This is a genomic window from Acinetobacter sp. CIP 64.2 (assembly GCF_000369645.1).
Taxonomy (GTDB): Bacteria; Pseudomonadota; Gammaproteobacteria; order Pseudomonadales; family Moraxellaceae; genus Acinetobacter.
Window position 1 is genome coordinate 1,016,804 of record NZ_KB850121.1, and the last position, 57,671, is coordinate 1,074,474.

The 57,671-nt window shown below is 44.2% G+C and carries 56 protein-coding genes, 1 tRNA gene and 1 pseudogene (2 of these 58 running past the window's edge); 11 read left to right on the forward strand and 47 right to left on the reverse strand.

The features are described 5' to 3' along the window. From F895_RS11650 to F895_RS11635, 4 genes are all read right to left on the reverse strand, one after another. On the reverse strand, positions 1 to 1,280 hold the 5' portion of the coding sequence (locus F895_RS11650) for an MFS transporter (RefSeq protein ID WP_005240455.1). It extends 64 nt beyond the left edge of the window; the window shows 1,280 of its 1,344 coding nt (coding positions 1-1,280); its start codon is at positions 1,278 to 1,280; the stop codon falls past the left edge of the window. A gap of 108 nt (positions 1,281 to 1,388) precedes the next feature. Continuing rightward, positions 1,389 to 2,090 (reverse strand): fumarylacetoacetate hydrolase family protein, encoded by a 702-nt coding sequence (locus F895_RS11645; RefSeq protein WP_005240457.1) that lies wholly within the window; start codon positions 2,088 to 2,090, stop codon positions 1,389 to 1,391. A 35-nt stretch (positions 2,091 to 2,125) separates the two neighbouring features. Next, positions 2,126 to 2,761 (reverse strand): maleylacetoacetate isomerase, encoded by a 636-nt coding sequence (gene maiA, locus F895_RS11640; RefSeq protein ID WP_005240459.1) that lies wholly within the window; start codon positions 2,759 to 2,761, stop codon positions 2,126 to 2,128. Between the two features lie 48 nt (positions 2,762 to 2,809). Beyond that, positions 2,810 to 3,865, reverse strand: a complete 1,056-nt coding sequence (locus tag F895_RS11635; RefSeq protein ID WP_005240461.1) for a cupin domain-containing protein — start codon at positions 3,863 to 3,865, stop codon at positions 2,810 to 2,812. Positions 3,866 to 4,019: 154 nt separating this feature from the next. Here F895_RS11635 and F895_RS11630 point away from each other — a divergent pair, with 154 nt between their 5' ends. Next, positions 4,020 to 4,913 (forward strand): LysR family transcriptional regulator, encoded by an 894-nt coding sequence (locus tag F895_RS11630; RefSeq protein WP_005240463.1) that lies wholly within the window; start codon positions 4,020 to 4,022, stop codon positions 4,911 to 4,913. An 80-nt stretch (positions 4,914 to 4,993) separates the two neighbouring features. Here F895_RS11630 and F895_RS11625 read toward each other — a convergent pair whose 3' ends face one another. The 4 genes from F895_RS11625 to guaA form a co-directional block, all read right to left on the reverse strand. After that, the gene (locus F895_RS11625) at positions 4,994 to 6,451 is read right to left on the reverse strand and encodes an aldehyde dehydrogenase family protein (RefSeq protein WP_005240465.1); all 1,458 of its coding nucleotides are present in this window, start codon (positions 6,449 to 6,451) and stop codon (positions 4,994 to 4,996) included. Positions 6,452 to 6,798: 347 nt separating this feature from the next. Continuing rightward, positions 6,799 to 7,728 (reverse strand): LysR family transcriptional regulator, encoded by a 930-nt coding sequence (locus F895_RS11620; protein WP_005240468.1) that lies wholly within the window; start codon positions 7,726 to 7,728, stop codon positions 6,799 to 6,801. A gap of 127 nt (positions 7,729 to 7,855) precedes the next feature. Further along, complete coding sequence (locus F895_RS11615) at positions 7,856 to 8,638, reverse strand: ANT(3'')-II family aminoglycoside nucleotidyltransferase (protein ID WP_005240470.1); 783 nt, start codon at positions 8,636 to 8,638, stop codon at positions 7,856 to 7,858. 55 nt (positions 8,639 to 8,693) lie between these two features. Continuing rightward, on the reverse strand, positions 8,694 to 10,262 hold the full coding sequence (gene guaA, locus F895_RS11610) for a glutamine-hydrolyzing GMP synthase (protein WP_005240472.1): 1,569 nt from the start codon (positions 10,260 to 10,262) through the stop codon (positions 8,694 to 8,696). A 441-nt stretch (positions 10,263 to 10,703) separates the two neighbouring features. On the opposite strand from guaA, the gene F895_RS11605 reads away from it, so the two are divergent. Beyond that, positions 10,704 to 11,930, forward strand: coding sequence for a DUF445 family protein (locus F895_RS11605; protein ID WP_171057836.1), 1,227 nt, complete (start codon positions 10,704 to 10,706; stop codon positions 11,928 to 11,930). 47 nt (positions 11,931 to 11,977) lie between these two features. Here the strand turns inward: F895_RS11605 and F895_RS11600 are convergent, their stop codons facing one another. Further along, positions 11,978 to 12,349, reverse strand: coding sequence for a NirD/YgiW/YdeI family stress tolerance protein (locus tag F895_RS11600; RefSeq protein ID WP_005240475.1), 372 nt, complete (start codon positions 12,347 to 12,349; stop codon positions 11,978 to 11,980). 141 nt (positions 12,350 to 12,490) lie between these two features. Continuing rightward, positions 12,491 to 12,907, reverse strand: coding sequence for a DoxX family protein (locus tag F895_RS11595; protein WP_005240476.1), 417 nt, complete (start codon positions 12,905 to 12,907; stop codon positions 12,491 to 12,493). A 238-nt stretch (positions 12,908 to 13,145) separates the two neighbouring features. Between F895_RS11595 and F895_RS11590 the strand changes: the two genes are divergently transcribed. Continuing rightward, positions 13,146 to 13,784: a DedA family protein gene (locus F895_RS11590; protein WP_005240478.1), complete on the forward strand. Its 639-nt coding sequence runs from the start codon at positions 13,146 to 13,148 to the stop codon at positions 13,782 to 13,784. 13 nt (positions 13,785 to 13,797) lie between these two features. Here F895_RS11590 and F895_RS11585 read toward each other — a convergent pair whose 3' ends face one another. The 5 genes from F895_RS11585 to F895_RS11565 all read right to left on the reverse strand — a co-directional run bounded on the left by F895_RS11585 (position 13,798) and on the right by F895_RS11565 (position 16,635). Next, positions 13,798 to 14,388: a LysE family translocator gene (locus tag F895_RS11585; RefSeq protein ID WP_005240480.1), complete on the reverse strand. Its 591-nt coding sequence runs from the start codon at positions 14,386 to 14,388 to the stop codon at positions 13,798 to 13,800. Between the two features lie 209 nt (positions 14,389 to 14,597). Beyond that, positions 14,598 to 14,987 carry a hypothetical protein gene (locus F895_RS11580; protein ID WP_005240482.1) on the reverse strand — a complete coding sequence of 130 codons (390 nt, stop codon included), beginning with the start codon at positions 14,985 to 14,987 and terminating at the stop codon, positions 14,598 to 14,600. 13 nt (positions 14,988 to 15,000) lie between these two features. Then, complete coding sequence (locus F895_RS11575; RefSeq protein ID WP_005240485.1) at positions 15,001 to 15,843, reverse strand: ParA family protein; 843 nt, start codon at positions 15,841 to 15,843, stop codon at positions 15,001 to 15,003. Between the two features lie 81 nt (positions 15,844 to 15,924). Then, the gene (locus F895_RS11570) at positions 15,925 to 16,317 is read right to left on the reverse strand and encodes a SirB2 family protein (RefSeq protein ID WP_010589820.1); all 393 of its coding nucleotides are present in this window, start codon (positions 16,315 to 16,317) and stop codon (positions 15,925 to 15,927) included. Positions 16,318 to 16,326: 9 nt separating this feature from the next. Continuing rightward, positions 16,327 to 16,635 carry a BolA family protein gene (locus F895_RS11565; protein WP_005240489.1) on the reverse strand — a complete coding sequence of 103 codons (309 nt, stop codon included), beginning with the start codon at positions 16,633 to 16,635 and terminating at the stop codon, positions 16,327 to 16,329. A gap of 190 nt (positions 16,636 to 16,825) precedes the next feature. Here F895_RS11565 and F895_RS11560 point away from each other — a divergent pair. Next, positions 16,826 to 16,901, forward strand: a tRNA-Gly gene (locus F895_RS11560). Between the two features lie 391 nt (positions 16,902 to 17,292). Here the strand turns inward: F895_RS11560 and F895_RS11555 are convergent. Next, positions 17,293 to 18,798 (reverse strand): aminotransferase-like domain-containing protein, encoded by a 1,506-nt coding sequence (locus F895_RS11555; protein WP_005240491.1) that lies wholly within the window; start codon positions 18,796 to 18,798, stop codon positions 17,293 to 17,295. A 288-nt stretch (positions 18,799 to 19,086) separates the two neighbouring features. Between F895_RS11555 and F895_RS11550 the strand changes: the two genes are divergently transcribed. The 4 genes from F895_RS11550 to F895_RS11535 are packed head-to-tail and all read left to right on the forward strand — an operon-like array spanning position 19,087 to position 23,376. Beyond that, positions 19,087 to 19,482, forward strand: a complete 396-nt coding sequence (locus tag F895_RS11550) for a nuclear transport factor 2 family protein (RefSeq protein ID WP_005240492.1) — start codon at positions 19,087 to 19,089, stop codon at positions 19,480 to 19,482. A gap of 12 nt (positions 19,483 to 19,494) precedes the next feature. Then, positions 19,495 to 20,922 carry an NAD(P)/FAD-dependent oxidoreductase gene (locus F895_RS11545; RefSeq protein WP_005240495.1) on the forward strand — a complete coding sequence of 476 codons (1,428 nt, stop codon included), beginning with the start codon at positions 19,495 to 19,497 and terminating at the stop codon, positions 20,920 to 20,922. Positions 20,923 to 20,982: 60 nt separating this feature from the next. Continuing rightward, entirely contained in the window at positions 20,983 to 22,422 is a 1,440-nt protein-coding gene (locus F895_RS11540) for an amino acid permease (protein WP_005240497.1), read from the forward strand. Between the two features lie 57 nt (positions 22,423 to 22,479). Further along, a complete protein-coding gene (locus tag F895_RS11535) occupies positions 22,480 to 23,376 on the forward strand; it encodes an EamA family transporter (protein WP_005240499.1) in 897 nt (298 codons plus the stop codon). Positions 23,377 to 23,488: 112 nt separating this feature from the next. On the opposite strand, the gene F895_RS11530 is transcribed toward F895_RS11535, so the two are convergent. The 7 genes from F895_RS11530 to F895_RS11500 all read right to left on the reverse strand — a co-directional run bounded on the left by F895_RS11530 (position 23,489) and on the right by F895_RS11500 (position 32,090). Further along, on the reverse strand, positions 23,489 to 24,850 hold the full coding sequence (locus tag F895_RS11530; RefSeq protein ID WP_005240501.1) for an MFS transporter: 1,362 nt from the start codon (positions 24,848 to 24,850) through the stop codon (positions 23,489 to 23,491). A gap of 117 nt (positions 24,851 to 24,967) precedes the next feature. Beyond that, a complete protein-coding gene (locus tag F895_RS11525) occupies positions 24,968 to 25,993 on the reverse strand; it encodes an enoyl-CoA hydratase/isomerase family protein (protein WP_005240503.1) in 1,026 nt (341 codons plus the stop codon). 13 nt (positions 25,994 to 26,006) lie between these two features. After that, positions 26,007 to 26,780 carry an enoyl-CoA hydratase gene (locus F895_RS11520; RefSeq protein WP_005240505.1) on the reverse strand — a complete coding sequence of 258 codons (774 nt, stop codon included), beginning with the start codon at positions 26,778 to 26,780 and terminating at the stop codon, positions 26,007 to 26,009. Between the two features lie 21 nt (positions 26,781 to 26,801). Next, on the reverse strand, positions 26,802 to 27,929 hold the full coding sequence (locus F895_RS11515; protein WP_005240506.1) for an acyl-CoA dehydrogenase family protein: 1,128 nt from the start codon (positions 27,927 to 27,929) through the stop codon (positions 26,802 to 26,804). Between the two features lie 10 nt (positions 27,930 to 27,939). Beyond that, positions 27,940 to 29,589: an AMP-binding protein gene (locus F895_RS11510; protein WP_005240508.1), complete on the reverse strand. Its 1,650-nt coding sequence runs from the start codon at positions 29,587 to 29,589 to the stop codon at positions 27,940 to 27,942. An 81-nt stretch (positions 29,590 to 29,670) separates the two neighbouring features. Continuing rightward, positions 29,671 to 30,561: a 3-hydroxyisobutyrate dehydrogenase gene (mmsB, locus tag F895_RS11505; RefSeq protein WP_005240511.1), complete on the reverse strand. Its 891-nt coding sequence runs from the start codon at positions 30,559 to 30,561 to the stop codon at positions 29,671 to 29,673. 11 nt (positions 30,562 to 30,572) lie between these two features. Then, positions 30,573 to 32,090, reverse strand: a complete 1,518-nt coding sequence (locus tag F895_RS11500) for a CoA-acylating methylmalonate-semialdehyde dehydrogenase (protein ID WP_005240513.1) — start codon at positions 32,088 to 32,090, stop codon at positions 30,573 to 30,575. A gap of 165 nt (positions 32,091 to 32,255) precedes the next feature. Here F895_RS11500 and F895_RS11495 point away from each other — a divergent pair, with 165 nt between their 5' ends. Further along, positions 32,256 to 33,137 (forward strand): LysR family transcriptional regulator, encoded by an 882-nt coding sequence (locus tag F895_RS11495; protein WP_005240515.1) that lies wholly within the window; start codon positions 32,256 to 32,258, stop codon positions 33,135 to 33,137. 65 nt (positions 33,138 to 33,202) lie between these two features. Here the strand turns inward: F895_RS11495 and F895_RS11490 are convergent, their stop codons facing one another. The 4 genes from F895_RS11490 to F895_RS11475 form a co-directional block, all read right to left on the reverse strand. Further along, entirely contained in the window at positions 33,203 to 34,639 is a 1,437-nt protein-coding gene (locus tag F895_RS11490; RefSeq protein WP_005240517.1) for an amino acid permease, read from the reverse strand. A 191-nt stretch (positions 34,640 to 34,830) separates the two neighbouring features. Then, positions 34,831 to 35,190, reverse strand: a complete 360-nt coding sequence (locus F895_RS11485; RefSeq protein ID WP_005240519.1) for a RidA family protein — start codon at positions 35,188 to 35,190, stop codon at positions 34,831 to 34,833. Positions 35,191 to 35,199: 9 nt separating this feature from the next. Continuing rightward, positions 35,200 to 36,303 carry an alanine racemase gene (gene alr / locus F895_RS11480; protein ID WP_005240521.1) on the reverse strand — a complete coding sequence of 368 codons (1,104 nt, stop codon included), beginning with the start codon at positions 36,301 to 36,303 and terminating at the stop codon, positions 35,200 to 35,202. Positions 36,304 to 36,326: 23 nt separating this feature from the next. Next, positions 36,327 to 37,583: a D-amino acid dehydrogenase gene (locus F895_RS11475; RefSeq protein ID WP_005240523.1), complete on the reverse strand. Its 1,257-nt coding sequence runs from the start codon at positions 37,581 to 37,583 to the stop codon at positions 36,327 to 36,329. 139 nt (positions 37,584 to 37,722) lie between these two features. On the opposite strand from F895_RS11475, the gene F895_RS11470 reads away from it, so the two are divergent. After that, positions 37,723 to 38,190 carry an Lrp/AsnC ligand binding domain-containing protein gene (locus F895_RS11470; protein ID WP_004773316.1) on the forward strand — a complete coding sequence of 156 codons (468 nt, stop codon included), beginning with the start codon at positions 37,723 to 37,725 and terminating at the stop codon, positions 38,188 to 38,190. A 61-nt stretch (positions 38,191 to 38,251) separates the two neighbouring features. On the opposite strand, the gene F895_RS11465 is transcribed toward F895_RS11470, so the two are convergent. The 17 genes and pseudogenes from F895_RS11465 to F895_RS11390 all read right to left on the reverse strand — a co-directional run bounded on the left by F895_RS11465 (position 38,252) and on the right by F895_RS11390 (position 52,350). Then, positions 38,252 to 38,617, reverse strand: a complete 366-nt coding sequence (locus F895_RS11465; protein WP_005240526.1) for a ribonuclease E inhibitor RraB — start codon at positions 38,615 to 38,617, stop codon at positions 38,252 to 38,254. A gap of 134 nt (positions 38,618 to 38,751) precedes the next feature. Then, positions 38,752 to 39,228 carry a GNAT family N-acetyltransferase gene (locus tag F895_RS11460; RefSeq protein ID WP_005240528.1) on the reverse strand — a complete coding sequence of 159 codons (477 nt, stop codon included), beginning with the start codon at positions 39,226 to 39,228 and terminating at the stop codon, positions 38,752 to 38,754. Between the two features lie 24 nt (positions 39,229 to 39,252). Then, positions 39,253 to 39,918, reverse strand: a complete 666-nt coding sequence (locus F895_RS11455) for a pseudouridine synthase (RefSeq protein WP_026040144.1) — start codon at positions 39,916 to 39,918, stop codon at positions 39,253 to 39,255. A gap of 111 nt (positions 39,919 to 40,029) precedes the next feature. Next, positions 40,030 to 40,467 (reverse strand): hypothetical protein, encoded by a 438-nt coding sequence (locus tag F895_RS11450; RefSeq protein WP_026040145.1) that lies wholly within the window; start codon positions 40,465 to 40,467, stop codon positions 40,030 to 40,032. Between the two features lie 568 nt (positions 40,468 to 41,035). Then, a complete protein-coding gene (locus F895_RS11445) occupies positions 41,036 to 41,923 on the reverse strand; it encodes a DMT family transporter (RefSeq protein ID WP_005240534.1) in 888 nt (295 codons plus the stop codon). 140 nt (positions 41,924 to 42,063) lie between these two features. Further along, positions 42,064 to 42,768, reverse strand: a complete 705-nt coding sequence (locus tag F895_RS11440; protein WP_004656662.1) for a DUF1003 domain-containing protein — start codon at positions 42,766 to 42,768, stop codon at positions 42,064 to 42,066. A gap of 121 nt (positions 42,769 to 42,889) precedes the next feature. Then, positions 42,890 to 43,126: pseudogene (locus tag F895_RS11435) on the reverse strand (DUF6868 family protein); the annotation flags it as partial. Positions 43,127 to 43,274: 148 nt separating this feature from the next. After that, positions 43,275 to 43,976, reverse strand: coding sequence for a hypothetical protein (locus F895_RS11430; protein ID WP_005240538.1), 702 nt, complete (start codon positions 43,974 to 43,976; stop codon positions 43,275 to 43,277). Between the two features lie 43 nt (positions 43,977 to 44,019). Further along, positions 44,020 to 44,595, reverse strand: a complete 576-nt coding sequence (locus F895_RS11425; RefSeq protein ID WP_010589821.1) for a DUF4126 domain-containing protein — start codon at positions 44,593 to 44,595, stop codon at positions 44,020 to 44,022. Positions 44,596 to 44,722: 127 nt separating this feature from the next. Beyond that, positions 44,723 to 44,866, reverse strand: a complete 144-nt coding sequence (locus F895_RS19410; RefSeq protein WP_004637424.1) for a zinc ribbon-containing protein — start codon at positions 44,864 to 44,866, stop codon at positions 44,723 to 44,725. 130 nt (positions 44,867 to 44,996) lie between these two features. Continuing rightward, positions 44,997 to 45,416, reverse strand: coding sequence for a type II toxin-antitoxin system tRNA(fMet)-specific endonuclease VapC (gene vapC / locus F895_RS11420; RefSeq protein WP_010589822.1), 420 nt, complete (start codon positions 45,414 to 45,416; stop codon positions 44,997 to 44,999). Between the two features lie 35 nt (positions 45,417 to 45,451). Further along, positions 45,452 to 46,198: an IS5 family transposase gene (locus F895_RS11415; protein WP_004912080.1), complete on the reverse strand. Its 747-nt coding sequence runs from the start codon at positions 46,196 to 46,198 to the stop codon at positions 45,452 to 45,454. Positions 46,199 to 46,275: 77 nt separating this feature from the next. Beyond that, a complete protein-coding gene (locus F895_RS11410) occupies positions 46,276 to 46,506 on the reverse strand; it encodes an antitoxin (protein ID WP_005240543.1) in 231 nt (76 codons plus the stop codon). Between the two features lie 211 nt (positions 46,507 to 46,717). Continuing rightward, a complete protein-coding gene (acnD, locus tag F895_RS11405; protein WP_005240545.1) occupies positions 46,718 to 49,336 on the reverse strand; it encodes a Fe/S-dependent 2-methylisocitrate dehydratase AcnD in 2,619 nt (872 codons plus the stop codon). Next, on the reverse strand, positions 49,336 to 50,493 hold the full coding sequence (gene prpC / locus F895_RS11400; protein WP_005240547.1) for a bifunctional 2-methylcitrate synthase/citrate synthase: 1,158 nt from the start codon (positions 50,491 to 50,493) through the stop codon (positions 49,336 to 49,338). The genes acnD and prpC overlap by 1 nt, the downstream gene beginning before the upstream one ends. Positions 50,494 to 50,762: 269 nt before the next feature. Continuing rightward, positions 50,763 to 51,647, reverse strand: coding sequence for a methylisocitrate lyase (prpB, locus tag F895_RS11395; RefSeq protein WP_005240548.1), 885 nt, complete (start codon positions 51,645 to 51,647; stop codon positions 50,763 to 50,765). After that, entirely contained in the window at positions 51,640 to 52,350 is a 711-nt protein-coding gene (locus F895_RS11390; RefSeq protein ID WP_005240550.1) for a GntR family transcriptional regulator, read from the reverse strand. The genes prpB and F895_RS11390 overlap by 8 nt, the downstream gene beginning before the upstream one ends. 452 nt (positions 52,351 to 52,802) lie before the next feature. On the opposite strand from F895_RS11390, the gene F895_RS11385 reads away from it, so the two are divergent. Next, positions 52,803 to 54,017 (forward strand): amino acid aminotransferase, encoded by a 1,215-nt coding sequence (locus F895_RS11385; RefSeq protein WP_005240552.1) that lies wholly within the window; start codon positions 52,803 to 52,805, stop codon positions 54,015 to 54,017. Between the two features lie 58 nt (positions 54,018 to 54,075). Here F895_RS11385 and dld read toward each other — a convergent pair whose 3' ends face one another. From dld to lldR, 3 genes are all read right to left on the reverse strand, one after another. Next, entirely contained in the window at positions 54,076 to 55,782 is a 1,707-nt protein-coding gene (gene dld, locus F895_RS11380; protein ID WP_005240554.1) for a D-lactate dehydrogenase, read from the reverse strand. Between the two features lie 483 nt (positions 55,783 to 56,265). After that, positions 56,266 to 57,411 (reverse strand): FMN-dependent L-lactate dehydrogenase LldD, encoded by a 1,146-nt coding sequence (lldD, locus tag F895_RS11375; protein WP_005240556.1) that lies wholly within the window; start codon positions 57,409 to 57,411, stop codon positions 56,266 to 56,268. Continuing rightward, positions 57,408 to 57,671: the 3' end of a transcriptional regulator LldR gene (gene lldR, locus F895_RS11370; protein ID WP_005240558.1), read on the reverse strand. Its footprint extends 489 nt past the window's final position; the window shows 264 of its 753 coding nt (coding positions 490-753); its start codon lies off the right edge, out of view; it ends in the stop codon at positions 57,408 to 57,410. The genes lldD and lldR overlap by 4 nt, the downstream gene beginning before the upstream one ends.

The following is a 57,671-nucleotide window of genomic DNA, read 5'->3' on the forward strand; positions in this document are numbered from 1 at the left end:
ACTGCGGCACAAAAAGCGGGAATGGCGAGCAGACTGAGAATAGCAAAGTTAGAAAGATGCAATGACATCAGCCAGCCCCCCATGATCGAACCCACCACAGAACCAGCACGTCCGACCGCATTGGCCCAACTCACGCCTGTTGCACGACAATGGGTGGGATAAAAACTGGAAGAAAAGGCATTGGCACCGACCTGTGACCCACTGATTCCGGCACCGACACCAAACATGGCAAACATCAGCAATACCGTGTTGGCTTGTTCGATTCCCAAACCGAGACAAATCAGAAATAGACCACCAAATGCATAAGCGGTGCTTAACACTTTGGTGGCATCCAGCTTGTCCATCAGCAAGCCCAAGACAATGGCACCAATCGTCCCGCCAATCTGGAAAATCGAGGTGAGCCATGAGGCGTTGGATAAGTTAAAACCGGCGTTGGTCAATAAGGTTGGCATCCAGCTTGAGATCATATAAATAATCAGAAAGCTCATAAAAAAAGTGAACCAGATCAGAAATGTTCCCAAGGCAAAACCTTTGCCGAACAAATTTTTTAAACTCGATTTCGCAACTTCATTTACGGTGGGTACTAAGTGTGGAATCTCGCTGATCTGTGGTGCGATACGACGGATAATGCTTTCAATTTTTTCGGTACTTTTTTGTTTCAGCACAAGAAACCGTAACGATTCAGGCAGTAAATAATATAAAAAAGGGACTGTGCATAAAGGAGCAATCCCACCAATCAGTAAAATGCCATGCCAACCAATATGTGGCAGCAATTGAGCCGACAAAATCCCACCCAAGGCAGAGCCAATGGTAAAACCACAAAACATCATGGTGACCAGATTTGAACGTCGGGAAGTTGGTGCATATTCTGAAGTTAAGGTAATCGCATTGGGTAAAGCACCACCCAAACCTAAACCTGTCAGAAAACGCCAGATAATCAGGGTTTGTAGGTCTGAAGAAAAGGCTGCAAATAGACTGGCGCAACCAAACATGATCACTGAGCCGATCAAAATCGGTTTACGGCCTAATTTATCGGATAACGGTCCAAAAACCAGTGCACCTGCCATCAAACCAAATAAGCCTGCACCAAATAACGGTGCCAGATCGGTGGGTTGTAGTCCCCATTCGGCTTTTAATGCAGGCGCGATAAATCCCACTGCTGCGGTATCAAAACCATCAATTGCAACAATCAAAAAGCACAGCCACATGATTAATTTTTGCAAAGCTGAAAGCGGAATTTCATCGATGAAACTTTGCACATCTATTGTTTTTTGAGACATAACGACTCCTTTTGCCAATACCTTGGCCGATGCAATCCTTAGCAAAGGTGCTCAACTTTATTTGTTCTTCAGCTTGAGCACCTGTTTAAACCACTCAGATCAAGTGCGTTATTTCACATTCACGGTAATGCCAGTCAATCCGGTAATCTCAGCACGCATCACATCACCTCGAACCACAGCACCCACCCCTTCAGGTGTTCCTGTAAAGATCAAGTCGCCTGCTTTGAGTTCAAATAAGGTCGATAGATTGGCAATGGTTTCAGCAACTGACCAGATCAAATGGCTAATATCACTGCGTTGCTCAGTTGTACCGTTGACGGTCAAATGAATATCCGCCTGATTCATTTCACCTGTTTCGGTGATGGGATGAATCGGACCAATCGGCGCAGAAAAATCGAATGCTTTTCCAATTTCCCATGGACGCCCTTTTTCACGCATACTCATTTGCAGGTCACGGCGCGTCATGTCCAAGCCCACTGCATAACCATAGATATACTGTGCAGCCTCTTCGACTGAAACATTCTTGGCATCCCGACCAATCGCAACCACCAACTCAATTTCATAGTGATAATTTGAGGTCTCGCTTGGATAAGGAATATCTACCGCCTCTTGATCAACAGGTACAATCGACTCTAAGTCATTCGGTTTGCAGAAAAAGAACGGTGGTTCACGATCTGGATCAAAACCCATTTCACGCGCATGGGCAGCGTAGTTACGTCCGACACAGTAAACTCGACGGACTGGAAATTGTTGATCTGAGCCGTGGATAAACAGGCCTGCTGGTGTCATGGGTTCAAATATAAAGCTCATGGCATATTCCTTATTGATATAGGTGGATCAGCAACTTAAAACGCATCTGCTTGCTGTTCAGGTGCAGCTTTCTGAAATGCTTCAAGCGTCATACAATGCTGATAAATTTCATTAATTTGGGGATAGGCCGATAGGTCGACCTGAAAGCGTTGTGCAGACACTACCTGTGGAATCAAATAGGCATCGGCTAGGCTAGGTTGATTGCCATAGCAGAACTTTTTCCGCGTAGGATCTTGTGCCAAGATCTGCTCTAAAGCCGAAAAACCATCTTGAATCCATTTAGCACACCATGCATTGATCTGGTTCTGATCCAACCCAAGCTGGCGTAAATGTTCCAGCACACGTTTATTGTTTAAGGGATGAATATCACAGCCAATCAACGCCGCAATGGCGCGTACTTTTTCTTTACCCAATGCATCTGCTGGTAACAAAGCAGGCTCTGGATATTGCTGTTCAATCCATTCGATGATGGCTGGACTTTGTAGCAGCAGACCAGATTCAGTTTCCAATACGGGGACAAAACCCTGTGGATTCAATCTCTTAAAGTCCAGCTGTTGATGCTCATTTTTAGCCAGTGAGACATAACTTATCTCATAATCCAAACCCTTTAAATTCAGAGCAATGCGGGTTCGATGTGATGTACCACTACGAAAAAAACTATAAAGTTTCATATACTCGCTCCTCAGCAGCATGTGCTTTCACCACAGCTGAGATTAAAATTATGGACGTGCAGCAGTTCGCTCACGGATTGAATACAGGCCCAACTTACGCTGCAAAGGAGCTTCATCTGCGATAAAGACATAGCATGGCTGTTCGGATGTATTGATTAAATCAATAACAGCAAAACACGGTGCACAGGCGGTATCGGCTTTACTCAAATGAAAATCCTGTTGATCGATCTGGATCGTTAAGCCCCCTTCAATGACATGAAACACCTGTGGGGTGGAACGTAAAGGCAGAGATAGTGTTTCATTCGGACGCAGCAGCAGTGCTGAATAGCCTAGAATATGTTGACAATCTTGACCCGTTTCAGGATTGACATAGGCCACTTGTAACGGGTCCTGATAGCCTGCTTTTTTTGCTAAGGCATCCAAGACCTTTTTAGTATCCTTCCACGCATAACGCATCATCGGATATGCGGCATCTTCACGACTAAAATGCGGGGTCGGTACAATACCTGCTGCATATTGGGGGGTAGAACCTTGATTGATTCGATCCACTTCTTGACGACGGCCCTCTTCCACAAAAGAGGCTTCCATATAGTAAACCAGTGGTAAATCAAGGATATCCATCCAGATCACAGGTTGGTCACCATCATGTCCATGCTCATGCCATAACCCAGAAGGGGTAAGGATCATGTCACCATGTTCCATAATGCATTTTTGCCCTTCAACAGTGGTGTAAGCCCCTTCACCTTCAACAATAAGACGTACTGCATTCGGTGCATGGCGATGTGCAGGTGCCCACTCTTTAGGGAGCAGCAGTTGCATGCCTAAATACATGGCTGGACTGACCTTCATATTGTCCAAACCATGCCCTGGGTTAGCGAGTGCCAACACTCGACGCTCTGCCTTTTCGATCGGCGTTAGCTCCCCAGCTTCTAGTAACAGAGGCTTAATCTGATGAAAATACCAAGCGGTTGCAACTGTTTGTGGTCGTGGTTTATTGGGTGGGATAAAGCTTCGTAAATTAGGCCATAACGGCACCAGATTTGACGCATTCAGCTCCTCTCGATAACGTTCGGGTAGCTCTTCTAGCGTGCCTAAAGGTTCCATATGTCATTCCTTTTTCTGCCCATGGAGCACAATAATAATGACGATAATTTCATCAATATTCGGTGTTGGCTCAATGTAACAATCAGGATGTGTTGAATCTATGCACAAAAAACAATAGGCTGTATTGATAAAATCAATACAGTGGGTCAGTGCGATGTTTGATCTGGATACAAGATTGCTGAAAATTTTCTTTGAAATTTATCAGCATAAAAGTATTTCTAAAGCCGCGGAACAATTGGGTATTGGTCAACCAACCTTAAGTATTGCACTGAATAAACTCCGCACCCATTTTCGTGACCCACTGTTTGTACGAATTGAAAATAAAATGCAACCCACCGAACTCGCCCAGCAAATTTATCCAATGGTGGTGGAAATTCTCAACCGCCTAAAATTGGTAGAAAACTATAATATTGAGTTCGACCCACAAACCTCAACCTATCAATTTCGTATCAGCATGACTGACATCAGTCACTTGGTATTTTTACCGCGCCTGATGAATTACATGCGTCAGCATGCCCCGTCAATTCGTCTGGACATTCTGCCAATTGATAGCCAGACAGCCCCGATGATGTCGAATGGACATATTGATCTCGCCATTGGATTCCTCCCCCAACTGGAAGCAGGTTTTTATCAGCAAACCTTGTTTCAGCAGCATTACACGTGTTTGGCTAGTCAACAACATCCTCGGCTAACAGGAACCAGCCTATCCGCTCTAGAGTTTGCTCAGGAATTACATGTCGATATCTTGGCAACAGGAGGACATTATGTGGTGGAGCATGAGCTACAAAAACACGGCGTCAACCGCAATATTCTGGTGCGTTTACCCAGCTATTTGGGTGTCGGTCTGATTGTCAGAGATACCGATGTAATTGCCACTATTCCCAATTATCTGGCGCAGGTGTTAATGACTCAAGGCGGGTTGAAAACCTTAGAGCCTCCCTATCACTTTCCACAATTCAGCGTTAAGCAACACTGGCATTCGCGTGTCCATCAAACCCCAAGTAATCAATGGTTAAGACAAGTGTGCTTTAAACTGTTCTCGACCTAATTCTAACTCAGGCTAAAATAAAAACAGCGTATCGAAATCGATGCGCTGTTTGTAGTGTCATTCAATGCTTGACCAAATCCCTAGTCCGCTCCAGAAACACCCGTTGAAATGGTAATATGCTTATATTCAATGAAGTCATCCATTGCCGCCATCCCATTCATTCGCCCAAGACCAGAGTTTTTAAAACCACCCTCCTCAAACTCATCATAAACCACGGCCCAATCATTGATCCACACGGTACCCGCTTCCATTTCAGTCGCAACGCGTAATGGTAAATCTACATCACGACTCCAGATTGAAGCCGCTAAACCATATTGGTTATCATTGGCAAGCATAATCGCTTCTGCTTCGGTATCAAACACTTGCAAAGTAAGGACTGGCCCAAAAGTTTCTTCCTGAATAATATCCAAGCTGTTGTCATTCACTTCAAGTAAGGTGGGACGATAGAAAGCACCTTTGGCCAGTTCACCTTCGGTAATCGGGCCACCACGAACAATCACCTTCGCTCCTTCTGCAATCGCTTTTTCAACCACAGCATCAACACGTGCCACATTATTTTTATCGATCAATGGTCCCATATCACTGCTAGGATCGGCAGCCGGGCCGACTTTGACGGCTTCCAAACGCTGCGCCAGTTTCCGTTTCAGCTCATCTGCCAGCTCACGCTGAACCAGTAAGCGTGAACCTGTCATACAGAACTGCCCCGCAAAGATGGTCAGGGCTTTTTCCAGTTTAGGTAACACCAGATCAAGATCGGCATCCTTAAACACGATCATCGGCGTTTTACCACCCAATTCTAGACCAAAGCGTTTTAGATGCTGCGCGCCTGTCGCTGAAATAGCTTTACCTGTTGCTGTGCTGCCCGTAAAACTAATCACTGGGACATCGGGTGATTCCACCAGTAAACGCGACCCACCTCCTGTCGACTCACTAAATAAATTAATCACTCCTTGCGGTAAAGAAGTAAGCTCAGAAAAAATTTGGGAGATTATGGCATTGGTTTGTGCAGTTTGACCTGGCATCTTAATCACTGTTGTGGTGCCCGCGGCTAATGCAGGTGCCAGTGAACGAATCATTAAAACCACGGGAGAATTCCAAGGTACAATAATCCCAGACACCCCCATCGGCTCGCGTATAACCATCGAATAACTACCCGGCTTTGGCTCTAATGCTCGACCATATTCAGTTAAAGTCAACGCTGCGTAATAGCGTAATTTAGCGGGAACCATCGTCACTTCAAAGGTGGCTTCGGGCTTAATCTTTCCATTTTCAGTGGCAAGAATCTCGATCAACTCATCGGTATGACGTTCGAAAGCATCCGCCATTTCATTCAGTACTTTTGCCCGTAAACGACGATCACGCTTCCAATCTGTTTCTTTCAATGCTTTCTTTGCGGCCCATATCGCACTTTGCACCTGCTCTATCGTGGCATTGGCATATTGTCCGATTACTTCATATGTTGCTGGATTAATTGACTGCATATGCTGATGAGAATCTACCCACTCACCATTTATCCAGTTCTTAGCTAGTCTATTCATCTGCATATCCTAAAAGTAAAAATCAAAGAAGATCGACATTGGGATGCTGTCTAATATTAATCCACCAAGACATTCAATTAATATTTTGATAAATATCATAATCTTAAGTATTCAACACATCTCCCCCACGCTGTTTCTAAACCACACTTGCAAGTTACTTGAGCTACATGGGTTGAAAATGTGATAACAGCAAATCGCGAGGGTAAATGCTCAGTAACATATCGATCTTCTCAGATCACCCGATATCAATCGGTGTTAAAAGAGAGGCAAACACCCTAACAAATGATGTTTTTTGTTCGCTAGACCAAAAAAAGCAAAACTATGATTCGCTTTTTCCGAACAAGGTCTTATGACTCCTGCCGCAGCATATTCTGAATCTGGCTATCCCACGGCGCAGGATGACCAATTTTTGTGGATAGAAAATCAACCAAAGTTTGAATTTTAGGGGAGGCTCGATTGGACAAGCGGTAAACCACTGAAATATTGCCTCCCGAAGGAGAGAACTCAGGCAAGATCACCTTGAGTTGCTTTTGGCAAATTGCTTCTGCAGCAAGAAAGCTTGGCAGAATTGCAATCCCTAAACCACGCTTGGCAGCCGCCAGTAATTGATGACCACTATCTGTGCGTAGATAAGGAGATATTCGGAAAAAGGCCTTTTTTCCGTCCACAGGAAGTTGCCACATCCCATGTGGTTCTCGAGACAAATACAACAATCCACGATGTCGCAACAACTCATTAGGGTGAGTAGGCATCCCATACGCTTTTAAATAATCTGGACTTGCACAAATATAGTGGTGATTCTGTGCAACCGTCTGACTAATCAGATTGGAATCAGCTAACTCTCCCATCCGAATCGCCGCATCATAATGACCATTATTCAGATTGACAAAATGATCACTCGACTCAATATCTAGCTTTAATTCAGGATACAGTTGCACGAACTCAGCCAAATAAAGGGCGAGATATTGAATATTAAATGCCTGTGGTACCGATAAACGAAAACTACCACCAATATGATCATGACGCGCGCTGATAGATTCTTCTAGCTCACTTAACTCCACCAGAATCTTGCTCGACTGCTGATAAAACTCCTGTCCAGCCTCGGTTAACAGCATACTTCGACCACGATGAATCAGCGCAGCAGACAAACGCTGTTCCAGTTGCTGAATCCGCTGACTCACTACTGATTTAGTAATGCCTAGGCGTGTCGCAGCATGGGTAATACTTCCCGCATCAACCACGGCAATGAACGTTTGCATTTCAACAATCTGATTCAAAAGGCACTCCCGATCTGGGCTTTATCATGAACAAATGTTAGGTCTAATCGAGATGGCCTGAATAGCCTGTTCTTGCAATACTAAGTTTTATCTATGCAACAATCCAAGTATTGTCCTTTACTGTTTATTATTTATGTATTTTATGTTTTAAAAGTGCAGTGATCTTCATATTAAGAAAGTCAACAATCGCTTGCAAAGTCAGATGCTCACTTGGCCAGTGCTGCTTGCCAATCTCACCTTTATATTCTTGGCTCATACGCTGTAAAACAATTTGATGCTGCTGTTGTAATTGAGGGATCACCCATTGTGCAGCCTGATCTTTCGGTACAATATCATCCATAACCAAACTAAAATAAATTCGGCATAAAGCCAAAATCTGGTTGCGTTCATCCGCATCCTCATCCCAATGCGCCACGATCGATGGATAGGTGTCTGCCATCGCTTGCCAAAGCTGTTGGTTTGGAATTTCAGTTGACCACTGTGTCAGACTTGGCCCCAGCAAAGTACGATGATGCATTTGTGCTTTCTTGAGCAAAATACTCAGATCGGGGTCTGCATGTGTACTGAGTATAGCGCCTTGGCTTAACTCATCACGCAACCATTCACCAAATTGTAGCTCGTAGCTGAGCGGGTAACTTTCTGAAAGAATCTGCTGTTTGAGTACGATGGTGACTTCAAGTGCTCGTTGTACAGTACCGATCGGATGAGAAATGTGTAATAAGGTTTCTGCCAGTTGCTGTCTTTGCTGGAGCGTCAGTACTTGGTTGACGACAACCAAAATATCCAGATCGCTTTCTGGACCTAGGCCGCCATCGATGGCCGAACCATAAAGATAAATAGCAAACAGTGATTCGCCTAAAAGCTGCTGTAAGGCTGTTTGTAACTCATCTAATTGCAAGGTCTCCAACATGCTTCACCTCTTGATCAATCATAAAAAAGGCAGGATTTTCATCCTGCCCTTTTTCTTATTCCCACTCGATCGTTGCGGGTGGTTTAGATGACACGTCATAAACAACACGTGAAACATCTTTAATTTCATTCATGATACGGGTTGAGATTTTATCAACCAAGTCATACGGTAAGTGCGCAAAACGTGCTGTCATGAAGTCAACGGTTTCTACGGCACGAAGTGCAATCACCCATGCATAACGGCGACCATCACCCACCACACCCACTGATTTTACTGGTTGGAATACCGCAAATGCTTGTGCAGTTTTGTCGTACCAACCGCTATCACGTAGTTCTTGCATGAAGATGTCATCAGCAAGACGAAGAATATCTGCATATTCTTTTTTCACTTCACCCAATATACGCACGCCCAAACCTGGACCTGGGAATGGATGACGGTAAATCATGCTATGCGGTAAGCCAATGGTTGTACCTAATTTACGTACTTCGTCTTTAAACAAGTCACGTAATGGCTCAACCAATTCAAATTCCAAATCATCAGGTAAACCACCCACGTTGTGGTGTGATTTAATCACGTGTGCCTTACCTTGTTTGCTTGCTGCAGATTCGATCACGTCTGGATAAATCGTCCCTTGCGCCAAGAATTTCACGCCATCAAGTTTACGCGCTTCTTCTGCAAAAACTTCAATAAATTCACGACCAATGATTTTACGTTTTTTCTCAGGATCAACTTCGCCCGCCAATGCAGACAAGAAACGTTGTTCAGCATCAGCACGAATTACACGGATACCCATGTTTTCTGCAAACATTTGCATCACTTGATCACCTTCGTTTAAACGAAGTAAACCATTGTCTACAAATACGCAAGTTAACTGATCACCAATGGCTTTATGCAATAATGCTGCGACTACAGATGAGTCCACACCACCCGACAAACCTAACAGAACTTTTTCATCACCAATTTGCTCACGCAACTGTTCTACACGCAGGTCAATGATGTGCTCAGGGGTCCACAGACCACGGCAACCACAAATCTGATGGACGAAATTCGACAGTAATTCAGCACCTTTGGCCGTGTGCGTTACTTCTGGGTGGAACTGAACACCATAGAAACGACGTGCTTCATCACTTACTGCAGCGAATGGGCAGCTTGGTGTGCTTGCAGTCACTTGGAAACCTTCTGGAATCGCACTGACTTTATCGCCATGACTCATCCACACATGTAACTGGTTTTCACGGTCTTGCAAGTGACCAATCAATTTATCACGAACTAGAATATCAACTTCTGCATAACCAAACTCATGTACTGTACCCGGCTCTACTTTACCGCCAAGCTGTTCAGACATGGTTTGTAAGCCATAACAGATACCCAACACTGGTACGCCTAATTCAAATACAACTTGCGGCGCGCGTGGGCTTCCTTCTTCATGTACGCTCTCAGGGCCACCTGACAAAATAATCCCGTTCGGATTAAACGCACGAATGTCTTCTTCAGACATATCGAATGCATACATTTCAGAATAGACACCCGCTTCACGTACACGACGTGCAATCAGCTGGCTATATTGAGAGCCGAAATCCAAAATAAGGATACGATCTTCAGTAATTTGAGTATTGGTCGTCATGGTTCATCATAAAGGCAAATGAATTAAGCGCCATATTCTAACATTTTTCACGCTTTGGCGCATCGCAATTCATCATCTATCTCGTTTTTTCCTTAGGCATGTCAATGGGCACTGATATTTAAACTAAAATTCTCAAGTCAAGCACAAAATAAGGAGCGTTCAATCAACAATTCTTGCCCATTCTGCTCAACACAAAGCAAAAATTGGTGCTAAGATGACGAATCGAAAAGGTATTACCAAGGAAAGGTATGCTCTCGGCTACATCGTTGCCTTTTATACGATGCTATGTCCTCACCCAAAGGAATAAATCAAAAGGCAACTACAACTCTAAAGGCCTTGGCTTATCGTCAATGCCCTAAAATATTTTACTATCATCTAACGCTTGTCCGACCACGAGCAACAATTAGGACTTGAAGGACCAATAAAATAATGTTTCAAGAAATGATTGCGGATTTTCAACAGAATTTCTGGTTGTATATTTCAATCCCTTTTATCAGTGGCTTTATTGGTTATGTAACCAAAGTCATTGCCATTCAAATGATGTTTTCACCACTTGAATTTAAAGGATTGCGCTTATTTGGTCTTCCACTCGGATGGCAAGGGATTGTTCCCCGTAAAGCAGAGAAGATGGCCACCACGGCTGTGGAGTTGATGACCTCCAAGCTGATCAAACCCGAAGAAATTTTTGCCCGACTCGACCCCAAACGGATTGCCCAAGAAATTGAAAAACCATTAATGGCAGCCGCTGAGGACATTACCCGCGAAGTGGCACAGCAATACCAACCTGGCTTATGGGAAGGTATGCCGGAGTTTGCACGACAGAAACTAATTAAACGTGTTCAGGCCAAAGCGCCAGAAATTGTTGAACATATCATGAGTGAAGTACAGAAGGATGTTGCCAAGTACTTTGATATCAAACATATGGTGATCAACAATCTGCTCAAAGACAAACGCCTGCTCAATGAAATCTTTAAAAAAGTTGGCAAACAGGAATTCAAATTCTTTAGTAACGTCGGTTTCGTGTTTGGTTTTGCGATTGGTGTAGTGCAAATGCTGTGCTGGATCGTGACTCAAGGTAAATATCCATGGATGCTGCCAATGTTCGGTGGCTTTGTCGGCTTCTTTAGCGACTGGATGGCCTTACAAATGATGTTCCGCCCGTTATACCCAAAAAAGATCATGGGCTACACTTGGCAGGGTTTGTTCATCAAACGTCAGAATGAAGTTGCTGCCGACTATGCTGCATTGATTTCCAAACAATTACTGACTTCACGCAATATGATGGAAGAATTGTTTTCAGGCACACATTCGGACAAAGTCATTGAATTGGTCAGCCGCCAGGTAAAACAAGAAATTGACTTACAGGCAGGTATTGTGCGTCCATTGGTGGTCTATGCCATTGGCGGCGAGAAATATCAGAACCTGAAAGCCGAAGTCGCAGAGCGTATTCTGAAACAGCTTCCAGATACCATGCGCTATGTTGAGTCTTATGCTGAAGATGCCATGAATGTGCGCAATACACTGGTTGAACGTATGCAGAAACTCAGCCCGGAAGAGTTTGAAGGGATGTTACGCCCTGCCTTCAAAGAAGATGAATGGTCACTGATTATTGTTGGTGCGGTGTTGGGTTTCCTCGTTGGGGAAATGCAGATTCATTTTATGCTCTAAAAATCTGAGTGATAAAAAAGGAAGCATCTGCTTCCTTTTTTATGCTTTTATCGAGATGTATATTTTTCAATTTTAATCACTTCAATATCGGTTGCTTTATAACGATGGGTATCTACCTCACCCACCAAACGCACATGATCACCGACTTTTAGCCCTGCCTGACGCCAAAGATCATCATCAATTTCTACACTGATCGTACCACTCCGATCTTTAAATTCATAATGATCACTTTGCAGATGCTTTGTGATCTGGCCTGTCAGCGTGACACCCGTTTCATCTGCCAATTTCGCCACTTGGCTCACGGTCACCATATTCTTTGTCGCTTCCTGTAGCAATACATGATCATCCTTACCCGCCCATGTCAGCGTCGAAAGACCAGTGAACACTACGATCCCGCAACCCAAAAGCACTTTTTTCATTATCATGTCCTATTTGTTTTCACCAATTATGATCTAAACAGAAATAAGCACAGATGTCGGCTTTTGTTTGTAAGCAAGCAAATACGATCGGCAAAATTTAGCCCCACTATTCACAGTGGGGCATTAATAGCGGCCTATAGTTTATTTTTCAATCAAATGATCAAGACTAATACGACCTGCACCATAAAGCATTAACATGAAGAAACCACCTGCCATGGCAAAGTTTTTCATAAAGTTAATGGCATCCTCTGCACCACCATGGAAGATAAAGGCGGTGATAATACTAAAAATACCTAAGCCTAAAGATGCAAAACGTGTTTGGAAACCAAACAATAAGGCTAAACCACCACCAAACTCAACCAAGATTACGAGGGGTAACAACGCGCCTGGAACACCCATTGATTCCATATAACCAGCCGTGCCTGCATAGCCCACGATCTTGCCCCATCCAGCAACAAGAAAAATATAAGCCAACAACAAACGCGCAATCAAAGTTACGACATTAGCCACACCAGACTGTGTTACGATATTTTTTACAACAACATTTGGATTAAACATAATCAATTTCCACACTGTTCGTTTTTTAACATGTTAGCAAGTTTATGCATCTTTAATTTTGCAATAAAGTCCTATTTAGTTAACATATCGTTCCTATTTTGCAACAATAACACTATTTTTCTCGCGTCAATCTCCTTTGAATATGTGCTGAAAAGTTACCAATTAATTTGCTTTTTATACTGACTTTCTACAGATGCACTGCTAGGATTTAGTCCACATTCATAGTGTTAACACCTTCATGGAACTGATTGATTTTATTCTGCACGTTGACGAACATCTTTTAGAATTTATTACCAATTATGGTGTATGGATTTATGCCATTTTATTCCTGATTATTTTTGTTGAAACCGGTTTGGTAGTAATGCCTTTCTTACCTGGCGATAGTTTATTATTTGCTGCAGGTGCATTGGCTGCTTCAACAGGTGCAATGGATCCATGGATATTGGGTATTTTACTCTTTCTTGCTGCGGTACTGGGTGATACCTTAAACTATCATATTGGGCGTTATATCGGGCCACGTGTGTTCGAAATTAACTCGCGTTTTATTAATAAACAACATCTTATTAAAACCCAGCAATTCTTTGAACGCCATGGAGGTAAGACCATTATCTTCGCGCGCTTTGTTCCATTTGCACGTACTTTTGCCCCATTTGTTGCGGGTGCAGGTAGTATGAATTATAAGTACTTCCTTAGCTATAATGTCGTTGGTGCATTCTGCTGGATCGCCTCCTTCATCACGCTTGGTTATTTATTTGGTAATATGCCAATCGTGAAAGATAATTTCACCCATCTGATTTTCGGTATTATTATTATCAGTATCTTACCAGGCGTGATTGGCTTTATCCGCCAGAAAATGAAGGGCACGAAAGCCCAATAAGTCGAGCGTTCTGTTAAAAGAAACGTAAGATCATAGGCAGCATACAAATCAGTAATAGCATGGCCGACCCTTTATACAAATGGTCGGCTTTAATTCCAATCAAACTTCCCGCCAGCAATGCACGTCCAAATAACATCCAGAAAATACTAACCGGGATCAGAATAAGACTAAAAATGGCAAAAACCAAAGCAGCTTGCTCAATCGAATTCCACGTTTCACTCGGAAAAACCCCTGAAGCCAGCAGTACTGTTTTTGGATTTTTTAAAGTCGATAAGAATAGCTGTCTTTTACGAATTTGCTGATGATGCTGATCGTGCTTTTGTAGATGTGAACCTTTCCAGAGATGAAAAGCCATCCACAATACGTAGAGTAAACTGAGCGTATGTAAAATCGCGCCAATCGCAGGCCAGATCGGATCAAATAAATGAATGAATAGCGCCCATAAACTAATCCCGTAGAGATAGCCCAACCACTCAATTGGAATAAACGTGATGGTTTTAGGAACACCGTGTTGGTGTGTTGCACTGGCAAGCAAAGCATTGGTTGGACCAGGTATCAATAACACCGCCAACATCGCCAAAACAAAAAACCAACTCTCAATCATAGATATACCGAACAACTAGACATGGGCGCCACCTTAAACGAATTTAGGGCAAAAATACAAATTTGAGCGAGATGCAGGCAAGGGAAAAATCAATGATTTAGTGGATATAATTTTTTAATATATTGAATTTTTTTATTATTTTACGAAACATTTTGCCATAATTTAGTTGCTGACCATCATCCTGACAGATGACGGTCAGTTGTCAAAATCTATGATTTTGGACGTTGTTTGACAATAATCGGGCAGCCTTTAAATTTTGCTGCCTGTACAATCGCATCTTGTTGACCCAGTACATTGGCCAACTCAGTGTTCTTGGTATTCATTGACTGTCCCATATTGAGTGAGATCGATGGACCAAAGCCCCACCCCCCTCTGCCCCAGCCACCACCAAGCCCAACACCAACGCCCATACCTGTACGTTTTGGCGTTTGTACACCATTTTCAATATAAAGCTGAATACGGTTGTATTCTGCTTGTAACTGTTGGCAATTCAATGCTTGATATTGTGTAGGCGACACATAAGCGGGTTTAACCGTTGATGCACATGCACCCAATAACAGACTCGCTGCCAAAACAGGCATCCAATATAAGCGTTTCATAAGATTCTCTTATTTATTTCTTTGATTCAATCTCATTGAACAGGGTCACATAAGCGACGGTCAATTTATGGTCAGATGCCAAATGAATCAAGGGTAAATTCTTTTGATGTGATTCTTTCATCAAGATCGAGGGGGGTAACATGCTCTCTAGCACTGGTAAACCTTCATCTTTGAGTTGTTGAACCACTTCACGGGGTAGTTTTGCCTGAGATTGGAACTGATTGACCACAATTCCTTCAATCTCCAAGCGATCATTATGATCATCTTGGGTTTCGAGCACATTTTCAATCAAAGTTTGTAACGCACGTTTTGAGAACACATCACAATCGAATGGAATTAATACCCGATCCGCAGAGATCAAAGCAGATAAAGTAAAGAAATTAAATGCAGGGGGTGTATCAATAAAAATCCGGTCATAACGTGCACTCAAGGATTGGATCGAGTCACGCAATTTATAGATTTTATGCTTGCTTTCCAGTGCATGTTCAAGAGCCCCCAAACTTGGACTGGCAGGAATCACATCCAGATTATCAAAAGTAGTACGATGCACATAACTGTCTAAACCTTTACCGCGCGGTGCTTTCAGAATGGAGCCAATAGCATTGCCAAGCAGTCCTTTTTGCTGCGTACTGCCTAAAATATCCTCGAAGAAATTTTCGATGTTTGGCTCTAATGCGGCTTTATCGGCAGAATAGGTTGCATCTTCACCCAAAAGATACTGGCTTGAATTTGCTTGCGGGTCCAGATCAATCACCAAGGTTCTTAAACCTTGCTGCGCACTAATGGCCGCTAAATTCACGGTAATACTTGATTTCCCCACACCGCCTTTCTGGTTAAACACCACACGCGTTAACATAATTTCCCTCTAAATATTTTTGTAAACTGCATGCAGTTTAACCTAGCGCTATAACTATTACTTACACAATGTGTCAAACAATCAGGTAAAAACCGGCTGAATCATGACAAGGCCTAAAATACCGACCAGAGCAACCGTTCCGATTAATAAACCTGCGCGACGTTGTACCAATAAAATGCTGCTGTCCTGCTTGTAGGTTTTGATCAATGAAGACCAGAACACAAAGAACAAAATCACTTTGGCATAGAACCAAGGCTGTACTTCAAAATTGTTCATACTGAGCAAGATTGCACCCGTCACAATAATCAAGGTCAAAGACAAATGTTGTAAACCAACCAGACCTTTACGGGCTTTCGCATTGGGTTGCTGATCCTGCACACCTACAAATAAAGTCGAAGCACGTAATACAAAAGCAATGATCAATAAGCTCACTGCTGAGATATGCACAATTTTAGTAAGTAAATGAATGTCCATCATCGATTGTTAACCTTTGGGTGCATGTGCGCATTCCGGACTGGCAGGTGCCTCACCCTGCCACTCACTCGGCACATAGGCATGAATCGCTAACGCGTGGATGCGGCCCGGGCTCATTAACTCAGCAGCAACCGCATAAATTTTTTGATGACGCTGTACCAGACGTAGGCCTTGGAATTCTTCACTGACCACAATCACTTTAAAGTGTGACTCTTTACCAGGGAAATAACCGCCATGTCCTGCCGACTCATTGATTACTTCAAGATGGTTGGGTGCAAGCGTGTTTAAACGTTCAATCAACTGTTGTTCTAAGTTCATCGGTCACTCTGTAAGGTCAGATTGAGATAGCTCATTAGTATACATGAGCGCAATCTGAGGGAAACTTTTGTACAAAAATTTGCTATATCCTGCTCTTTTTGCATGAAAGTGCTTTAATTTTATGCAAATAATCAATTTCTTTGCATAAAATTATTGACCCTATTTTTGCATAATGTATTATACACGGCATGCGGGAATAGCTCAGTTGGTAGAGCATAACCTTGCCAAGGTTGGGGTCGGGAGTTCGAGTCTCCTTTCCCGCTCCAGATTCAAAAAAGCCCTAGTCGAAAGATTAGGGCTTTTTTCTTGTGTTTTACTTCATACCTTATTTTAAATCACGGGTTTATTCGCCTCTACCCACGCTTTAAATCCAGCATCTAGATGTATATCACATTGCGATGCCCTAAAACCTGTACGTCTTCGCCGCTAACGCCGAATGTGTATTAATTTTCTGGATAACTTCATTCAGAATACTAGCGCATCTTGATGTCAATAAATGGGCATAAATACAATTTAGAGCCAAGATTAATAATGAATCACTCAAACAATTACTAAAATTGAATGCTCCACGTGGAACCTTTTAAATCCTTCAAAAGATTAGATATGGGTTAAGACGTCATAAATGAAAAATATCCATAGAACACCTCTGTTGTTATTTCAAAGAGAAGCTGGATTATATTTTTGATAGTCAACGACAGCTTGAGATAAATTGTAAACTCCTGCATTAATCTGATGAGCTGGTATTGAGCCAATTCCCAACCTTAAAAAATGTTGATGCTGATTTTCATCAAAGAAAAACGGCTGTCCTGCTTCTATCAGCACACCAACATTCGCCGCATATTTCGCTAACAGAGCACAATCCATATCACTTTGCGTGTCAATCCAGCATGCAGCTCCCCCATTTAAAGAATAAGGTCTCCATGTAGGGCAGTATTGCTGCAGTGCATGCATCAACTCTGTCCCTCGGTGCTGATGTAATTGAAACTGCCGCCTTAACATTGCATGGTAATAACCTTGGTCTATAAAAAAAGCGAAGACGCGTTGGTTAAATACATTCGGATGTCGTAACATCAAACGACGTAAATGACGTAATTCAACGATTAACTCGGGTGCAGCAACAATGTAGCCAAGCCTTAGCCCAGGTGCTATTGGCTTAGATAAGCTCCCGATATACACCACTCTGCCATGTCGATCTAAGCTCTTTAAAGCGGGAATTGTTGTATTTTGAACCAGGATTTGCGCATCATATTCATCCTCAATAATGATGCTATCCTGCTGTTCAGCCAATTGCAGAAGCTTATTACGGCGAGAAGGAGACAATGTGACACCCGTAGGGCACTGCCTTCCAGGCGTCACGTAAATATAATCACAATCGATAGCTTGAGTTAAGGTTACCCCCTCAAGATCAACGTCAAGCGGAACGATATGTGATGTGTGCAGCCTAAAAATATTACGAGCGTCTGGATAGCCTGGATTTTCAACTCCAACGACTTGCTCTCCATGCATGAGTAACCGTGCCAACATATACAATGCATGCTGGCTTCCGACCGTCAGGAGAATTTCATTTTCTCGAGCCAGAATTCCTCGTGTTGGTAAGATATGCTGTTGTATCGCATTAATAAGGTATAGATCATCTCCTTGTTGTGTCATGTCCCTTGCCCAAATAGAGGCATCTTTTGCCGATAAAGCTTTAACCGCACACTCACGCCATGCCGAGACCGGAAAAGTTTCCACATCAGGCTGTCCATATATAAATGGATAAGCATAATCCATCCAGTCAATCGGCTTAGTAAGATGTCTTTGCGTAGATGGACGAAGCTGAAAACGAGAATTCCACGAAGTTGCTTTGGATGTTGTTGTGACTGTTTTACTTTCACTACGATCCATCTGGAAATTAGGGTGCACGAAGTGAGCACTTCTTTGCCTAGATTCTAAGATACGCTCAATCACCAATTGTTGATACGCAATGGTGACCGTATTACGCCCAAGCCCGAGTTGAGTCGCTAAGTATCGAGTGGATGGAACAGCCATTCCCGGTTTTAGATATCCCTGAACCAAAGCGGTAAACATCATCCGACAAATTCGGCCTTGCAAATTTAGACCACTATTTGCAGTATCAGCAAACAAAGCTTCCCATATCTGTGGTGCTAGTGAATTTGTCACTCGTTTGTCCTTTTTGTTAGTGCAATTTATGAGCTAATTTGAAGCCATCATCCTTAAAGTGGTGCTTTTTAGAGATAGAAAAGCTGCATTTCTTTTAATCTGGCATCATTAAAAACTAAGCAAAACACATTCCATAATTAAAATTTATAATTAATCAATATAAAACAATAAATTAAACCAAAAAATATCTGGCTCCATCAAAACCTCAGTTCTGGTACTACGTCGAACACAATGATTTACGTACAGTCCAATCATCAGCCGAGATCTTTAAATATTTGGAGCTATCTAATGAATCCAACTGCACTTCTACAACTCATTACCGAGTTTTCTGCTGCCTGGAACAAACATGATGTTGAAGCCTTAATGGCCTGTATGCATCACGACTGTTGCTTTGAAACGGTTGCAGGCAGTGATGTATTTGGTACTCGCATTCAAGGCTTTGATGCGGTCCGACAAGCATTTGAAAATACCTTTCAATCTTTCCCTGATGCCCAATGGCTGAATGCTAAACACTGGTTAAGTGAAGATGCGCAATTTGGTATTTCAGAAACGACTTTTACTGCAACTGCACCAGATGGTGGACATATTGAAGCCAACATGGTCGATGTCTTTACCTTCAAAGATGGAAAAATCCTAATTAAAAATGCATTCCGTAAAAATCGGCCCGTACAGGTCGCTGCATAAAGGAGCTTGTCTATGAATCAATCGATACAGCATTTGATTGGCGATTCGGATCAGCACATCCCTCCCATTCAAAATGTATTCAATACGTACAATACAAAGTTTGATCCTTTAATCGATCAAGGATTAAAAGGTAATGAACAATATGCCCCCACCTATTGGGTTGCAACTGCTGGCACTCCACCAGAAGATGACGGTCCGCTTCTAGGTGACATCGATGCAGATATTGTGATCATTGGTGGTGGTTTTACTGGTCTTTCTACTGCGCTCACCTTAGCTGAAAAATTTGGAACTGCGCCCTTGGTACTAGAAGCCAATCGTACCGCATGGGGATGTAGCAGCCGTAATGGTGGTCAAGGACAAAATGCGTCTGGTCGCCTCTATCGCTCACAATGGATTGATAAATGGGGACTCAATACTGCAAAACGTCTCGACGCTGAAATCCGAGAAGGTTTTGATTATTTCAAAGAGCTCGTAAGTAGTATTGACTGTGATGCACAGGACGGTGGGCATTTATATATTGCTCATCGCGCAAAGAAAATGGCCTTTCTCGAGAATGAGAACAAAGTCATGCGTGAGGCCTTCGGATATCAAACACGAATGTTGAGCCGAGAACAACTGCATGAAGAATTCGTTGCAGATCAAGAGGCTGCAGGTGCATTATTCGAGCCAGATGGTATTGGTATACACCCATTAAAATTAGCTTTTGGTTATTTAAAACGTGCTCGTGCAGCAGGTGCAAAAGTGCATACATCGACGCCTGTGCTCAATTGGGAAACACGCAACGGTATCCATTACTTACAGACGCCATATGGCATCGTCAAAGCAAAACGTGTTGCTGTTGCGACAGGTGGATATACACCGAATGGTTTACACCCAAGTTTGTCTGGCAAAATCATGCCGATTTTATCTAATTCGATCGTGACTCGACCTTTAACAGCACAAGAACTCAAAGAGGCTGGATTAAATAGCACAACTTTTATTACGGATACACGTACCTTAAGACACTACTACCGTTTACTCCCAGATGGTTCAGTGCAATGTGGCAGCAGAAGTGCACTTACGGGTGCTGATGCTAACAATCCTGCTCATCTTGAACGATTAAAAGAGGGTCTTTACCGTAAATTTCCTCGCTTACGTGGTATACCGATTGCATATTCTTGGTGGGGGTGGGTTGATGTCAGCCATGACATGATGCCTCGGATCGTACAACCAAATCCTGATGAAACCATCTATTACGCCATCTGTTATGGGGGGAATGGTGTCTCTTTTTCCGCAATGGCAGGTCGTCGTTTGGCAGAGCGAATCATGGGTATTCAACGTCCACAATTCGAATTACCTATTTACCAATCACCATTGCCATCACATTTATTTCGCCCCTTTAGACGACTGGGTCAAGCCTTGTTATATCGCTGGTATTACTTAAAGGACGAGATGCTTTGAGTGCTATTTCACAATCAGGCGGACGGTCAATTTATAAAAAATTATGAGGGATAAGCAGTTATGTATGATTCAAATTCTAATCCAGATTTAAAAAGCACATTGAAGCCTCGGCATGTACAAATGATGGCACTCGGTGGCGTGATTGGCATGGGCTTATTCGTCGGGAGTTCAGTGGTCATTCAAGCTGCTGGGCCAGCAGCTATTTTGTCATTTTTGATCACAGGTATTTTGATCATTCTGGTCATGAGAATGCTTGGTGAGCTAGCAACCGCTTCTCCCGTTACAGGGTCTTTTTATGCTTATGCCCGTTATGCCTTTAAAGACTCTCCATTTTTATCTCGATTGGCTGGCTTTATGACGGGGTGGATGTATTGGTATTTTTGGGTGATTGTAATCGCGCTTGAAGCCATCGTCGGTGCAAAACTGCTTGCGTATTGGATGCCTGATTTACCTCAATGGATTGTCAGTCTAGTTCTGTTGATCTTACTGACAGCCACCAATCTGTTTTCTGTTCGCTCTTTTGGTGAGTTTGAATTCTGGTTTTCCTCAATTAAAGTTGCTGCGATTACAGTCTTTATTTTCTTGTGTTCTATTTACTTATTCGGCTGGTGGCCAAATCATCAAGCTTCAGGATTTGGAGAGCTCTTCAAACATGGCGGTTTTATGCCAAACGGCTGGGGGCCTGTCTTATCAGGCGCTGTAGCTGCAACAGCGTTCTATTTTGGCGCAGAGATTGTCACCATTGCAGCGGCCGAAACCAAGAATCCCGAAGAATCCGTTGCGAAAGCAACTCAATCTGTTATCACACGGGTTTTGATCTTCTATGTTTGTTCTATTTTCCTCGTGGTTTGTATTGTCCCTTGGAATAGCACTGCGATTGCAACACCTTATGTCAGTGCTTTACAGGTCTTAGATATTCCCTATGTCGCAGACATTATGAACGGCGTGATTTTAGTTGCGGTGCTCAGCTGTCTAAACTCTGGCGTTTATGCCGCAAGCCGTATGCTATTTGCTTTAACAAAAAATGGGGATGCGCCTCGTAGCCTAACCAAGCTGTCAAAAAATGGGGTTCCTATCCGTGCCATTTTATTTAGCACTCTATTTGGTTATTTTTCGATCTTAGCCTCCTACTTTTCTCCAGACGGCGTATTTCCTTTTCTCGTTGAATCGTATGGAACCGTCGCGCTATTTGTTTATATCATTATTGCCTTTTCTCAAATTCGTTTACGCCGTCATTTAGAACGCGTCGCGCCTGAACGCTTGAAAGTTCGGATGTGGTGTTTTCCTTATCTCAGCTACCTTGCGATCATCAGTATGTTATGTATTTTTGCTGCCATGGCATTTTTACCAAACCTACAGAAAGCCTTTTGGTTCGGGATCGCAAGTGCTGTAATGATGTTCTGTATCTTTATGATTCGTGACTACTTTGAACTACTCAAGCTACGTCATCGTTATCCCCAATTAGATACGTTCATCACCACAAAAAATCACAAAATCTAAGCTCGCTGTCTCTCAACGACCTGCTTCATCGTAGGTCGTCTTGATCAGGAATTCTTTATGTTACTAAAAGATAAGCTCGCTGCTTTGGCAGTGGTGTTCATCTGGGGTATTAACTTTTATTTCATGAAAGTTGGTATAAGTGAAATCAGCCCGATGATGCTTGGATGCCTACGCTATATATTAGTGTTACTGCCAGCCTTGTTTCTTATTCGCATTCCGCAAGTCGCTTGGAAATGGCTTCTGCTTTATGGGCTGATCAGTAACTTTTCCCAATTTGCATTTATGTTTAGTGCAATTGCTACGGGTATGCCTACGGGGTTGGTGGCTTTAGTGGTGCAATCCCAAGCCTTCTTTACTGTCATCATCGCCACTTTTTTTCTTAAAGAGCAGGCGTCTTGGAATCAGTGGTTGGCTATCATGATTGCATCACTCGGCTTAGGATTGATTGCTTTAGGACAACAACATAGCCATGTCCCTTTGCTCGGTTTGCTCTTGGTTCTATGTTCAGCTTTCTCTTGGGCGTGTGGAAATATTGTCGTCAAACGTATGAAGTCTGTTCATCCAATTGGTTTAGTGGTTTGGGGAAACCTACTCACACCACTTTGGTTTTTATTATTGGCTATCCAGACTACAGGTTGGCAAGGAATCATTGCAGATTGGCATGCTTTGAGTTGGAGAGGATTCGGAGCAGCGGCTTTCCTAGCCTATTTTGCGACAATTGTTGGTTATGGTTTATGGATTTATTTATTAACTCGCTATCCTGCGGCAAAAATCAGCCCTCTCTCGCTCTGGGTGCCTGTAATTAGTATGATTTTCGCTTATCTTGTACTCGATGAACATCTAAATAGTTGGCAATGGTTAGGCTCAATCATTGTAATGCTGAGCTTAATGGTTCATTTACTTGGACAAAAGATCAAGGTGTCTTCTATTCGTAGAAAGATGCTGCAAAGTTAAATTTGTTCATTGTTCTTTACACAACTTCTTTTCCCCATATCAAGCAGCCTAATAAATTTTAGATTGCTTGATATAAGGTGGGGGTAGATAAAAATCCTATTCAGCAAGACGATTACAAAGGATCCGTGGCATTCTTATCGAGCTTTAAACGATCTTTACTTTGATAAGGTTGATCTAGTCCGACGCTCTGATCCCGTGGCATAAATGTGGTTGCAATAATCGCAATCACTGCCATGCTGCCAATATATATCATAATCAAATGCGGACTACCGTCACCCATACTCAACAGTTTGGTGGCAATCAGTGGTGCAAGTCCTCCTCCCAACACACCTGCCAACTGTACCGAGATGGAGATACCGCTATAACGGATTTCTGCGGGAAACTGCCGCGCAAACAATTGTGCTTGTGGCGCATACATAATCGGGAACACTACGCCAATCGCCAACACGATTGCAGTCCAGACCAACACAGGGTCTTTGGTATTGAGCATGCTAAAAAATGGATAGCTATATAGTGCCAGTACACATAAGCCGAACATGAACATATTGCGTTGCCCGACTTTATCAGACAAATGTCCACATAATGGGGTCATAAACATAATCACAATGGCCCCACAAATAGTGGCAAAGAGGATCTCTTGTCTGGCAATTCCGAGCTGTGTAGTGGTGTAAGCCAAAGTAAAGGTCGAAGCAATATAAAACCAGGCATTTTCAGCCGCGCGCGCCACAATAATGCTGATCAGTTGCTTTGGATGCTTTTTAAAGACCTGTAAAGCAGGGACTTTAACTTTGTCTGCTTGCTGCTTCACTTTTTCAAAATCGGGCGACTCAGGCACTTTAACCCGAATATACCAACCGACTGCCAGTAACACGATACTGGCAAGGAACGGAATCCGCCAACCCCAACTAAACAAAGCCTGCTCAGGCAATAAAGATACCAATCCCAATGCAATCGAAGCCAGCATTAAGCCACCGCCAGTACTGGCTTGAGGCAGACTGCCCCAAAACCCCTTTTTACCTTCTGGCGCATGTTCCACCGCCATCAGTATGGCACCGCCCCACTCGCCTCCCATCGCCATACCTTGCACAAAGCGCAAGATCACCAAACAGATGGCAGCCCAGTAACCGATTGATTCATAGGTCGGTAACAGACCAATCAGGACGGTGGGAATCCCCATCAGCATCAGGGTTAGCAGCAACATCGATTTTCGCCCGATCTTGTCACCAAAATGCCCAAACACCAAACCGCCCAACGGTCGACCGATAAATCCCACCGCATAGGTGGCAAATGCGGCAAGCACACCCGTTAACGGATCAAGGTTAGGGAAAAACAATTTATTAAAAATTAAAGCTGCCGCAGCACCGTAGATAAAAAAGTCATACCACTCAATCGTAGTGCCCACCATACTTGAGATACCCGCCAAGCGATGAGATGACTTTTTAGCAGATGAACCGTTTCCATGTATTGTTTGCATCATCATGTTCCTTTCTTGGATTTTCTTGTTTTATATTCTTTGCGGACCATCAGTCCTGATCATCCGCATTTCAGACGGTTTAATCCTCCTTAGATAAGTCAATATGCATGATTGGATTTAGCTGAGTTTTTCCAGAATCTGTTCCAGCTCTAGATTCCGTTGTTGCCATTGCGGCTGTTTGTCTTTGTCTACAATCAGGGCACGTACCCCTTCAATAAAATCGCCATGATCAAACCAGATATCTTGTAGATCCCGTTCCAGTTGCATACATTGTGCTAAAGACAGGCCACGGCCTAAATGTTGCAGCTTTAAACTGGTTTGTTTGGCAATAGATGACCGCTGCTGCAAGATGCCGAGCATTTTTTCTGCCCAAGGTCGCAACTGTTCATCCTGTTCTTGTGCCAGACTATGTTCAATTTCATCCACATGCTGAAAACCGAAATGCTTGCGTATGCCATCTGCCAACGGTTTCAGTTCACTTTCAGCCGGTCGGGTAATAAAGCAAGCGACAATATGCTCAATATTTTGTTTGCTTAGATTCGGTTCATTAATCAGCGCATCTTGCAAGGCTTGTAGCTTGTCACTGGGTACGTGATAGTCGATCAAGTCTAAATAAAGCGCGTCACTACTACTGATCTGCTCACCCGTAATGGCCAGATAAACGCCGATATCATCCAGTCGAGACAGGAAATGGGTCGCACCGACATCAGGGAAAAAGCCAATCGCAGTTTCAGGCATTGCAAATCTGGATTTTTCACTGCTCACCACAATATGACAGGCTTGTGCTAAGCCAAAACCACCGCCCAGCACATAACCATCGAGCACTACGACCACAGGCTTTGCATAGTCACGCAGCAGGTTCAGCATCTTATATTCGGCGCTAAAATAGCCCTTATAATCAGCCGTATCATTTTTATAGCTATCATACAGATAGCGAATATCGCCACCTGCACAGAAGGCTTTGGGGCTATTCGATTTGATCAAGACCGCCTGAATTGCTGCATCATAACGCCACAACTCCAGTTGACTACAGATACCCTCAATCATCTCCAGTGACAAGGCATTTAAATGTTTGACCCGATCTAAGCTCATCAGGCCAAGACCACCCTTTTGCTCAATCATTAACTGATTTTCGATATTCATTGTTGTTGATCTCTTATCGATTTTTAAATTTGGCCTGACGTTTTTCCACAAAAGCCTGCATACCTTCTTTCTGATCCGATGTGGCAAAAATAGAGTGGAACATCCGTCTTTCAAAACGTAAGCCTTCGGACAGATTGACTTCAAAGGCTCGATTAATGCTTTCTTTCAGCATCATGTTGGCCGTTAAAGAGCGTGCAGCAATGTTCTCTGCGGCTTGCAGGGTTTGTTCCAGTAATTGTTCTTTACCAAACACACGTGCTACCAGCCCGCTTTGTTCAGCTTCGACTGCGCCCATCTGCCGCGCGGTAAAGCACATTTCCATGGCTTTGGCTTTACCAATTGCATGGGTTAGACGTTGCGTGCCGCCAATCCCTGGAATCACACCCAAAGTCACTTCAGGTAAACCAAACTTGGCATTGTCGGCACAATAGATAAAGTCACACATCAGGGCCAACTCACAACCGCCGCCAAGCGCATAGCCACTAACTGCTGCAATCAACGGTTTACGGCGTTGCGCGATACGATCGGCAAGATGGAAAAAATCATCAAAATAAATATCGGGAAAATTCAGCTCGGCCATTTCCTTAATGTCTGCACCTGCGGCAAAGGCCTTTTCCGAGCCTGCCAACACCATACAGCCAATCTCGCGATCTTTTTCCAATTCATCTAAAGCCTGATTCACTTCGCTAATCAATTCACTATTCAGCGCATTCAGGGCTTGCGGACGATTCAGGGTAATCAATCCCACGCCATTGCGTTTTTCGAATAAGATGGTTTGCCACTGCATCATGGATTCCTTGTTATATTGTTATAAGCTACGTGCGATCACTAAGCGTTGAATATCGCTAGTGCCTTCATAAATCTGGCAAATTCGGGCATCTCGATAGATCCGTTCAATCGGAAAATCTTTGAGATAACCATAGCCACCAAACACCTGTAGCGCGGCCGAACAGACACGTTCGGTCATTTCCGAAGCAAATAGCTTGGCCATGGAAGCCTCATTCAAACAAGGTTGCCCTGCTTCTTTAAGACGTGCAGCATAATGCACCAATTGTCGTGCTGCTTCGATCTCGGTCGCCATACTGGCAAGGCGGAAAGCGAGTGCCTGATGCTCAAAAATTGGTTTGCCAAAGGTCAGACGCTCTTTGGCGTAGCACGTGGCTTCTTCCAGTGCTGCACGTGCCAAACCCACCGCCTGTGCCGCAATGCCAATACGTCCGCCTTCCAGATTGGCAAGTGCAATTTTCAGCCCCTCACCTTCCGCACCCAACATCAGGCTTTGATGAATACGCACATCAGTCAGCGCAATCTGGCAAGTATCTGAGGCATGTAAACCCAGTTTCTCTTCGACCCGAATCACTTCGTATCCCGCTGTATCACGTGGCACGAGAAAAGCACTGATACCCTTCTTGCCTGCATTGGGATCAGTCACGGCAAATACGATAATCACCCCAGCATTGTCCCCCGAGGTAATAAACTGCTTGGCGCCATTGAGAATATAGTCATCGCCGTCTTTGACAGCACGGGTTTTAATCGCTGCGGCATCTGAACCGGTATGCGGCTCAGTCAGGGCAAAGGCACCAATCATTTCACCTTGTGCCAAGGGTTTTAAAAAGCGTTCTTTCTGTTCATCGGTACCAAATTTTAAAATCGGCACACAGCCCACAGAGTTATGCACACTCATGATGGTTGAGGTCGCACCATCCGCTGCGGCCACTTCCTCAAGCGCCAGTACATAAGCAAGATTGCCTGTATCGGAACCACCCCATTGTTCAGGAATCAGCATGCCCATAAAGCCGAGCTGACCCATTTGTGCCAGTGCGGCTTTGGGAAATGTGCCGTGTCGATCCCAGTCACTGGCATTGGGCTTGATCTGTTCTTGGGCAAAGCTTTTCGCCATATCTCGAATGAGACCTTGTTCTTCAGTCAATTGCATCTTGTCTTCCCTATCCTACTTTGGCTTGCTGTTTGGCAATTTCCTGATTGCGCAATAAAAAGCGCTGAATTTTGCCGCTTGGGGTTTTTGGCAGTTCAGTGACGAACTCGACCAGTCGCGGATAGGCATGCGCAGACAGACGTTTTTTCACAAACTGACTCAGTTCTTCCGCCAGTTGTTCCAAGGGCTGAATCCCTGCCGATAAAATCACAAACGCTTTCACCACCTCGGTCCGCTCTGGGTCAGGTACTCCAATCACCGCCGCCTCAACCACCGCATCATGTTCCAGCAAGGCACTTTCCACATCAAAAGGGCCAATCCGATAGCCCGACGTGGTGATCACATCATCACTGCGTCCGACAAAACTCATGCTGCCATCGGCATGCAACTCGGCAGTATCACCCGTCAAATAGTACTGGCCAATAAACGGTGATTTACGGGTTTCATGATAGCCACCAAACCACATCATCGGTGACTGGCTGATATCCACAGCTAAAATTCCCGGCGTATCTGCGGGTAATTCTTCGCCCTGTTCATTGACCACGGCAACACGATAACCTGCGCTGGCAAAACCTGCTGAACCCGCACGAACCTCATGGCTTAGGCCATGGTGATTGCACACCACCATGCCCACCTCCGTCTGTCCATAATGGTCATAAATCGGCGCATCCAACACCTGTTTAAACCAGCGAATCACTTCTGGATTCAACGGCTCTCCTGCACTGCTGACCACGCGGAACTGGCCTTTCAGTGCTGCCATCTGGGCAGGATCCGCCGCCATCATCATGCGGTAAGCTGTAGGTGCCCCCGCCAGATTGGTAATCTGATAATCCTTGACAATCTGACACAAACTGTCGGTGCTAAAACCACCGTCATAAAACAAGATGGCATGACCCAAAAATAACGGCCCAGTAATACCGAAGTACAAGCCATATGCCCAACCCGGATCGGCAATATTCCAGAATGAATCCTCTTCCCTTAGACCAACCGCATCTTGCATATAACGCGCAAAGGCCAGTAAGGCTTTTAACGGCACTTCTAATGGTTTGGCGGGGCCTGTGGTCCCCGACGTAAACATCAATAAAAATGGATCTTGCAGGGTTCGCATCACCAAATCACAGTGCTTAGGCTGCTGCTGTACTTCATCCCAGAAATTAAAGTCTTCTGGATTTAACGGTGTGACTTGCTGATCTGCAACCCTGACAATTGCTGGACAACGCTCAACTTCATCCAGTTTGCTGCGGTTACTCGTATCCGTCACCACCAACTTACTTTGTGCCAGTTGCAGACGATGCTCGATTGCCTTGGGGCCAAATGCAGTAAACAAAGGTTGATATACCGCACCAATCCGCCATGCCGCGAAAATCGTCACCAACAGCTCAGGTGTTCTCGGCAATAATCCTGAAATACGATCACCTGCTTTTACACCCTGCGATTTTAAGAAATTGGCAAATTGACTCGACCATTGCTGCAACTGGCGAAAGGTGTATTGTTCTTTACGACCATCTTTGCCTTGCCAATACAAGGCGATTTTGTCGCCTTGTGCATGGCGATCACAACATTCATAACAGGCATTCAATGCATCGACTGAACCTGACAGCATCTGTGTTGCTGTACTGTGCAGATCAAAAGCCTGTACCGTCTCTTTATAATTCAACATCTGTGTTCCCTCAGTCTGGTTTGATTGTTATTCATGACAGGGTTTAATTTTTTGATAAAAGCCATCCTTTGGCTTTAGCTGTTATGCTTCTGGCGGCAGGTATTGCTGAATAATGCTGGAAAAATCGAGATGCGCATTGCCACGCATGCACATTTGCTGATAAAGCTGCTGCACCATCCCACCCAGCACAATCGGTTGTTGAACTTGTCCTGCCGCTTCTACCGCAAGCCCCAAGTCTTTCAACATCAACTGAGTCGCAAAACCATCTTGATAGCCACGTGAAGCGGGTGCATTTTCGTTAATCTGCGGCCATGGATTACAGACTTCCGAACTCCAGCAACGCCCGCTTGAAGTGTTAATCACCCCTGCCAAAGCATGTGGATCAATACCGAGTTTGACACCGAGTGCCATGCCTTCGGACACAGCAGCCATGGAAATCCCGAGAATCAGGTTATTGCAGATTTTGGCAATTTGACCTGCACCCACTTCACCACAATGCACCACGTTTTTGCCCATGTGACTGAGTACGGGTTTCACTTCATCAAAAGTCTGATCATTGGCGCCGACCATGAATGTCAAGGTCCCCGCTTGTGCACCGATGGTACCGCCTGACACAGGCGCATCACAAATATGAATATTTTTACTCTGCGCAACTGTGGCAATGTCTTTGATGGTTTGCGGGTCAATGGTGCTGCTGTCAATACATAAGCTGCCCGCTTTCAGTACGTCCAACACGCCATTTTCACCGAGATAGACTTCTTTGACATGTTTCGCCGCAGGTAACATGCTGATCAGCACATCGGCTTGTTTGGCCGCTGCTTGTGGGCTGTCGCACACTACACCACCCGCCTCGGCAAAGTGCTGAATGGCCACTTCGCTGAGGTCATAACCATAGACTGTCAGTCCGGCTTTAAGCAGGTTGTGGGCCATTCTGCCGCCCATATTGCCTAGACCGATAAAGGCGATATTCATCCATGATCCCCTTAACGTAAATTGATGGTGGTGTTGACACTGCCCACTTCGTGACTGTCTTCAAACCAGCGGCTGGTAATGGTTTTGGTTTGGGTATAGAACTGCACCGCCTGTTTACCATAAGGGCCCAAATCACCCAGTTTAGAACCACGTGAACCGGTAAAGCTAAAGAACGGTACAGGCACAGGAATTGGAATATTAATCCCCACCTGACCGATATCAATCAGGTTCTGGAAAGTACGCGCAGTCGCACCACTTTGCGTAAATAAGCCGACACCGTTACCAAATGGATTGGCATTGATCAGTGCAATTGCCTGTTCCAGCGTATCAACAGAAATAATCGCCAGTACAGGTCCAAAGATTTCTTCTTTATAAATGCGCATATCCGTGCTTACACCACTGAAAATGGTCGCACCGACAAAATTACCGTCCTCATAACCCAACACCTGAACATCACGACCATCCAGCAACAGTTCCGCACCTTGCTCGACTCCGCTATTGATCAAATCCAGTACACGGGCTTTGGCACGTTTTGAAATTACAGGGCCAATATCGGTATTGGGTTCATGCCCTGCATTCACAGTTAGGGTTTTGGCTTTTTCAACCAACTCGGGAATCCAGTGTTTACTTTCACCAATCATCACAGCGACCGACAGTGCCATACAACGTTGCCCTGCGGCACCAAAAGCAGCTCCGACCAAAGCATTTAAGGTTTGTTCTTTATTGGCATCGGGCATCACTGCCACATGGTTTTTCGCCCCCATCATCGACTGCACACGTTTGCCATGCTGCCCTGCAAGGTTATACACATGGGTGCCCACTGCGGTCGAACCAACAAAGGAAATGGCTTTAATCTCTGGATGGGTACACAAGCGATCAACCACTTCTTTACCGCCATGCACCACATTCAGTACCCCTGCTGGAATACCGGCCTGAATCGCGAGTTCCACCAACATCATGGTCGACAGTGGATCTTGTTCAGAAGGCTTCAACACAAAGGTATTGCCACAGACGATCGCCATCGGGAACATCCACAACGGAATCATGGCGGGGAAATTAAATGGGGTAATCCCTGCACACACGCCCAAAGGTTGCTGTACCGTATAGGTATCGACGCCACGCGCCACGCCTTCAACGTATTCACCCATCTGCAAAGTGCCAACCGAACAGGCATGCTCAACCACTTCCAGACCACGTTGAATATCGCCTTCAGCATCGGCCAAGGTCTTACCCTGTTCAGCGGTCAGCACCTGTGCAATTGCTTTCATATTGGCACGAATCAGGTCTTGCAGCTTCAGCATGATGCGCATGCGCGCCTGAATCGGGGTTTGACGCCAAGACGCAAATGCTGCTTGTGCAGACTGAATTGCCGCATCGACTTCCTGCACCGTCGCAAATGGCACACGACCAATCACTTCCTGCGTTGCAGGATTAATAATGTCTTGCCATTGTTGGGTTTCTGATTCGATAAAACGGCCATTAATGAGTAACTTGGCTGTTTCCAATTGAATATTTTGGATTGTGTTCATAACCTCTCCATAGGCCGTATTTTTATTGTGTTCAGTGTTCAGAAAATATCGATCGTCGTATTTTCTTTATTCAGGTTTTATTCGAGACTAACAAAGAAAGCTTTGACCACCAACGCAAATTAATGCACGATCGTTGTGCAAATATGCACATGGACGGCAATAACAATGAAAGTGGATTGGGATCATCTACAGTTTTTTTTAGTACTGGCACGTACCAAAACCTTGACCAATGCGGCACGGATCATCGGCGTGGAACACAGTACCGTGGCACGGCGGATTCAGGCCTTAGAGCAAACTTTAGGGGTGACTTTATTTAAGCGTGAAGCCTCGGGTTATGAACTCACGCTGGAAGGCATGGCGTTAGTGCCTCGGGTTGAGCAAATGGAATATGCCTTTCTGCAAATTGAAAAACCACAACAACCTTTGCAAGGTCGTGTGCGAATTGGCACACCTGAGGGCTTTGGTACCGCCTTTCTGGCACGCTTACTGGCTGAGTTTTCCATGCAATATCCTTTGCTGACCATCGACCTGATTCCCGTACCGAAAATGATCAAGCTGTCGCATCGTGAAGCCGATATTGTGGTCTCCATTGAACGGCCCACCTCAGGTCCCTATATCATTACGCGACTCTCGGATTATTGTTTAAAAATTTACGGCAGCAAAAGCTATCTGTCTCAGCATCCACCGATTCGGCATTTGCAGGATTTAACTCCACATCGCTTTGTCAATTATATTGATGATTTGGTGTATAGCCCCGAGCTGTACTGTCTGGAACGTTTACCGTTAAAACTGAATGCAAACTTTCGCAGCAGCAGTATTTTAGCGCAGCAGATTGCCGTAAGTGCGGGTGCAGGATTGGCAATTTTGCCCAAGTTTCTGGCTGATGATAAACCTGAACTGGAGACCGTATTAGAGCAACAGGTGCGCTACACGCATACCTTTTGGATGCTGACCTTTGTCGATTTGCAGCATGAACCCCGTATCAAGTTGGTCTGGGATTATCTACGTAAACAGGCCGATCAATATCAGCACTTATTGGTGGATTAAGCACCATGACCAGAACATAAAAAAACCGATCAATGGAGATCGGTTTTTTACTCAATAGACATGAACTATTGTGCCAATTCACGCCCCAATTTTTTCATGCGGGGTTTATACATCAGCTGGTAGGTCACCGCCAAAATGACCACCCACAATGGGCTAACATACAGTGCTTTTAAGGTATCTGGTTCAAGTGCCAAAATCACCAATGCAAACAGCAAGAAAGCGATTACCACATAAGACATCAACACCCCACCTGGCATTTTAAACTTGGATTGAGCATGTAATTCTGGACGTAATTTACGGTAGCGCAGATAGCACACCATGATCAGACTCCAGACACTAATGAATAGAATCACGCACAGTGAACTGGCTAAAGTGAAAGCCTCAAGGGTATTCGGCACAAAGTATTGCAACACCGCCCCGCCCATGATGAACACACACGAGAAGATCAGACCATTGGCAGGCACAGCACTTTTCGATAAACGACCAAAGGCATTGGGTGCCTGACCATCTTTAGATAAACCAAACAGCATCCGACTGGTGGAGAACACGCCACTGTTCATAGAAGACATCACCGAAGACAATACCACCAAATTCATGATGATCGCTGAGGTCACAATCCCTGCATTCAGGAACAACTCCACAAACGGACTCTTATCGGCACGGATAATATTCCAAGGTGTCACTGACATCACCACCAATAAGGCCAAGACATAGAACAAGATAATCCGAATCGGAATCGCATTAATGGCTTTGGGCAAATTCTTATGCGGATCTTTGGTTTCAGCTGCAGTGGTTCCAATCAGTTCCACCCCAACAAAGGCAAAGACCGCGATCTGGAAGCCTGCCAAGAAACCATCCAAGCCTTTCGGAAACATACCACCATGCGACCAAACATTACTCAATGAAGCGACCGTGCCATGCGGTGCCTGAAAATGACTAAAAATCATATAGCCACCGACACCAATCAATCCAATGATGGCCAGAATCTTGATCAGCGCAAACCAGAATTCAATTTCACCAAACAGGCGTACAGTGAGCAAGTTTAAGAACAGCACAAACAATACACAGCCGGCACTAATGGCGGCCTGTCCAATCGGGGTAAACATGGTGCCTTCGGGCAGCCAAAAGGTGAGATAATTAATCACAGCAGCCAGATCGGCAATACCAACCAGCACCCAACCCAACCAATAGGTCCAGCCCATGTAATAGCCAGCCCATGGCCCAATCAGATCATGCGCCATATCGACAAAGGATTTGTAATGCAGGTTGGCAAGTAACAATTCACCGAGCGCCCGCATTAAGAAGAAGAACATGCCACCAATAATCATGTAAATAAACAGAATTGATGGGCCTGCCAAAGAGATGGTTTTGCCTGAGCCCATAAAGAGCCCTGTACCAATGGCACCGCCGATGGCGATCAACTGCAAATGGCGATTGGAGAGTTTACGTTGTAAGTCTTGGGGCGACTGTTCGCCTTCTGACTGATGAGATGTCACCGTCATATAAAGTTCCTTTTACTTTTTTCCTAAATGAGTCAGCACTTGATTTATACGCCATACCCTAGCTGTCTTTTAAAGACGGCTGACTCATTTCGATTGCAAGAAAATACGTATCTGACTACGTTTTATCTACTGCAAATACGTTACTTTTCTTCTTTTTTTATATTTTTTAAACAAAAATAAAGCGGATCGCTTTATTTTTGTGCTGCAACGACTGCAATTTCAATCAACCACTTCGGATTGACCAAGTCTGCCTGAATGGTGGCACGCGAAGGCGCAACATGACCTTTTAACCAGTCAATCCAGATAGTATTCACCACAGGGAAATCTGAAAGATCTTTTAAAAATAATTGCGCAGACAATAAACGTGATTTATCGGTTCCTGCTGAAGCCAAAAGTTGTTCAATGGTTGCCAACACTTCACGGGTTTGCCCTTCAATATCCAGTTCGGCATTTTTAGGTACTTGTCCTGATAAATATACCACTTGATTGAAGACCGTCACTGCGCTCATGACTTCATTGGTATTGAGCTTTTGAATATCTGAGTTAGACATAAGAAATCCTTATTCCTGAGTAATAAATGAAACACGTGCAGTCACGCCACACATCAGTTCATAACCGATGGTGCCTGAACCTGCTGCCACTTCATCAATGGCTAAAACTGTGCCTGAACTGGACTGACCCCAAAGCACCACCTCACTGCCGACATCGGCATCGCGGATCGGGCTGAGGTCTACCGCCAGCATATCCATGCTGACCCGTCCAATGATCTGGGTCCGAATCCCATTGACCAGAACAGGGGTTCCTGTTGCTGAAATACGTTCATAACCATCGGCATAGCCACAGGCTACGATGCCAATTCGGATCGGTTGCTCGGCTACATAACTGGAACCATAGCCGACACTTTCCTGCGCATCGAGCTGTTGCACGGCGATAATCTCGCTGCGCAAGCTCATGCCCGGAGCAAGGCCCCAGTCCTGAATGGTATGTTTGGGATAATCGGGAGAACTGCCGTACAGCATGATGCCGCCACGTACATAGTCCGATTGTAATTGGGTCTGATATCTTAAAATTGCAGCACTGTTACTGACCGATCTTTCGCCAGGCAAGCCTGCAATCGCGGCGTCGAACTGCTGCAGTTGATAGTCAATTCCGGTTTCACCAAAACGGTCACCATCAGCGTCGGAGAAATGCATCATATGAGTGATGCTGGCAATGTTGTCCGACTGGCTCAGCTGCTGCCAAATGTCCCGATATTGTTGCGGCTTGAAACCTAAACGGTTCATACCACTGTTCATTTTCAGGAAAATATCGAACTGGGCTGGATAAGCATGCTGCTGTATCCACGCCACCTGTTGCGTATTGTGCACGGTAAAACTGAGTTGGTATTGGGCACAATCAAACAGGTCTTGGGCCGAGAAAATTCCTTCCAGCAATAGAATTGGGCCTGTCCAACCCAGAGCCCGCAGACGTTTTGCTTCGTCCAGATCGAGCAAGGCAAAGCCATCCGCACTTTTAAATGATTCGTAAACACGTTCAATGCCATGCCCATAAGCATTGGCTTTAACCACCGCAAACACTTTGCTGTTTGGCATTGCTTGCCTTACCACCGCAAGATTTTGGCGTAAGGCTTGGGCATGGATCACCGCAGTAATTGGACGAGGCATAATTCACTTCCCTGTCTGTGCAATTAAGCAGCGTGTGAATAACGTTGAATCGACAAACCATCCGTGCTAATGTCAGGACGGTGGTTCATGACCAGATCACTGATCAATTTGCCTGAACCACAAGCCATGGTCCAACCTAAAGTCCCGTGTCCCGTATTCAGGAACAGGTTCTTGTACTGGGTTGCACCGATGATTGGAGTGCTGTCTGGGGTCATTGGACGTAGGCCTGTCCAGAATGAAGCTTGAGCTAAATCCCCACCCGGGAACAAGTCCTGTGTCACCATCTCTAAAGTGGCACGACGATCTTCTTTTAACCCTAGATTAAAACCACTGAGTTCTGCCATGCCCCCAACGCGAATCCGTTGGTCAAAACGTGTCAGTGCCACTTTGTAGGTTTCGTCCAGTACCGTTGATTGTGGTGCAAATTTTGGCTCGACAATCGGAATGGTCAGTGAATACCCTTTCACAGGGTAAACTGGTAAATTCAGTTGCAGTGGTTTTAAGAAATCACGAGAATAGCTACCAAAGGCCAAGACATAACGATCCGCTGTGAGGATTTCACCATTAACCTTGACGCCTTTGATCTCATCGCCTTCAACAATCAGGTTTTCGACATTTTGATCGAACTTAAATTCCACACCCAAATCTTGGGCCAATTTTGCCAAAGCATTGGTAAATAAATAGCAATCTCCCGTTTCATCATTGGGTAAATGGAGGCCACCGACCAATTTATCGGTATACCCTAAAGCGGGTTCAACACTGGCCAATTCTTGCGCATTGAGTAAAGCGAAGTCGACGCCACATTCTTGCAACACTTGAATATCACGTTGTACTGCTTCAAGTTGCGCCTCGCTACGAAACACTTGTAAGGTGCCCTTAGAGCGGTTTTCGTAGTTGATGCCAGTTTGTGCTCTTAAATCACGCAAACAGTCACGGCTGTATTCTGCCACACGCATCATGCGTTCTTTATTCACGGCATAGCTGTGTGGGTTACAGTTTTTCAGCATCTGTGCCATCCACTGCAACTGCCACATACTGCCATCAATATTGATCGCCAATGGCGCATGATGCTGGAACATCCACTTCACGGCTTTGAATGGAATGCCCGGCGCTGCCCACGGGGTTGAATATCCTGGAGAGATTTGGCCTGCATTACCAAAACTGGTTTCTTTGGCAGGCCCTGATTGACGGTCAAGTACCGTCACTTGCGCACCTTGTTGTGCAAGATAATAGGCACTTGCCACACCAATGACGCCACTTCCTAAAACAATTACGCGCATAATAGATCCCTCAAGCACACACTAGGTTATTTAACTAGTATATTTTTGGATCAATAGTTTTTTTCACTGATTTTATCGCTATAATCTAGGTAATTTAATGTTTTCGTCACGGAAAAATTAAAATAAAAGGGAATAAATGATGCGTAAATTAGACCGTATTGATCGCCTGATTTTGGACATTTTGCAACGTGAAGGCCGGATTGCCATCAGTGAATTGGCGTCACGGGTCAACTTATCCACCACGCCTTGCTCAGAGCGGGTCAAGCGTTTGGAACGTGAAGGCATCATCATGGGCTATTACGCCCGTCTCAATCCAGAATATGTGGATCGCAACTTGTTGGTGTTTTTGGAGATCAAACTTTCAGCTAAATCGGGTGATGTATTTGATCAGGTGGCTCGGGATTTAGTCGATATCCCCGAAGTGCTGGAATGCCATCTGATCTCAGGTGAGTTTGATTATCTGGTCAAAGCCCGTCTTAAAGAAATGAGCGCCTATCGCCGCCTATTAGGTGATTTACTGAAAAAACTGCCTGCCTCTGCATCCTCGCATAGTTATGTGGTGATGGAAGAGGTGAAAGAATCGTTATATCTGGATATGGGCGTTTAAAGCCACCTCCCTTACAATAAAAAAGCCCGAAATTCCGGGCTTTTTTAAATAGCAAGATGGATTATTCATCTTCATCGTAAATATAGCTCATACAGCCCCAGCCATCATATTCGCCATTAAACTCTTTCGCGATCTTGGTCATCCATTCTTCCAGATCAGCGATGTCTTCATATTCCAGCGTCATATTGACATGAATATTCAGCACCCACAGATCAGACCCGTCCGAGTGCTGCTCTTCCTGAAACAAGGAAATTTTCTGTTCTTGATGTAAAAGATGTAAGGCACATTTTTCAATTTGTTCCTGTTTTTCAAAAACAATGGAAAATTCAACCTCATGTGGCTCATTCAGGTCATTGCCATCTTCAACCATCTGCCACAGTACATTGCCATTATCGTTGTCTGGAAATTGCTCATAGTCACGTGTCATATGCATATCCTTTGTTGTGTTTTGGAATTGGTATTTGGCTATAGAGTAACCGATTTTTATTGCAGTTTTTAGACGTGTGAATAGCAATATTGTAGTCAAAAAATAATCAAGCTAAAACATCCGCTCGCGGCTGTTTAAGATAAACCGATGGAAAGTACCACTTGGTCGAGACAACGAATGCCATTTTCATACATCGGTGTTGGGTAATCTTTAAAAACATCTGGCTCGATATGGGACAGACGGAAGCCACATTTCTGATACAACGCCAATTGGTCCAGACTCGAGTTGCCCGTTTTCACCCATAGGGTCTGGATATTGAGCAGTTTGGCGCTTTCAATGACCTGCTGAATCAATACTTTGGCTAAGCCCTGCCCTTGATAGTGTGGATCTACAGCCAGATTTTTAATTTCAGCTTGCTCATCATCACTTTGCCATAAACAGAGCTGGGCAATTATGTGTGCCTGATCATTTAACATGATAAAGAGCTTTGACTGGAACAGATAGCGCGACACCTGCTCCCAGCTTGGATCGGCATCTAATAAAAGTGCCTTGAGTTGTAGTTGCTGTATCTCGGAGAGTGTTGACCATTCAGCTTGTTGAGGTGCATACATGGACTTGCCTATTGATGGTTCGATTTAGAACTTTACCTGAGAATGAATTTCAACATCATGCAATTTTAACGGATGCTTGAAGGCCAGATAAGCCGCATGCAGCGCCATACGTGTTAAATGGAACTTGGCGGGTTCTGGATGATAAAGCTTATCGCCCATGATCGGATGACCGATATGCATCATATGTACCCGTAATTGATGAGAACGTCCTGTCACCGGCTCTAAACGCACGCGGCTCTGGTCAGTTGCTGCATCATATGCCATACACTGAAATAGCGTTTTGGCGGGCTTGCCCAATTCAAAATGCACCATCTGACGCGGACGGTTTTCCCAATCCGTAATCAAGGGCACTTCCACGCAGCCTTCTGTCTGAATCTGACCCTGCACCAGTGCTTGATAATATTTTTTGACAGTCCGTGCCTGAAACATTTTACTGATCGCCACTTCCGCATCGCGATGTTTGGCAAACATCAACAGGCCTGAGGTTGCCATATCCAGTCGATGCGTGACTTTGGCCGCAGGATACTGTTCCAAAACCCGTAAATAAGCACTGTCCTGATGTTCTGGTAAACGCCCCATCACCGACAATAAACCTGCGGGCTTATTGATCACCAGCAAATCTTCATCTTCATAGGCGATCTCAAGGGGTGTTTGCGGGGGTGCATAAACAAAGTTGTCATTTAAAGGCATGAGTGCAGCATACATTGAATCAGGTTCTGGATGGGGAACGATTATAGTAGTGTCATTGGCTTTCGCAACATCTCATTTCAATGCGATACCCGCACAATCAAGAGGCTGTCTTTACCCCTTGCTCAGACCTTGTTGATAATGCTGTTCCAGTGTTGCAATATCCTGATTTAAAAAAGCAATCAGATAATCTTTAACTCGTGCAAGACTCAGTTGTTTAAATGAAATATGCTCTTTACTTTTACGTGTCAGCAAACCAAACAGATCTTTTTTCGCAATGATGGTGGGAATATCACTGTCCAATTTAAATTCAAGCTGTTGTGATTTGGCATAGGCATCCAGAGTAATCACACAGGTCTGTTCAGTACGGTGATCTGTCACAATAAAATGGGTATCTACACCATTGAGTTGCAATTGACGCACCAACTGCTGACGCCACGTCATCTCGTCAAATTTGGTTAAAATAGTTGCCAAATCGAATCTGCCCACATGATCGATTTCATTGTGATTCATTTGATGCGGATAGCGGATTTTAAGCTCGAACTGATTCATCATGCTGTGACCTATTACTGTCATTTTTTTTAATTTTTAAATACGAAGTAATTATATCATTTTGTTTTTTAATATAAAAATATCGACCTATATTCACAATGGCAGGATTTCAGGATTCATTTCACATTCATTTTTTATTTTATTGATACAGTTTTTATTATTTAGGTCTGATTATTCTTTTCTATTTACTTAAATTTTTAGGGTATCAAGGGAAAACAGAGGTTGTTTACTTCAACACCTATGACTTTGTAAGCCATAACCTTTGCCTATAAACTTTTGATCTATAGCGTCCTAAGCCGAATCGAGACCTTTTGGGTTCGTACACACTTGCTTTATAAGCGTCGGTGCATGCTACTCTTTTCGATCCCTTTCACACCCTTGAGACATAGTTTAGGCAGATCACGGCGGGATTGTTTTCCTAAAAACAGCTATTTTCGATTATCAATGAAATAATTTTGCACACCGATTGCTAAAAGTTGAAATATTTTCCATATCCAATAAAAAATGACGATTTATATTCCGATAAATTCAAATTTACATGTGTATTTTTTCAAATACAGCTTCTAGTTTAGGCCCAAATCACCATAATGGCCGCCACAATCACCAGCCACAGACCTAAGTGATCGGTCTTGGCGAGTTTTTCTTTAAAGAAAAAAGCTGAAATCAACAAACTAAATAGAATCTCCACCTGACCCAGCGTTTTGACAATTGCCACGGTCTGCATACTCATGGCACTAAACCAGCCGACTGAAGCCAAAAAGCTACAGATACTGACTCTTAAAGTTAAACCCATGCGCTGCCACATTTTATACAGCGTCGGTCGGCTAAAAAATCCGAGATAGATCAACAGTACAATACATTGAAAGCTGATCAAACTGCACAGTACCCAAGCAGCGCGGTGCAAGAATGGCAATACGCTCAGTTCTAGACTGGCTTCACGCACCAATAGAGAAGTAATGGCAAAACACAGCCCACTACCCAGTCCAATCATCAAGGTTTTCAAGGACAGATCAGACTGCTGTTTTCCTTTACTCAGTAAAAATACCGCAAATGCACCCATCACCACGCCGACCCAACCCCACGCACTGAGATGTTCTTGCAAGAACAAAACAGCGACCAAGGCTGCCAAGATCGCTTCACTTTTGGCAAGTCCGACACCGATGGCATAGTTCTTTTGCTGAAACAGTTTCACCATCAAGGCAGTGGCATAGATCTGGCTAATGCCTGCAATCACAATATACAGCCAGAATTTATCGGTAAAATGCACCGATGTTGTGACAGGCTGATGCCAATAGAGAAAGGCCAAATAGCTAAAGGCAAAGATCGGTGAAAAGATAAAGCGCGCCAGTGTGGTGCCATAGACATCCACCGTTGTACTGAGCTGTTTTTGAAAAGCATTGCGCCAAGCCTGCATAAATGCAGCCATGAGCGTGAACAGAATCCAAGTCATCATCATAAGCTTGAGCGCAATATTATAAGTGCCGCTAATTTACGCTGTTCTGCTTATTTTTTCGATGGTCATCTTCAAATCTTAAGTTCTAGTGCATCTTTTTCACAAGCAATGCAACACTAGCCTGTGTTGATTCAATCCATCATCTATTGTTTCTTCTTGCTCATTTCAGTCAGTAGGTCGAGCTGTATTTCCTGAATTTTTGCCAGTCTATCCCATTGATGCATCAGCAGATGATCCATTTTTTCATGTAAATTATGGATTTCCAGCTCTGCTTTGAGATTCACCTTATAGTCATTTTCTGAGCGTAAACGGTCTTTAGCTTCCTGACGGTTTTGGCTCATCATAATAATAGGGGCCTGTACTGCAGCCAAACAGGACAAAATCAGGTTCAACAGAATAAAGGGATAAGGGTCCGCAGGATGTTTCACCATGACCACGGTATTGACCAAGATCCAAATCGCCAGAAAAGCGGCAAAACAAATCAGAAATGTCCAACTCCCACCAAATGATGCGATTTTATCTGCCAGTCGCTCTCCCAAGGTCCAGTCTTGGTCAAATTTAGTTTCTATATTCTTATTAATTAAATCATGATGTTGCATGCTCTGTAATACATCATTTTCTAGATTTGAAACTTCACCTTGTTCTGAGTTTAATAGTGAATGTACATATTGCATTCGATACTTGGTCAAATCTGGCAGGCAAATATAATCCTGTGCCCCACATTCTGGAAAATCTTGTTCAATTTCTTCTGTAATGACCCGACGTAGCGTTCCAAGTGGAATCAAGCTTTTAATAGAAAAGCTTTTTTTACAAACAATACAGTTTTGACACTCTGTTTTCCCATTCATGCTCTATCCTCTCTTTGTGAGATTTATTCATTTATCTGGTTATTGTTATTCAATTTTATCCTGCGGCATCGAGTTGCCCGTGATGCTTTTGTAAGCTTAAACCGAAAAAAGATCGTCTGTAGAGCAGCTTTAAAGCAAGATAAGGCACGAGACCGAATAATAAAATAGCAATTTTATAGATCGCCATCCCACCATAGTGAATTGCATCAAACTGCTGCTCAGATAAGCTGAACCAGTGTCTATGTAGGCGTTTAATCGAGTCTTTTGCAAAGACAAAGGCCAATAACCAAAGGATTAAAACGATATAATTCAAGATCGTCATGTAAAGAAAAAATTGTGTGAGTTGGAAAGCATTCATGACGGTTTCCCTCCATTGGCTATTGTTGTTATTTTAAGCGGTTTTTATGATCTGAAACTTAAAATACTTAGCGCAAATCAATCTCTTTCTCTTGGCAGTTTGAGCGGTGCCAGTGCATGGCAGCAATCATCAAAATAATCACCCGCTCTTAAAAATTTAAATCATCAAAGTCCTTTACTTTGGACAGATAGATCGGTGCCTGATTGATTTTGCTCCATGTTTCTTTAAAGCTTGGATCTTGTTCTGGGTCTTGGCTTAAATTTTCACGAAAAACTTTTTTGCCTGTTAAAAAATTAATACTGGTTTGGCTTTGAATGAGAGGCCCATGATTGCTTGAATCATCATAGCCAATCAGACGCAGATCATTACCGTCTAACCGAAACAGATAACGCCAATAGCCATAACGTCCATGTGAATAATAAATACTGAGTAGGTTATTTTTAATTTCCATCCATAGCTCAGGTGGAAAATAGACGCCGCCATCTTCATTTTCAGAGCTAAAACAGCTGAGGTTACTGACAATAGGTATGTATTTGCCTTTTTCATTGAGTAAAACAATGACGCCACGGCGGTTACGATCTAACTGTCCATAATATTCATGATCGACAAAGGCTTTGGGATCAGTGGCTTTGACGATCAGCACCACATCCTTTAAGCCGTCTTTATTCAGGTCGCCTTCAATGGCTTTAAAAAGTTGGTATTTTGCAGGGATATAGGCTTTATAGGTGACTTTGTCTTTGCTTAATTGAAGCTCTTCTGCTGTGGGTGGCTCTTGGGCAAAGCTGACTTGCGGCAGTGCAGATAGGCTTGAGAATGCTAATAATGTTGCAAGTATTTGAGTCTTTATCATCTTTTATATCGCTCCATTCAAGTTATTAACGGTGTTCTTGTTTTTATGAGGAATGGCTGAGTTTCTCTTGTTTTTTTGCACGAATCCAGCGTGCAGCAACGATAATAAAAACGATCACCAAGACCGCAATCAGCACAGGCATGATAAAGGCCAGAATCGATAACACAATTGAGCCTATCAACTCACCTGTCGAGATCACAAAATTACCCAACCCACCTGTAGTTGCCGTCGAAACCCCACGTGCCGCAACCGTGCTCATTTGTACTACGCCTGCTGTTCCACCACCAACGATTAGCGCGGCAGCCCAAGTGGCAAACTGGGACATTTCACCACTACTGACTGCCATTGTGGTCAGTGTACCTGCCACCACAGCCGCTGATGTGGCAATGCTATCTAACAGGTTATCCACCCACGGCACATAGTAAGCTGCAATTTCACAAATGGTCGCAAAACCCAATGCCATACAGACCGATGGAAGTGCCAGCCATTCAAAGCCTTGGGTAGGTTGATACCAACCCATTAAGGTGGCAATACTCATGGCCAAGAGCGGCACAAAGACACGAAAACCACAGGCTGCACTTAGGCCCACGCCAATACACAGTCCTAAAATTGTTTCCATCATGGATTTCCTTTCTATGCCTATGACAGGTCTTGTTATTTACATCTTATTTTTAAGGTAACAAAAAGCCCTATCAAGGGATAGGGCTTTTATTCAAACAGTGGGTAACTATTTGGTATTTTGCGGCTTAGGCATTCTTACTGTTGAATTGATTGCCAAGGCATTTGGTACACGGAGGTAAACGATCAGTACCAATTTCTAAATAGGTGCGGTGTCCGCATTGAACACAAAAATAGAAGCCTGTTCCAGGTTTTTCGCCAGCAGTGACCATCTTTGTTCTCCATAGATTTTAGAAATGGTACATATACTATAGCGTGATAGTTTTGATTATTTATTGACCTTCCCGACAAGTGGTGGTGGCGGAAAGGTGAAGTTTGATGATTATTTAAAATTTAAACGAGTTACAAGGGATTCGATACCCAATTCTCCACACGCAATCCATCAACACGTAAAAACTCTTTTTCATTATTGGTGACCATTACCCAATTATTTGCTCTGGCATGCGCTGCCAACCATAAATCATTAGATCCAATGATCTGACCTCTAGAAGAAAGCGCTTGACGTATTTGTGCATAATGATCCGCAACATCTTCATCTAATTCGGCGACTTGAATCATTGAGGTAAACTCATCAATGACTTTTAATGCTTTTTCTTTGCTTTGACTTTTTTCAGCGCCAAAACGTAGTTCGCCCAAGGTAATCACCGAGATTAAAATATTCCGATTGGGAAGATGTTTTTCAAAATGCTGACGGACACTTTCAGGCTGATGTTTGCTGATATAGATACAAATATTGGTATCCAATAAATATTGTGCCTGCATTAGGGTCTGTTGACATTTACTGTTCATAATTAAACCTATAAAGGTAGCCATAAAAATATACAGGCTAAGGCAACAGCACTTTGATAATTTCTTTTGAGCTTGTCATATCGAGTAGCTATCCCTCTAAATTGTTTTAATCTACAAAACATATTTTCAACTAAATGCCTGATTTTATATAAATACCAGTCCATATGATCATTGTTCGATTGGCTATTTATTTTCTTTGGTATATTCGCTTTTGTTCCTGTTTTTCTGATCTGCTCACGCAGTGGTTCTGAATCATAGCCTTTATCTGCGCATACCACTTCTGTCTCTTTTAAATCTAATGTTGCTATTAAATCAGGTGCAACTTTGATGTCATGTGTAGTGCCATCGGTAATCATGAAATCAATAGGATTGCCATGTGAATCAACAATCAAATGTATTTTTGAGGAGTTTCCTCCTACACTTTTAGAAATGGATTGATTCGCTATACCGGCAGAATGTTGATGAGCACGTACGTGAGAGCCATCAATAAAAATCCACTCCATATCGGGGCATGATGCTAATAATTTGAATAATCTAAGCAACTTACCGCTGCTTGACCAACGATTAAAACGTTTGAAAATAGAGTTTGATTGACCGAAATAGGAAGGAATATCTCGCCACGGACAGCCTGTTCTAATTCTATAGAGAATAGCTTCAATAAAATTACGTAAATTTGAGTTGTGATGAATAGATAAATTACGCAAAATAGTTTTCAACTTTTGCCAGTGTTGATCTGTCAGCATGGTACGAGGCATAGCGAATAGTAAAATTGGGTTTGGCGATTTGATTTTACTACTTCGCTATTTTTTTAAGCTAAAAGTGTCAACACACCCTACAATTCTTCTCGTTCTTGTGGTGGTTGATCCACTCTTTCTTCTGCATAAAAATCATCTGGCATTTGTGCCAATACATTGAATAAGTGTTCCGCGGTAATTGGCTTTTCACGTAGGATCACTTCATCACCACGGCGAAATATTTCAACTTCTGTACCTTCAAATCGAAATTCTTTAGGTAAACGAATCGCTTGGCTGCGCCCGGTCATAAAAACTTTTGCGGTAGACATTGTCGCTACTCCAACCGTTTTGATATATACCTTATGATAGATACTATTTGATCATTTTACCAACAAAATTTAATTAAAATAAAAGCACAATACTGACTAACACTATAATCCTTCACTTCAACCCTAAGTATCCTCCTCTTATAAAAAATAAAAGACCCTACACGAAGTAGAGTCTTTTCATCACAATATCAATCACTTTCAGATCAAAGTATTAAGCCACTTGACCTTCTAAAAAGTCTTGCGCAAAACGCTGTAATACCCCACCCGCTTCATAAACAGACACTTCTTCTTCAGTATCTAAGCGACAAGTCACAGGCACTTCCAGAATCTCTTCCTTACCATCCGCTGTAGCACGCTCAATCACTAAAGTTAAAGTCGAACGCGGTGCAATATTACCAATCACACTATATAGCTCAGTACCATCCAGCTTTAAAGTTTTACGGTTTACACCAGCTTTAAACTCAAGCGGTAAAACCCCCATACCCACTAAGTTAGTACGATGAATACGCTCAAAACCTTCGGCAACAATCGCTTCCACACCTGCAAGACGAACACCTTTCGCTGCCCAGTCACGACTTGAACCTTGACCATAATCTGCACCCGCCACAATGATCAACGGTTGCTTACGGTTCATATAGGTTTCAATCGCTTCCCACATACGCATCACTTCGCCTTCTGGCTCGACACGTGCTTTTGAACCCTGCTTAATGCTGCCGTCTGAACGAACCACCATTTCATTAAACAGTTTCGGATTCGCAAATGTGGCACGTTGTGCCGTTAAATGGTCACCACGATGGGTAGCGTATGAGTTAAAGTCTTCCTCAGGTACGCCCATTTTGTGCAGGTATTCACCCGCAGCCGAATCCATCAAGATTGCATTGGATGGTGACAAATGATCAGTAGTGATGTTGTCGCCTAAGATCGCCAATGGACGCATATTGGCTAAGGTACGTGGTGCGGCCAATGCCCCTTCCCAATACGGTGGGCGGCGGATGTAAGTACTTTGCAGACGCCAGTCATATAGCGGGCTTTCAGCCTCTACTGTCACACCCAGATCAAACATTGGAATGTAGACTTTACGGAACTGTTCAGGCTTCACAGCTTCTTTCACCAGCGCATCAATCTCAGCATCCGAAGGCCAGATATCTTTCAGGTAAATTGGATTACCGTCTTTGTCATTGCCAAGCGAATCTGTTTCGATGTCAAAACGAATGGTTCCTGCAATCGCATACGCCACCACCAGTGGCGGAGATGCCAAGAACGCTTGTTTTGCATAGGGATGGATACGTCCATCGAAGTTACGGTTACCCGAAAGCACAGCAGTCGCATACAAATCACGATCGATGATCTCTTGTTGAATCACGGGATCAAGTGCGCCTGACATGCCATTACACGTAGTACATGCATAGGCCACGATACCAAAACCAAGTTTCTCTAGATCGCCCAACACACCTGCTTCTTCAAGATACAGCGCAGCTGCTTTTGAACCCGGTGCAAATGATGATTTCACCCAAGGTTTACGTACCAACCCCAGCTCATTGGCTTTACGTGCCAATAGACCTGCAGCAACGGTATTACGTGGGTTAGAAGTATTGGTACAAGATGTGATCGCAGCAATAATCACCGCACCATCAGGAATTAAACCTTCTGCTTCTTGTGCCTTGGCAAGCTCTAAATTCCCTGCAATACCTTTGGCTTTCAAATCAGCGGTAGAAACACGCGCATGCGGGTTTGATGGCCCTGCAATGTTACGCGTCACTGCTGAAAGATCAAAACGAAGTACACGTGGGTATTGTGCTTGGGTCATATCCGATGCCCAAAGACCAATTTCTTTGGCATATTGTTCAACCAAAGCCACCTGCGCATCTTCACGACCTGTTAGGCGTAAATAGTCGATGGTGTTCTGGTCGATGTAGAACATTGCCGCGGTTGCGCCATATTCTGGGGTCATATTTGAAATGGTGGCACGGTCGCCCACAGACATGCTGTCAGCACCTTCACCGAAGAACTCAAGATATGCACCGACCACACGTTCTTTACGCAAGAACTCGGTTAATGCCAAGACGATATCGGTTGCAGTAATCCCTGCTTGACGCTGACCGATAAATTCAACCCCAATGATGTCTGGCAGACGCATCCAAGACGCGCGACCGAGCATGACGTTTTCCGCTTCCAAACCACCGACACCGACTGAAATCACCCCAAGCGCATCGGTATGTGGCGTATGTGAATCGGTACCAACACAGGTATCAGGGAAAGCCAAGCCGTCACGGTTTTGAATCACTGGAGACATTTTCTCCAAGTTGATCTGATGCATAATGCCGTTGCCCGCAGGAATCACGTCGACATTTTTAAAAGCGGTTTTGGTCCACTCAATAAAGTGGAAACGGTCTTCGTTACGACGATCTTCGATTGCACGGTTTTTCTCAAACGCGTCAGGATCAAAGCCACCAAACTCCACTGCCAAAGAGTGATCAACGATCAACTGGGTTGGCACAACGGGGTTCACCTTGGAAGGATCACCGCCTTTGTCTGCAATCGCATCACGCAGACCCGCAAGATCCACCAATGCGGTTTGACCTAAAATGTCGTGACAGACCACGCGCGCTGGATACCAAGGGAAATCAGTATCTTGACGGCGTTCAATCAGTTGTTTTAAGTATTCAGTTAAATTTTCTGTATCAGCTTTACGCACCAGCTGTTCAGCCAACACTTTCGAGGTGTACGGCAAAGTCGCATATGCGCCTGGCTGAATATCTTCAACGGCTTGACGCACGTCATAGTATTCGAGCTGGGTACCCGCCAGCGGTTTACGATATTTTGTGTTCATTAACCACGCTCCGCCAATGGTTTGAATTCAAGATTTTCAGGGCCAGTATAGTTGGCGCTTGGACGAATGATTTTGCCGTCCTGACGTTGCTCAATCACGTGTGCAGACCAGCCCGCAGTACGAGCAATCACGAATAATGGGGTAAACATTGCCGTTGGAACGCCCATCAAGTGATAGCTCACTGCACTGAACCAGTCGAGGTTCGGGAACATGTTCTTCACTTCTTTCATCACCGCTTCTAAACGTTCAGCGATCAGATACATCTTGGTATTTTCTTGTGCTTCAGCAAGTTCACGCGCCACTTGCTTGATCACTTCATTACGTGGATCAGAAACGGTATAGACTGGGTGACCAAAACCGATCACCACTTCTTTTTTCTCCACACGGCTACGAATATCTGCTTCTGCTTCATCTGCATTGTCATAACGCTGTTGAATCACAAACGCCACTTCATTTGCACCACCATGTTTAGGGCCACGTAACGCCCCGATACCGCCTGTGATTGCCGAGTACATGTCTGAACCTGTCCCTGCCACCACACGTGACGTAAAGGTTGAGGCATTGAATTCATGCTCTGCGTACAGAATCAAAGACGTATGCATGGCTTGAATCCATTCTTCCGATGGTGCTTCGCCATGCAATAGATGCAAGAAATGCGCAGCAATCGAGTCATCATTGGTTTCAACTTCGATACGACGACCATTGTTGCTGAAGTGATACCAGTACAACAACATTGAGCCTAGGCTTGCCATTAATTTATCCGCGATGTCTTTTGCACCTGCTTCGTTATGGTCTTCATGTTCTGGGGTTAAGCAACCGAGTACAGATACGCCTGTACGCATCACATCCATTGGGTGTGCAGACGGTGGCAGTTGCTCTAGTGCGGTTTTCAATGCTGCGGGTAAACCACGCAGTGCTTTTAATTTTGCTTTATAGGCTTTGAGTTCGGCTTTGTTTGGAAGCTTGCCGTGTACCAGAAGGTGTGCCACTTCTTCAAATTGGCTACCGACGGCAAGGTCAAGAATGTCATAGCCACGGTAGTGCAAGTCGTTGCCGCTGCGGCCTACGGTACAGAGTGCGGTGTTGCCTGCAACTTGTCCGCTGAGGGCAACTGATTTTTTTGGTTTGAAGCCTGTTGTTGTTTCATTACTACTCATAAGATTGTCCTTTTTATATCCTTTGGTGAATTTCGTAGCGGTGTCTTACCGAACTCTCATCTTATTTGAGGATAAGCCTTCGGCTGGACTTACTTTTGAGGGATCAAAAGTAAGCAAAAATCCTTTGTTGGCCTGACGGTGCTTCCCTGCTACCGCAGCCCAACGTGGCGGCATCCATGCCGCCTTCACGATTACTAAGACTTTCATGAAAGAAGGGCTTAAATTCGTGAAATCCCTCTCCCTCTGGGGGAGGTTAGGAGGGGGTAAAATTATTTACTCTTCGCAAAAGTTCCATCAAGATATTGTTCAAACGCATGGTAATTAATGCGTTCATACAGTTCTTGACGGGTTTGCATGGTGTCAACCACATTCTTTTGTGTGCCTTCTTTACGCAAAGTCTCATAAACATTTTCTGCTGCTTTATTCATGGCACGGAATGCAGACAGTGGATAGAGCGCAATGCTGACATCGGCAGAAGCCAATTCTTCCGTCGTAAATAATGGCGTTGAACCAAATTCGGTGATATTGGCTAAAACAGGCACCTTGGTCAGATCAGCAAATTGCTTATACATGGCCAATTCAGTGATCGCTTCTGGGAACAGCATGTCCGCACCCGCTTCGATATACGCCCCTGCACGGTCAATCGCTGCCTGCAAGCCTTCAACTGCAAGTGCATCAGTACGTGCCATGATCACAAAGCTGTCATCGGTACGTGCATCGACCGCAGCTTTAATACGATCGACCATTTCTTGCTGAGTCACGATGGCTTTATTCGGACGATGACCACAACGCTTGGCACCGACTTGGTCTTCGATATGCATCGCAGCAGCACCGAATTTGATCATCGACTTGGTGGTACGTGCGATATTAAATGCGGAAGCACCAAAACCTGTATCGACATCGACCAATAACGGCAGGTCACAGACATCGGTAATACGGCGTACATCGGTCAATACATCATCAAGGTTACTGATACCCAAATCTGGTAAACCCAAAGAACCCGCCGCCACACCGCCACCAGACAAATAAATCGCTTTGTAGCCTGCACGTTTTGCCAATAACGCATGGTTGGCATTGATCGCACCGACCACTTGTAATGGTTTTTCATTTGCGACCGCGTCGCGGAATAGCTGACCAGCAGACTGTTTAGCCATGTTGTTGTTCTCCTTGATTTTGTAGCAATGTTTGCTCAACAATTTTGTAGGATGCATTGATGTGACGGTGCATCAGCATTTCGGCAAGCTCACCGTCACCTTCAGCAATCGCATCTAATATGCGGATATGTTCGTCCCAAGCTTTGCTTGGTCGATCTGGGGTATTTGAAAACTGGATTCGATACATCCGGATGAGGTGATACAGCTCATCGCATAACATTTTTTCGAGGGTTTTATTGCCACTGCTTTTGATGATGCAGTAATGGAAATCGTCTTGGCCTTCTTGTAGATAGTAGCCCTTACCTGCTTTAAAGTTTTCATCCTCGGCATGCATCCGCAATACATCACGCAAGGCCAGAATCTGTTTTTTATCAATATGCTGTGCTGCGAGTTTGCAGGCTAAGCCTTCTAAAGAAGCACGAATTTGATAGAGTTCTTGAAACTGCTGTAGCGACAGTGACACCGCACGGGCACCGACATGGGCAGTTCGCTCTACCAGTTTCTGCCCTTCCAGACGGTGAATCGCTTCACGTAAAGGCCCGCGACTGATGCCATATATCCGTGCCAGTTCAGGTTCTGAAATCTTGCTGCCCGCAGGAATATGTCCCAATACAATCGCCGACTGAATTTGCTTGAATACGTGTTCCGTCAGGGTCATTCCCTGACTGGTGCTGAGGGCTTGAGGAACAAGGGTATCTTGCATATTGTCGACAATCTCTACAATTTTTATGATTTTATAACCAGATAAAAGAAAAAATGCAATAGGATTGTCGACAGTAAGTTAGACTAGTGCTTTCAATTCTACTGGATTGTGATCACTCAGCGGCTGATCAACACACGGCCAAAAATCTCATATAAAAATAGATAAAACAATAGGTTATGATGTTTAAAATCATCACATAAACCTAAGCTTTGATCGGCTGAGCAGGCTTAGACTGTTCATGCTACGACCATGGTATGACAGCTTGATTGTAGACAATCTTTATAATCAGCTTGTAGCGACAAATTTTGTAAGTAAATACTGCACCAAAATGTAAATAACAGCGTGCTTCATGCAGTCTTTATTGATACATTATTGGGCATCAAAGGTTCCGCTTCTAAAGCGCCGACCTCCCCAGACATCTATGCACTTTGTTGAAGAAAAGGACATTGTTAATGTTTCAACATATCCCACCTTATGCAGGCGATCCGATCCTTTCATTGATGGAACAGTTTAATGCTGATCCACGTGCTGAAAAGGTCAACCTCAGTATTGGTTTGTACTATAACGAAGACAGTATTGTTCCTCAGCTTGATACCATCATCGAAGCGCAAAAACGTATTGCCCCTAAAAATACGCAAACCAAGCTTTATTTACCAATGGAAGGTTTCAAACCTTACCGTGATGCGATTCAAGCCTTATTGTTTGGTGCCAATAGCCCTGCAATTCAACAAGGTCGTGTTGCTACAATTCAAACATTGGGTGGTTCTGGTGCATTAAAAGTCGGTGCAGACTTCTTAAAAACCTACTTCCCAAATTCAGAAGTTTGGGTCAGCCAACCAACTTGGGATAACCACGTTGCCATCTTCAATGGTGCTGGTATCAAGAGCAACTTCTATCCATACTTCGATGCTGAAACACGTGGTGTTGATTTTGATGGGATGTTGTCTACGTTAAAAACATTGCCAGAACAAAGCATTGTGTTATTGCACCCATGCTGCCATAACCCAACAGGTGCAGACTTGAACCCAGCACAATGGGATCAAGTGATTGTGGTATTAAAAGAACGTAACCTGATTCCATTCCTCGACATCGCGTATCAAGGTTTTGGCGATGGTATGGAACAAGATGCTTATGCCATCCGTGCCCTAGACCAAGCAGGTCTGAACTTTATTGTCAGCAACTCGTTCTCAAAAATCTTCTCACTTTACGGTGAGCGTGTTGGCGGTCTGACTTTCGTATGTGACGATGCTGAAGCAGCAAAATGCACATTCGGTCAGTTGAAAGCAACAGTACGTCGTATCTACTCTAGCCCGCCAACAACAGGTGCATGGTTGGTCGATCAAGTGTTAAATGACGCTGATCTCAATCAACAATGGCAAGGCGAAGTGAAAGAGATGCGTGAACGTATTATCAAAATGCGTAGCATCTTAAAAGATGAGCTAACTAAAGCCCTTCCTGAGCGTGACTTTAGCTACCTTGTGAATCAAAAAGGCATGTTCAGCTATACAGGTTTAACCGCTGAGCAAGTGGACATTCTTCGTGAAGAATATGCAATCTACTTGGTACGCAGTGGTCGTATCTGTGTTGCAGGCCTGAACATGAATAACGTATACAAAGTTGCCAAAGCTATGGCTGAAGTTTTAGCAAAATCTGCTGCAAAAGCTTAAGTTGTAACGATTTAAAAAGGCGCTACGGCGCCTTTTTTATTGCCTGTTTTATTTAAAGTCAGGACTTGGCCTTGCCCCAATACTTCAATTTAGAAGTGTGCCCAATCCCGACATTAAAACAATTATTCGGATCAAGTTTCTGGTAAAAATTGACCAATGCAGGCTTGGCAATATACAAATGACCGACATTGTGTTCGGCAGGATATTCCGCACGACGAGCATCCAGCAAATGCCACATTTGATGTTCCATCGCTAAAGGATCATTGCCCTTTTTAAGAATATAATCCTGATGAAACACATGACAGAAAAAGTGTCCATAATAAAGCTTATGCATGATCTGCTGTTCCATCTCCGCAGGCAATTGCTCGACCCACTCACGATCATTACGACGTAAGGCAATGTCCAAAGCCACAATATCCTCAACCTCATCCCGATGGGTATCCCGATAACGAATCGCAGCACCTGCCACGGCAAAACGATGCAAAAAGGCTTTACGCCCTTCATCCGCATCACAAAGGAAAAAATTGCCAGAGGGATGGACTTTAAAATAATCTTGTAAAAATTGCTCGGTCTGGGCTTTGCAATTATTTTCAACGCGTAACATCAGATGATGTTCATAACGATCACGATATTCAGTCATCCGTTTGGGTAAATGGCTCGGTAACAAACTAGTGATGGCTTGTAAAAGATGATCAGTAAGTCCTTTGATTTTAAATTTTTCTAAAAAGCCATCGACCTTGTCTTTCAGTGCAAAAGCTTTGGGCACATTGGCCGTGCCAAATTTCTCAATAAACAAAAAGGTATCTTTGCCATATTTTTCACCAATATGATACGCATCACGATGAATATATTCGCCTGCGATCGGCAAGCTTGGCAATGAAGTCAATAAATAACGACGGATCGCAGTCAGGTCGTCGGCATCATTGCTGCCAATATAAAAGACATTGCTCTCTACCTTTTCATAGGTATCCAGACGTACCGCAAACACGCAGACTTTCCCTGCCGAACCTGAGGCTTCAAACAAACGGGATGGATCGGCATTAAAACGTGCAGGGCTATCGGCATCGACTTGGGTGACATCTTGCGCATAACGCTGATCGGATGCCTGTTTTTCTGCATGATCTAAAATATCTGTGGCTTGATATTGCTGCTGTTCTAAACGGGTCAGGATTTCTTCTGGCGTTGCGCCCAAATTCACGCCCAGATGATTCACCAACTCCAACTGACCTTGGGCATTGACCTGCGCATACAGTGCTAACTCCGTATAAGCAGGACCACGGCGTACCAAGGCACCACCTGAATTGTTACACACCCCACCCAATACCGAAGCGCCAATACAAGAAGAACCAATCACCGAATGCGGCTCACGATCATAGCCTTTCAGGACTTGTTCCAGATTATCCAAGGTCGCGCCAGGTAAACAAATCACCTGCTGACCGTCATGAATCACCTGAATGCCTTTTAAACGGCGCGTACTCATTACCAACACAGGGCGGTCATAATCATCACCATAGGGGGTTGAACCACCAGTCAGGCCTGTATTGGCCGCTTGCATGATGACAATACAATCTGCTTCAATCGCTGCTTGCAGCACCTGCCATTGTTCCAGCAAGGTGCCAGGGATCACCACTGCAAAGACTTTACCCTCACCAAAACGACGACCTTGTCGATACTGGCGGGTACTTTGATCATCGCTCAGCACATGTTGCCGCCCAACAATCTGCTGTAAACGATCAATCACCGCTTTGGGAGAAAATGTTTGCATGATGGCTCCTTTGGATCATCCATATAAAATCTAGCTATATCTTATGCATGCTAAAACTAGATCAGCACGGCAGAGTCTTACGGTATATAAGTTATGACGAAAGCAACTCATTCTGTTACTTTGGTTTTGCCCTGAGTGGCGGCTAAAGGCACGCAAGACCAAAGGCAGTCAATTACAGAACCTGTTTATTGCATCCATTTTCAAAGTTATACTGCAAAAACAATATCTTACCAACAAAACACAGGCTGTAAGTGACGTTTAGCACCAGCAACTAATTTCTTAACCTAAGTGGCTACACGTCGGCGGCAAGGATGCCGCCTGTTTCGATGCGGTAGCAAGGACGTACCGTCATCGAAACAAAGGTTTTTGGTTACTTTTTTAAAAAAGTAACGCCAATTAGTGCCTTACATTGAAATTTTCTCGATAAGACTCTGTCTCGCCAATCTCATCAGAAATAGACACACAACGTATTAATACGAAAATTTAGAGTCTCAAAGCCTGTACCAAACAATCCGCATTAATCTCCTGAATCGACTTAGCCCCTGTTAAGGTCATCGCCACACGCATTTCCTTCTCAATCAAATCCAGCAAGTTTGATACCCCTTGCCCACCTGCTGCCGCCAAGGCATAAACAAAGGCACGGCCCAATAACACCGTATCCGCACCCAAGGCCAACATCCGCACCACATCCAGACCATTACGAATGCCAGAGTCTGCCAGAATCGCCAAATCGCCTTTCACTGCATCGGCAATTGCAGGCAAAGCACGTGCAGAAGACAGCACCCCATCCAGTTGCCGCCCACCATGATTGGAGACTACGATGCCATCTGCACCAAAACGGACTGCATCTTTAGCATCCTCAGGGTCCAGAATACCCTTAATCACCATCGGACCATCCCAAAACTCACGAATCCACTCCAGATCTTTCCATGAAATCGACGGATCGAAATTAGAACCTAACCAGCCGATATAATCTTCAAGCCCAGTCGGTTTACCTAAGTATTTCGAGATATTGCCCAAATCATGCGGACGACCACACATCCCGACATTCCATGCCCAATGCGGATGAAACATAGACTGCATATAACGACGCATCGCCGCATTTGGACCACTCATCCCTGAATGCGCATCGCGATAGCGCGCACCCGGCACTGGCATATCCACGGTAAACACTAGTGTTGAACAACCTGCCGCTTTCGCACGTTCCAAGGCATTACGCATAAAGCCACGATCACGCAGCACGTACAGTTGGAACCACATTGGACGCTGAATTGCAGGTGCCACTTCTTCAATCGGACAGACGGAAACCGTTGATAAAGTAAATGGAATACCCTTTTGATCTGCTGCTACCGCTGCTTGTACTTCACCACGACGTGCGTACATACCGGTTAAGCCCACAGGTGCTAATGCCACTGGCATCGACAGAGTTTCATTAAACAGTTTGGTTTCCAGACTCAGCGCGGACATGTCATTCAATACCCGTTGACGCAAGGCAATCTCAGAAAGATCCTGTACATTGCGCTTTAAGGTATGTTCAGAATAGGCACCGCCATCGATATAGTGAAATAAAAATGGCGGTAAACGACGCTGTGCCGCAGCACGATAATCATTGCCAGAAGAAATAATCATTTTAAGTCCACTCTCGTTAAACGTGTTGCACGTTTCTGGCGCGCTTCGTCTTCGCCCAGAGCACGTACATGATTAATCACAAATTCAATATGCCCACACACCGCCTGGCGCGCAGCCTCGGGATCTTGACGATCAATCGCATCCATCACCTGAAAATGCTGCTCACTGAGCAAGTCACCATTGACAGGATGGTTATAAACTTTGTTACGCCCGAGCAAGACGTTGTATTGCAACAAGTCAAACAAACCGCGCATCATCTG

What these genes read in the sequence shown, in the direction of transcription:
- F895_RS11645 (WP_005240457.1), bottom strand. Translation starts at nt 2,090, where the DNA reads ATGAGCTTTATATTTGAACCCATGACACCAGCAGGCCTGTTTATCCAC.
- maiA (WP_005240459.1), bottom strand. Translation starts at nt 2,761, where the DNA reads ATGAAACTTTATAGTTTTTTTCGTAGTGGTACATCACATCGAACCCGC.
- F895_RS11635 (WP_005240461.1), bottom strand. Translation starts at nt 3,865, where the DNA reads ATGGAACCTTTAGGCACGCTAGAAGAGCTACCCGAACGTTATCGAGAG.
- F895_RS11630 (WP_005240463.1), top strand. Translation starts at nt 4,020, where the DNA reads ATGTTTGATCTGGATACAAGATTGCTGAAAATTTTCTTTGAAATTTAT.
- F895_RS11625 (WP_005240465.1), bottom strand. Translation starts at nt 6,451, where the DNA reads ATGAATAGACTAGCTAAGAACTGGATAAATGGTGAGTGGGTAGATTCT.
- F895_RS11615 (WP_005240470.1), bottom strand. Translation starts at nt 8,638, where the DNA reads ATGTTGGAGACCTTGCAATTAGATGAGTTACAAACAGCCTTACAGCAG.
- guaA (WP_005240472.1), bottom strand. Translation starts at nt 10,262, where the DNA reads ATGACGACCAATACTCAAATTACTGAAGATCGTATCCTTATTTTGGAT.
- F895_RS11605 (WP_171057836.1), top strand. Translation starts at nt 10,704, where the DNA reads ATGATTGCGGATTTTCAACAGAATTTCTGGTTGTATATTTCAATCCCT.
- F895_RS11600 (WP_005240475.1), bottom strand. Translation starts at nt 12,349, where the DNA reads ATGAAAAAAGTGCTTTTGGGTTGCGGGATCGTAGTGTTCACTGGTCTT.
- F895_RS11595 (WP_005240476.1), bottom strand. Translation starts at nt 12,907, where the DNA reads ATGTTTAATCCAAATGTTGTTGTAAAAAATATCGTAACACAGTCTGGT.
- F895_RS11590 (WP_005240478.1), top strand. Translation starts at nt 13,146, where the DNA reads ATGGAACTGATTGATTTTATTCTGCACGTTGACGAACATCTTTTAGAA.
- F895_RS11585 (WP_005240480.1), bottom strand. Translation starts at nt 14,388, where the DNA reads ATGATTGAGAGTTGGTTTTTTGTTTTGGCGATGTTGGCGGTGTTATTG.
- F895_RS11580 (WP_005240482.1), bottom strand. Translation starts at nt 14,987, where the DNA reads ATGAAACGCTTATATTGGATGCCTGTTTTGGCAGCGAGTCTGTTATTG.
- F895_RS11575 (WP_005240485.1), bottom strand. Translation starts at nt 15,843, where the DNA reads ATGTTAACGCGTGTGGTGTTTAACCAGAAAGGCGGTGTGGGGAAATCA.
- F895_RS11570 (WP_010589820.1), bottom strand. Translation starts at nt 16,317, where the DNA reads ATGGACATTCATTTACTTACTAAAATTGTGCATATCTCAGCAGTGAGC.
- F895_RS11565 (WP_005240489.1), bottom strand. Translation starts at nt 16,635, where the DNA reads ATGAACTTAGAACAACAGTTGATTGAACGTTTAAACACGCTTGCACCC.
- F895_RS11550 (WP_005240492.1), top strand. Translation starts at nt 19,087, where the DNA reads ATGAATCCAACTGCACTTCTACAACTCATTACCGAGTTTTCTGCTGCC.
- F895_RS11545 (WP_005240495.1), top strand. Translation starts at nt 19,495, where the DNA reads ATGAATCAATCGATACAGCATTTGATTGGCGATTCGGATCAGCACATC.
- F895_RS11540 (WP_005240497.1), top strand. Translation starts at nt 20,983, where the DNA reads ATGTATGATTCAAATTCTAATCCAGATTTAAAAAGCACATTGAAGCCT.
- F895_RS11535 (WP_005240499.1), top strand. Translation starts at nt 22,480, where the DNA reads ATGTTACTAAAAGATAAGCTCGCTGCTTTGGCAGTGGTGTTCATCTGG.
- F895_RS11530 (WP_005240501.1), bottom strand. Translation starts at nt 24,850, where the DNA reads ATGCAAACAATACATGGAAACGGTTCATCTGCTAAAAAGTCATCTCAT.
- F895_RS11525 (WP_005240503.1), bottom strand. Translation starts at nt 25,993, where the DNA reads ATGAATATCGAAAATCAGTTAATGATTGAGCAAAAGGGTGGTCTTGGC.
- F895_RS11520 (WP_005240505.1), bottom strand. Translation starts at nt 26,780, where the DNA reads ATGCAGTGGCAAACCATCTTATTCGAAAAACGCAATGGCGTGGGATTG.
- F895_RS11515 (WP_005240506.1), bottom strand. Translation starts at nt 27,929, where the DNA reads ATGCAATTGACTGAAGAACAAGGTCTCATTCGAGATATGGCGAAAAGC.
- F895_RS11510 (WP_005240508.1), bottom strand. Translation starts at nt 29,589, where the DNA reads ATGTTGAATTATAAAGAGACGGTACAGGCTTTTGATCTGCACAGTACA.
- mmsB (WP_005240511.1), bottom strand. Translation starts at nt 30,561, where the DNA reads ATGAATATCGCCTTTATCGGTCTAGGCAATATGGGCGGCAGAATGGCC.
- F895_RS11500 (WP_005240513.1), bottom strand. Translation starts at nt 32,090, where the DNA reads ATGAACACAATCCAAAATATTCAATTGGAAACAGCCAAGTTACTCATT.
- F895_RS11495 (WP_005240515.1), top strand. Translation starts at nt 32,256, where the DNA reads ATGAAAGTGGATTGGGATCATCTACAGTTTTTTTTAGTACTGGCACGT.
- F895_RS11490 (WP_005240517.1), bottom strand. Translation starts at nt 34,639, where the DNA reads ATGACGGTGACATCTCATCAGTCAGAAGGCGAACAGTCGCCCCAAGAC.
- F895_RS11485 (WP_005240519.1), bottom strand. Translation starts at nt 35,190, where the DNA reads ATGTCTAACTCAGATATTCAAAAGCTCAATACCAATGAAGTCATGAGC.
- alr (WP_005240521.1), bottom strand. Translation starts at nt 36,303, where the DNA reads ATGCCTCGTCCAATTACTGCGGTGATCCATGCCCAAGCCTTACGCCAA.
- F895_RS11475 (WP_005240523.1), bottom strand. Translation starts at nt 37,583, where the DNA reads ATGCGCGTAATTGTTTTAGGAAGTGGCGTCATTGGTGTGGCAAGTGCC.
- F895_RS11470 (WP_004773316.1), top strand. Translation starts at nt 37,723, where the DNA reads ATGCGTAAATTAGACCGTATTGATCGCCTGATTTTGGACATTTTGCAA.
- F895_RS11465 (WP_005240526.1), bottom strand. Translation starts at nt 38,617, where the DNA reads ATGACACGTGACTATGAGCAATTTCCAGACAACGATAATGGCAATGTA.
- F895_RS11460 (WP_005240528.1), bottom strand. Translation starts at nt 39,228, where the DNA reads ATGTATGCACCTCAACAAGCTGAATGGTCAACACTCTCCGAGATACAG.
- F895_RS11455 (WP_026040144.1), bottom strand. Translation starts at nt 39,918, where the DNA reads ATGCCTTTAAATGACAACTTTGTTTATGCACCCCCGCAAACACCCCTT.
- F895_RS11450 (WP_026040145.1), bottom strand. Translation starts at nt 40,467, where the DNA reads ATGAATCAGTTCGAGCTTAAAATCCGCTATCCGCATCAAATGAATCAC.
- F895_RS11445 (WP_005240534.1), bottom strand. Translation starts at nt 41,923, where the DNA reads ATGATGATGACTTGGATTCTGTTCACGCTCATGGCTGCATTTATGCAG.
- F895_RS11440 (WP_004656662.1), bottom strand. Translation starts at nt 42,768, where the DNA reads ATGAATGGGAAAACAGAGTGTCAAAACTGTATTGTTTGTAAAAAAAGC.
- F895_RS11430 (WP_005240538.1), bottom strand. Translation starts at nt 43,976, where the DNA reads ATGATAAAGACTCAAATACTTGCAACATTATTAGCATTCTCAAGCCTA.
- F895_RS11425 (WP_010589821.1), bottom strand. Translation starts at nt 44,595, where the DNA reads ATGGAAACAATTTTAGGACTGTGTATTGGCGTGGGCCTAAGTGCAGCC.
- F895_RS19410 (WP_004637424.1), bottom strand. Translation starts at nt 44,866, where the DNA reads ATGGTCACTGCTGGCGAAAAACCTGGAACAGGCTTCTATTTTTGTGTT.
- vapC (WP_010589822.1), bottom strand. Translation starts at nt 45,416, where the DNA reads ATGCAGGCACAATATTTATTGGATACCAATATTTGTATCTATATCAGC.
- F895_RS11415 (WP_004912080.1), bottom strand. Translation starts at nt 46,198, where the DNA reads ATGCCTCGTACCATGCTGACAGATCAACACTGGCAAAAGTTGAAAACT.
- F895_RS11410 (WP_005240543.1), bottom strand. Translation starts at nt 46,506, where the DNA reads ATGTCTACCGCAAAAGTTTTTATGACCGGGCGCAGCCAAGCGATTCGT.
- acnD (WP_005240545.1), bottom strand. Translation starts at nt 49,336, where the DNA reads ATGAACACAAAATATCGTAAACCGCTGGCGGGTACCCAGCTCGAATAC.
- prpC (WP_005240547.1), bottom strand. Translation starts at nt 50,493, where the DNA reads ATGAGTAGTAATGAAACAACAACAGGCTTCAAACCAAAAAAATCAGTT.
- prpB (WP_005240548.1), bottom strand. Translation starts at nt 51,647, where the DNA reads ATGGCTAAACAGTCTGCTGGTCAGCTATTCCGCGACGCGGTCGCAAAT.
- F895_RS11390 (WP_005240550.1), bottom strand. Translation starts at nt 52,350, where the DNA reads ATGCAAGATACCCTTGTTCCTCAAGCCCTCAGCACCAGTCAGGGAATG.
- F895_RS11385 (WP_005240552.1), top strand. Translation starts at nt 52,803, where the DNA reads ATGTTTCAACATATCCCACCTTATGCAGGCGATCCGATCCTTTCATTG.
- dld (WP_005240554.1), bottom strand. Translation starts at nt 55,782, where the DNA reads ATGCAAACATTTTCTCCCAAAGCGGTGATTGATCGTTTACAGCAGATT.
- lldD (WP_005240556.1), bottom strand. Translation starts at nt 57,411, where the DNA reads ATGATTATTTCTTCTGGCAATGATTATCGTGCTGCGGCACAGCGTCGT.